The sequence below is a fragment of the Fusibacter sp. 3D3 genome, assembly GCF_001748365.1.
Classification (GTDB): Bacteria; Bacillota; Clostridia; order Peptostreptococcales; family Acidaminobacteraceae; genus Fusibacter_A.
In genome coordinates, this window is the sequence record NZ_BDHH01000006.1 from 115,343 (window position 1) to 173,013 (window position 57,671).

Annotated in this window: 45 protein-coding genes and 2 other annotated features (2 of these 47 running past the window's edge); of the genes, 5 read left to right on the forward strand and 40 right to left on the reverse strand. The window is 37.7% G+C overall.

Going from position 1 to position 57,671, the window contains the following annotated elements:
• The 8 genes from trpD to F3D3_RS08955 form a co-directional block, all read right to left on the reverse strand.
• Positions 1-2,181 carry the 5' portion of an anthranilate phosphoribosyltransferase gene (gene trpD / locus F3D3_RS08920; RefSeq protein WP_069873143.1) on the reverse strand. It extends 258 nt beyond the left edge of the window, so 2,181 of the gene's 2,439 nt are visible here — the first part of the coding sequence; its start codon is at positions 2,179-2,181; its stop codon lies off the left edge, out of view.
• An 87-nt stretch (positions 2,182-2,268) separates the two neighbouring features.
• Positions 2,269-2,592: a binding site (T-box leader), on the reverse strand.
• A gap of 62 nt (positions 2,593-2,654) precedes the next feature.
• A complete protein-coding gene (locus F3D3_RS08925) occupies positions 2,655-3,356 on the reverse strand; it encodes a Crp/Fnr family transcriptional regulator (protein ID WP_084388918.1) in 702 nt (233 codons plus the stop codon).
• Between the two features lie 134 nt (positions 3,357-3,490).
• Positions 3,491-4,891 (reverse strand): Na+/H+ antiporter NhaC, encoded by a 1,401-nt coding sequence (nhaC, locus tag F3D3_RS08930; protein WP_069873145.1) that lies wholly within the window; start codon positions 4,889-4,891, stop codon positions 3,491-3,493.
• A 126-nt stretch (positions 4,892-5,017) separates the two neighbouring features.
• On the reverse strand, positions 5,018-5,875 hold the full coding sequence (locus tag F3D3_RS08935; RefSeq protein WP_069873147.1) for a response regulator: 858 nt from the start codon (positions 5,873-5,875) through the stop codon (positions 5,018-5,020).
• 9 nt (positions 5,876-5,884) lie between these two features.
• On the reverse strand, positions 5,885-7,183 hold the full coding sequence (locus tag F3D3_RS08940) for a HAMP domain-containing sensor histidine kinase (protein WP_069873149.1): 1,299 nt from the start codon (positions 7,181-7,183) through the stop codon (positions 5,885-5,887).
• The gene (locus tag F3D3_RS08945; protein ID WP_069873151.1) at positions 7,180-7,908 is read right to left on the reverse strand and encodes a DUF2161 domain-containing phosphodiesterase; all 729 of its coding nucleotides are present in this window, start codon (positions 7,906-7,908) and stop codon (positions 7,180-7,182) included. The genes F3D3_RS08940 and F3D3_RS08945 overlap by 4 nt, the downstream gene beginning before the upstream one ends.
• Positions 7,909-8,260: 352 nt before the next feature.
• A complete protein-coding gene (locus F3D3_RS08950; RefSeq protein WP_069873153.1) occupies positions 8,261-8,752 on the reverse strand; it encodes a ferritin family protein in 492 nt (163 codons plus the stop codon).
• A gap of 14 nt (positions 8,753-8,766) precedes the next feature.
• A complete protein-coding gene (locus F3D3_RS08955; RefSeq protein ID WP_069873155.1) occupies positions 8,767-10,242 on the reverse strand; it encodes a leucyl aminopeptidase in 1,476 nt (491 codons plus the stop codon).
• A gap of 285 nt (positions 10,243-10,527) precedes the next feature.
• On the opposite strand from F3D3_RS08955, the gene hutG reads away from it, so the two are divergent.
• On the forward strand, positions 10,528-11,532 hold the full coding sequence (hutG, locus tag F3D3_RS08960; protein ID WP_069873157.1) for a formimidoylglutamase: 1,005 nt from the start codon (positions 10,528-10,530) through the stop codon (positions 11,530-11,532).
• A gap of 74 nt (positions 11,533-11,606) precedes the next feature.
• Here the strand turns inward: hutG and gatB are convergent, their stop codons facing one another.
• The 16 genes from gatB to abc-f form a co-directional block, all read right to left on the reverse strand.
• Positions 11,607-13,043, reverse strand: coding sequence for an Asp-tRNA(Asn)/Glu-tRNA(Gln) amidotransferase subunit GatB (gatB, locus tag F3D3_RS08965; protein ID WP_069873159.1), 1,437 nt, complete (start codon positions 13,041-13,043; stop codon positions 11,607-11,609).
• Positions 13,033-14,496, reverse strand: a complete 1,464-nt coding sequence (gene gatA / locus F3D3_RS08970) for an Asp-tRNA(Asn)/Glu-tRNA(Gln) amidotransferase subunit GatA (protein WP_069873161.1) — start codon at positions 14,494-14,496, stop codon at positions 13,033-13,035. Before gatA ends, gatB begins: the two co-directional genes overlap by 11 nt.
• A 10-nt stretch (positions 14,497-14,506) precedes the next feature.
• Positions 14,507-16,588 (reverse strand): aspartate--tRNA ligase, encoded by a 2,082-nt coding sequence (gene aspS, locus F3D3_RS08975; RefSeq protein ID WP_069873163.1) that lies wholly within the window; start codon positions 16,586-16,588, stop codon positions 14,507-14,509.
• Between the two features lie 134 nt (positions 16,589-16,722).
• Positions 16,723-16,962, reverse strand: a binding site (T-box leader).
• Between the two features lie 61 nt (positions 16,963-17,023).
• Entirely contained in the window at positions 17,024-18,133 is a 1,110-nt protein-coding gene (locus tag F3D3_RS08980; RefSeq protein ID WP_069873165.1) for an efflux RND transporter periplasmic adaptor subunit, read from the reverse strand.
• Positions 18,123-21,368 carry an efflux RND transporter permease subunit gene (locus F3D3_RS08985; protein ID WP_069873166.1) on the reverse strand — a complete coding sequence of 1,082 codons (3,246 nt, stop codon included), beginning with the start codon at positions 21,366-21,368 and terminating at the stop codon, positions 18,123-18,125. Before F3D3_RS08985 ends, F3D3_RS08980 begins: the two co-directional genes overlap by 11 nt.
• The gene (locus F3D3_RS08990; protein ID WP_069873168.1) at positions 21,365-22,216 is read right to left on the reverse strand and encodes a helix-turn-helix domain-containing protein; all 852 of its coding nucleotides are present in this window, start codon (positions 22,214-22,216) and stop codon (positions 21,365-21,367) included. The genes F3D3_RS08985 and F3D3_RS08990 overlap by 4 nt, the downstream gene beginning before the upstream one ends.
• A 221-nt stretch (positions 22,217-22,437) precedes the next feature.
• The gene (locus tag F3D3_RS08995; protein WP_069873170.1) at positions 22,438-22,821 is read right to left on the reverse strand and encodes a response regulator; all 384 of its coding nucleotides are present in this window, start codon (positions 22,819-22,821) and stop codon (positions 22,438-22,440) included.
• 132 nt (positions 22,822-22,953) lie between these two features.
• Positions 22,954-23,280 carry a phosphatidylglycerol lysyltransferase domain-containing protein gene (locus F3D3_RS09000; RefSeq protein WP_069873172.1) on the reverse strand — a complete coding sequence of 109 codons (327 nt, stop codon included), beginning with the start codon at positions 23,278-23,280 and terminating at the stop codon, positions 22,954-22,956.
• Positions 23,270-24,454 carry a cation:proton antiporter gene (locus tag F3D3_RS09005; protein ID WP_069873174.1) on the reverse strand — a complete coding sequence of 395 codons (1,185 nt, stop codon included), beginning with the start codon at positions 24,452-24,454 and terminating at the stop codon, positions 23,270-23,272. The genes F3D3_RS09000 and F3D3_RS09005 overlap by 11 nt, the downstream gene beginning before the upstream one ends.
• Before the next feature lie 38 nt (positions 24,455-24,492).
• The gene (locus F3D3_RS09010; protein ID WP_069873176.1) at positions 24,493-25,719 is read right to left on the reverse strand and encodes an aminopeptidase P N-terminal domain-containing protein; all 1,227 of its coding nucleotides are present in this window, start codon (positions 25,717-25,719) and stop codon (positions 24,493-24,495) included.
• 98 nt (positions 25,720-25,817) lie between these two features.
• Positions 25,818-26,510: a response regulator transcription factor gene (locus tag F3D3_RS09015; RefSeq protein ID WP_069873177.1), complete on the reverse strand. Its 693-nt coding sequence runs from the start codon at positions 26,508-26,510 to the stop codon at positions 25,818-25,820.
• Positions 26,488-28,032: a sensor histidine kinase KdpD gene (locus F3D3_RS09020; protein ID WP_069873179.1), complete on the reverse strand. Its 1,545-nt coding sequence runs from the start codon at positions 28,030-28,032 to the stop codon at positions 26,488-26,490. Before F3D3_RS09020 ends, F3D3_RS09015 begins: the two co-directional genes overlap by 23 nt.
• Before the next feature lie 50 nt (positions 28,033-28,082).
• Positions 28,083-29,210, reverse strand: a complete 1,128-nt coding sequence (locus tag F3D3_RS09025; protein WP_069873181.1) for an efflux RND transporter periplasmic adaptor subunit — start codon at positions 29,208-29,210, stop codon at positions 28,083-28,085.
• Entirely contained in the window at positions 29,191-32,475 is a 3,285-nt protein-coding gene (locus tag F3D3_RS09030; protein WP_069873183.1) for an efflux RND transporter permease subunit, read from the reverse strand. Before F3D3_RS09030 ends, F3D3_RS09025 begins: the two co-directional genes overlap by 20 nt.
• A 107-nt stretch (positions 32,476-32,582) precedes the next feature.
• Positions 32,583-33,023, reverse strand: a complete 441-nt coding sequence (locus F3D3_RS09035) for a DUF134 domain-containing protein (RefSeq protein WP_069873185.1) — start codon at positions 33,021-33,023, stop codon at positions 32,583-32,585.
• 65 nt (positions 33,024-33,088) lie between these two features.
• Positions 33,089-34,972, reverse strand: coding sequence for a ribosomal protection-like ABC-F family protein (abc-f, locus tag F3D3_RS09040; protein WP_069873186.1), 1,884 nt, complete (start codon positions 34,970-34,972; stop codon positions 33,089-33,091).
• 706 nt (positions 34,973-35,678) lie between these two features.
• On the opposite strand from abc-f, the gene pdxS reads away from it, so the two are divergent.
• Positions 35,679-36,560 (forward strand): pyridoxal 5'-phosphate synthase lyase subunit PdxS, encoded by an 882-nt coding sequence (pdxS, locus tag F3D3_RS09045; RefSeq protein WP_069873188.1) that lies wholly within the window; start codon positions 35,679-35,681, stop codon positions 36,558-36,560.
• Between the two features lies 1 nt (position 36,561).
• Positions 36,562-37,137 (forward strand): pyridoxal 5'-phosphate synthase glutaminase subunit PdxT, encoded by a 576-nt coding sequence (pdxT, locus tag F3D3_RS09050; protein ID WP_069873190.1) that lies wholly within the window; start codon positions 36,562-36,564, stop codon positions 37,135-37,137.
• A gap of 51 nt (positions 37,138-37,188) precedes the next feature.
• Here the strand turns inward: pdxT and F3D3_RS09055 are convergent, their stop codons facing one another.
• The 15 genes from F3D3_RS09055 to F3D3_RS09125 form a co-directional block, all read right to left on the reverse strand.
• Complete coding sequence (locus F3D3_RS09055; protein WP_069873191.1) at positions 37,189-38,358, reverse strand: YibE/F family protein; 1,170 nt, start codon at positions 38,356-38,358, stop codon at positions 37,189-37,191.
• A gap of 33 nt (positions 38,359-38,391) precedes the next feature.
• Complete coding sequence (locus F3D3_RS09060; RefSeq protein WP_069873193.1) at positions 38,392-39,318, reverse strand: DUF523 domain-containing protein; 927 nt, start codon at positions 39,316-39,318, stop codon at positions 38,392-38,394.
• A 23-nt stretch (positions 39,319-39,341) separates the two neighbouring features.
• On the reverse strand, positions 39,342-39,749 hold the full coding sequence (locus F3D3_RS09065) for a C-GCAxxG-C-C family (seleno)protein (RefSeq protein WP_069873195.1): 408 nt from the start codon (positions 39,747-39,749) through the stop codon (positions 39,342-39,344).
• Positions 39,750-39,759: 10 nt separating this feature from the next.
• Positions 39,760-40,647 carry an ABC transporter permease gene (locus tag F3D3_RS09070; protein ID WP_069873197.1) on the reverse strand — a complete coding sequence of 296 codons (888 nt, stop codon included), beginning with the start codon at positions 40,645-40,647 and terminating at the stop codon, positions 39,760-39,762.
• Complete coding sequence (locus F3D3_RS09075) at positions 40,640-41,317, reverse strand: cell division ATP-binding protein FtsE (RefSeq protein WP_069873198.1); 678 nt, start codon at positions 41,315-41,317, stop codon at positions 40,640-40,642. Before F3D3_RS09075 ends, F3D3_RS09070 begins: the two co-directional genes overlap by 8 nt.
• A gap of 9 nt (positions 41,318-41,326) precedes the next feature.
• Positions 41,327-42,382 (reverse strand): hypothetical protein, encoded by a 1,056-nt coding sequence (locus F3D3_RS09080; protein WP_207645361.1) that lies wholly within the window; start codon positions 42,380-42,382, stop codon positions 41,327-41,329.
• A 161-nt stretch (positions 42,383-42,543) separates the two neighbouring features.
• Positions 42,544-43,281: an SIMPL domain-containing protein gene (locus F3D3_RS09085; protein ID WP_069873202.1), complete on the reverse strand. Its 738-nt coding sequence runs from the start codon at positions 43,279-43,281 to the stop codon at positions 42,544-42,546.
• A 12-nt stretch (positions 43,282-43,293) separates the two neighbouring features.
• The gene (locus tag F3D3_RS09090) at positions 43,294-44,316 is read right to left on the reverse strand and encodes an alpha-hydroxy-acid oxidizing protein (protein ID WP_069873204.1); all 1,023 of its coding nucleotides are present in this window, start codon (positions 44,314-44,316) and stop codon (positions 43,294-43,296) included.
• Between the two features lie 39 nt (positions 44,317-44,355).
• Positions 44,356-45,048, reverse strand: a complete 693-nt coding sequence (locus F3D3_RS09095) for a helix-turn-helix transcriptional regulator (RefSeq protein WP_069873206.1) — start codon at positions 45,046-45,048, stop codon at positions 44,356-44,358.
• Between the two features lie 232 nt (positions 45,049-45,280).
• A complete protein-coding gene (gene lpdA, locus F3D3_RS09100; RefSeq protein ID WP_069873208.1) occupies positions 45,281-46,666 on the reverse strand; it encodes a dihydrolipoyl dehydrogenase in 1,386 nt (461 codons plus the stop codon).
• A 27-nt stretch (positions 46,667-46,693) separates the two neighbouring features.
• A complete protein-coding gene (locus F3D3_RS09105) occupies positions 46,694-48,085 on the reverse strand; it encodes a dihydrolipoamide acetyltransferase family protein (RefSeq protein ID WP_069873210.1) in 1,392 nt (463 codons plus the stop codon).
• A gap of 11 nt (positions 48,086-48,096) precedes the next feature.
• A complete protein-coding gene (locus F3D3_RS09110; RefSeq protein ID WP_069873211.1) occupies positions 48,097-49,074 on the reverse strand; it encodes an alpha-ketoacid dehydrogenase subunit beta in 978 nt (325 codons plus the stop codon).
• A 1-nt stretch (position 49,075) separates the two neighbouring features.
• On the reverse strand, positions 49,076-50,161 hold the full coding sequence (pdhA, locus tag F3D3_RS09115; protein ID WP_069873213.1) for a pyruvate dehydrogenase (acetyl-transferring) E1 component subunit alpha: 1,086 nt from the start codon (positions 50,159-50,161) through the stop codon (positions 49,076-49,078).
• Positions 50,162-50,178: 17 nt separating this feature from the next.
• Positions 50,179-51,078, reverse strand: coding sequence for a lipoate--protein ligase (locus F3D3_RS09120; RefSeq protein WP_069873215.1), 900 nt, complete (start codon positions 51,076-51,078; stop codon positions 50,179-50,181).
• A gap of 164 nt (positions 51,079-51,242) precedes the next feature.
• Positions 51,243-52,268, reverse strand: coding sequence for a LacI family DNA-binding transcriptional regulator (locus tag F3D3_RS09125; RefSeq protein ID WP_069873217.1), 1,026 nt, complete (start codon positions 52,266-52,268; stop codon positions 51,243-51,245).
• A 177-nt stretch (positions 52,269-52,445) separates the two neighbouring features.
• On the opposite strand from F3D3_RS09125, the gene F3D3_RS09130 reads away from it, so the two are divergent.
• Together F3D3_RS09130 and F3D3_RS09135 are read left to right on the forward strand one after the other, a co-directional pair.
• Positions 52,446-53,564 (forward strand): ABC transporter substrate-binding protein, encoded by a 1,119-nt coding sequence (locus F3D3_RS09130; RefSeq protein ID WP_069873219.1) that lies wholly within the window; start codon positions 52,446-52,448, stop codon positions 53,562-53,564.
• 150 nt (positions 53,565-53,714) lie between these two features.
• Positions 53,715-56,054: an EAL domain-containing protein gene (locus tag F3D3_RS09135; RefSeq protein ID WP_069873221.1), complete on the forward strand. Its 2,340-nt coding sequence runs from the start codon at positions 53,715-53,717 to the stop codon at positions 56,052-56,054.
• Here F3D3_RS09135 and F3D3_RS09140 read toward each other — a convergent pair.
• Positions 56,051-57,671 carry the 3' portion of a sensor histidine kinase gene (locus F3D3_RS09140; protein ID WP_069873223.1) on the reverse strand. Its footprint extends 77 nt past the window's final position, so only the last 1,621 of its 1,698 coding nucleotides appear in the window; its start codon lies beyond the right edge, outside the window — the gene reads right to left on this strand; it ends in the stop codon at positions 56,051-56,053. The genes F3D3_RS09135 and F3D3_RS09140 overlap by 4 nt on opposite strands.

The window sequence follows — 57,671 nt, forward strand, 5'->3', positions numbered from 1 at the left end:
TGCATCCATCAAATAGTAGTCTACTTTGGGATGGCTACTGAGCATATGATATGCTGTAATCGCCTCTAAAATTTCTTTATAACTGAATGCCTTGATAATTTGTACAGGCCTATTAAGTGCCTCATAATCATCAAAGGGACCATGAATCTGAATCATATCAAAGGGGATGGTCTCTATTACTTTGTTGATTTCTGCTACAGTTTGATCTTTAAACACGGCTACTGTTTTGATACCCGTCTCTTTTATTGCATTTACAATTTCATAAGCGCTCTGAATAGCCACTTGCCGCTTACTCTCTGCAAATACAAGGCCTATATAATGGGCGCCGCTCTGGGCAACAAAATGAGCTTCTTCAACGCTTTTGACACCGCAAATTTTAATACCCGTTTGAGTAACACTTCTAATTAAATGTTCCCCCATAAGGACACCATGAAATCCAATTTTAATTAAATAATCCATCTCATCAAGGCTTGTAATACCACTTTCGCTGACAATAGGTTTACTGTAAGATGCCAACCCAAGTGTGTTGTATAAATTCACAGACACATCAATATCGGTTTTAAACGTTTGCAAATCTCGATTATTGATGCCTAATATATCAAAATCAATACCACTCACTTTCTCGAATTCATCTGCTTGATGAATTTCCATAAGGACTTCAAGGTCGTGTTCATGTGCGTATTGAGTCAGGTATTCAAGTTGCTCAACAGGCAACATTCTTGCGATTAACAGAATGAGGGAGGCCCCCTTTTGCTTTGCCATTTGAATCTGTTTCTCTGAAACGATGAATTCTTTGTACAAAATCGGTTTATCCGTGAGTCTGCTCACGTTGTAGACGTCTTCTTCATTTGCATAGAAGTACTTCTGATCTGCTAAGACAGAAATGCCGATCACGTTTAGAGCTTCATAATGCTTTATCACGGATTCAATATCAAGCGCTTCAGTAAATTTCCCCTTTGAAGGCGATCCTCTTTTAATCTCTCCGATAATGGGGTAAAAAGATGGCTCTTGTGCCTTAAGATAGAGCGCTCTAGAAGATTTCAACAGGGGACTCAATTTCGCTCTTTTTTTTACCGATGCCTCCTGTTTGGGATTCATAGAAAGTGGCAGCAGATCTTGACGATCAGATGCATATATTTGATTTTTATATTCAAAGATCTCATCTAAAATCGTACTGGACTTTATCCATGCCTGTGTGTTCAATATTGCATTGACCTTTGCCTCTACTTGACCTTCATCTATAAGCATTCGCGCCATTTTCATACCTTCTTTTATGGATTCTACACGTTCGTTAAGATAGATGCAGAAGCCTGCATTAAAGATCACAGCTTCCTTATAAGGAGATTCATCACCTGCTAAAAGATGTTGCATTATTTCTAAGTTGACTGCCTTACTGCCTCCTTTCAATTGTTTATTTTCTATTTTTTCAAAGCCATAGTGTTTTGGATTTAGGATCAAATGTTGTTCTTTAACGCCATTAAAGCACAGAACTTCATTTTCGCCTTCTAAAGACAATTCATCCATACCGCCATAACCGTGAACTACTGCGCCTGATTTAAGCCCAAGCGTTTTCATAGCTTCATAGACAGGCCGTAGCAATTTGGAGGTGTAGACCCCTATCATTTGATGCGTGACGTTCGCCGGATTTGAAAGTGGTCCTATAATATTAAATATGCTCGGTTTGCCAATCTTTTTTCGGATAGGCATAATTGTTTTCATTTTGGTGTGATAAGCTTGAGCAAACAAAAAACAAAAACCCTCTTCACTAAATAACTGTTCATTTTCGCGTTCCGTTAATTGTAGGTCAAAGCCCATTGCTTCCAGAATATCAGCACTACCGCACTTAGAAGATACAGAACGATTTCCATGTTTCGCAACATTAATACCTGCCGCTGCTAGCACAAAAGCCACTGCTGTACTGATGTTAAATGTTTCCAGACCATCGCCACCTGTCCCACAGGTATCCATAATGTTGAGTTCAGTTGCCTTAAAAGATTTAGCATTGCGTTTCATTGCAGTGGCAAAACCAGCGATTTCATGATAGGTCTCCCCTTTGAGATTTAACTTAATTAAAGCAGCTTCAATCTTATCATCCGTGATGCGCTTGTTGAGCACATCATCTGCAAGTACAATGGATTCTTCATAGCTCAAAGACTCCTTACGCATTAATTTATCTAACATAATTGGCTCTCCTTTCCTTCATCAATCTTAAAACTGCGTCTCGTCGACACGTGCGACCCATCCATATAAAAAAACCTCGCCCTATAATAAAAGGACGAGGTTTCTCGCTATGCCACCTTTGAGTAAAAAAACGGACGATTCACTTCTAATAAGGCCCTAGCTGAGCTTAAAATTTGTGAATGACCTAAAAAAAATCTCACACCCATAAATAGGTGTGAGATATATGCCAATCTCATGATTCTTCGAAGTCCATCAACTTCTGCACTCTATAACGGGAGTTCCCGGCGTACCTACTAAAATTCAGATTGCACTCATAAGTCCATTCACTGCCATTTTCCTTATCAGTTTTCACCACCCACTGACTCTCTACGAAGTTCTATCACAGTTACTACTCTTAATCAACGTTTTCTATTATACTATTGAATATTATTTTAACTTAATAAAATGGAATGTCAATACCTTTTCAGAAAATTTTACTCCACATAGGCCTTTAACTTTTCAAGATTAAGAATTTTAAACGTCGCCTTATGGTAATCAATCAAACCATCCGCTTTCATTTTACTCAATTCTCGAGAAATCGAAGGTCTTGCGACATTAAAAAAATCTGCCAATTCATCCCTATTCATCGGGAGCTCAAAAAAAACATCTCGAGATCTATATTGATTTTCTAAAAGGTACGCACAGAGTTTCCCCCTGAGACTTTTTATGGTTAGATACTCCACTTTCCGATTTAATAATAGTGCTTTTTTAGCCATGATTGCAAGCATATTCTCGATTAATTTTCTGTGCCCAGAGCACATCTTTTCACACTGACTGATTACTTTTTCTGGAGAAATAAAAACAATTTTAGATTGTGTTTGGGCGGTCACCGACGCAATCCACTTAGTATGCATTGAGAAACTCATCATTTCACCAAACATATCGCCTTTCTTAAGCACAGTCATGATCATCCTATTGCCTGCAATATTCTCCTTAGCAACGATAACTTCTCCTTCTAGGACAATGCCCAGACCTAAAAAAGGATCGCCTATAGAAGCAACTGGCTGGTTTTTTTGATATGCATAAATTCTAGGATTCAAACACCCAATCATACCTACAATATCCTGACTTTGAATACCACTAAAAAGTGGAATACTCTCTATAACATTGATTATTTCTTGATCAATTGATTTCATCTACACCTCTTGTTGGATTACTTTATATCACTATGATACCCTATTTTGGTTTTAATATGTAGTGATTTTGCCCACTATTTTTTAAAGCCCTAAATCTTTAGATTTAGGGCTTTATTTCTAATGAATAAATCTATTTACGCAATTTCAGTTTTTGCAGACGCATCTACCTTTTCCATAGTGATACCCGTGAATCCGTAGAAAATAGAAACAAATGGATTTACAAGATTCAAAATACAATACGGAATGTACGTCCAAGGTGCAAGTCCCAGTGTAGCGATCATAAAGGCGCCACATGTATTCCATGGAATCAGTGGTGACGTTAAAGTCCCTGAATCTTCAAGTGCCCTGGATAAGTTCTTAGGTGCTAAACCTTTTTTATCAAAAGCATCTTTATACATTCTACCAGGAATAACGATTGCTAAATATTGATCTCCTGCAACTAAGTTCATAAAAATTGCAGATCCAATAACAGCAACAACAAGTTGTCCAGTACTTTTAGCAAAATGTAAAACAACATTTGCAAGTGATTCAAGCATGCCGGTTTTTTCCATAACACCGCCAAATGTCATCGCACAAAGTATTAATGCCACAGTACCCATCATACTATTGAGGCCACCACGCGTTAACAATTCGTCCACAGAAGCAACCCCAGTTGCAGACACGTAGCCTGATTGTAAGGCACTCACTACGTCTCCAACTGTAGACCCTTGGAAAATCATAGCTGCAATTCCACCAATAATTGCACCGCCAAAGAGGCCTGGAATCGCTGGCACTTTCATCACAACAATGCCAATTACAATTAGCGGAATCAATAACAGCAATGGATTAAGGTTAAAACCTTGACTAAGACCTTTATTCATCTCATCAATTATCGTCAAATCCATTTCATTTCCACCAAATTGGAATCCCATTATGAGAAATGCAATAGCGGCAATGATATAAGAGGGTCCCGTTGTAAAAATCATGTGTTTGATATGATCAAATAACTTAGCACCTGCCATTGCTGGCGCAAGGTTAGTTGTATCAGAAAGTGGAGACATTTTATCCCCAAAATAAGCCCCCGAAATAATCGCACCACCGATCATTGGTGACGGAATCCCAAGTCCCATACCAACACCCATTAGCGCAACCCCCACTGTTCCAGCAGTAGTCCAAGAAGAACCTGTTGATAATGAAACAATTGAACACATCAATAGCGTTGCCAATAAGAAAATTTTTGGCGATAAAATTTTAAGGCCAAAATAGATCATTGTTGGCACAACTCCCGATAAAATCCATGTACCGATAACCATACCAATGATCATCAATATAAGAATAGCCCCCATAGACATTTTAATCGTATCTACAATACCTTCTTCAATTTCACTCCATTTTGCATCGAGCATAAACATCGCTACTAACGAAGCAAATATTGCCGATGTCATTAAAGGAATGTGTGGTGATCCTTCAAGTACAAGAATTGTGTAAGACAACGTAACGAGTAAAAATAGTACTGGAATAATTGCTACTAACGGTGATACTTTTTTAGTTTGCATAAGCAAGCCCCCCTTTAAAAGATATGTTAATTATACGTAACCGGTTCAAAATAATTAAAAAAAATTCAAAAAGATTTTAAGTCTTTTTGAATTTTCTGAATAATGCAATGAAATTTGAGTCAATCCTCACATTTCATCTACTAATAAAATTAAATTGTCTATGAATTTTTTTATATTTATTTTGCCACCGTAAGCCTTTTTCCCCCGCAAATATTCCATTTCAAGTCTCACTTGTTCAAAATCAAACAATGTATTTGAATATTTCACAAAAACTTCATTCAAATAATCTTCAATACCAAGACTTGCAATGTTACTTAAGCCTCTATTTATTGCCCGCCGAATACGCTGTTCCATCGCTTTGGGATTATCCGATATTTCATTGCTGATATCCTTAAGTTTATTAGACGTTAAACTGATCTTACCTTCTTTGATGAATTTGCAAAGCTTGATCATCTCATCACATCCAGATTCCCCTAATATGCCAAGACGGCTAAAAATCACTTTAATCTTCTTTTCAAGATGATCTTGAGGACCACTCACATTGCTAATGGAAATGGAGGGATGATTATGCCCATCGATGTTCAAAACCTTTTTAATTTTGTCTAAGTTTTGTTCAATCATAATATTATCGGTTACATTTCTAATGACCGTTGCAACTTCCTTTTTATTGACAGGTTTGCTGATGTAAAACGTGATACCCCGCTCATATGCCTCTCCGATAATCTTCTTAGAGGAAACTTGAGAGATCATGATGAATTTCGACTGACATTCTTGCTCTTTTAAAGTTTCTACAAGTGTTGTACCATCCACTTCTGGCATCAACAAATCCAATAAAATAATGTCCGGTCTAAGAATGGGTATTTCCTCAAGCGCCTTTTTACTACTCAAACTTGAGCCTATTAATTCGCCAAGTACTTCATCCAAAATGATTTCTTCTAACATTTTAATGACACTGATATCATCATCCACAATATAGATTTTCATAATATCCCCCTACTCAATAGATTCTTTAGGAACTTTAACACAAAAACGTGTGCCAATACCCGCTTTTGATTCTACTTCAATGCTACCGTTAAAAACATTTTCAACGATGTCCTTAACCAGCGATAATCCAATGCCTCTATTGGAATTACCCGTTTCATCATCATATTTTGTCGAATAGCCAGGATTAAAAATATAGGCCTGCATTTCAAGGGACATCCCCTTGCCATCATCTACTACAACAAATTCATGTCTGATTTCATTTTCATTGTGAAAAACTTCAACTTTACCGCCATTTTCAATAGCTTCAACACTATTGTTTATTAAATTTCTCAAAACTGACATCAATAAGTTATGTTCTTTAATCAAAGCATCACTGTGAACATGAAAAGTCAAAACAATAGGCACGTGACTCATTTCAAGTTGTCTTGTCAACGATAAGTGCAAAATTTTTGACAAATCGTTCAAAGACAATTTATCATTTGGCTTTTCCTTTAAAATAATCTCATCAATACCCTCTATTACTCTAAAATAATTCTTTTTAATTTCATGGACATCTTTTGCAATATTTAACGCCTTATTTTTTCGATGCGCTTCGTCTAGTTTATCATACTCTCTGTATAAGCTAAAAGCTTCATCCATAACAGATTCTACATGTTCGGTGTTGCTGTGTAAAAAGTAAATTTCACCTTTTAAATCTGATATAATGTTGAGCAGCATCCTATACCGCTCATCATGTTCTTCCTTTCGCAAAAATGAATTGTAATAATTAATTGAGACACAAAGTGTAACAGCAATTACCCCTCTTATTGCTGCCACAAGAAAGAGAGTTGCCATAACATTATTGGATGTATACTCCATAATGCCATATCTCGAAATAAATTCAGATGCATTACCCAAAAAATCACTCGCCATTGAGGCTAAGTATAATGTAAAAAGTGTTTTTCGTAAATCTTTATAAAAAATCAAATAGAAAATAAGGCCATAGGTCAGGTCAAAAAAAAGAAAATTAAAATCTGCCCAAAATGCAGCTTCGAAACTACCATAATAATAATAACCTGTAAAGGTCCTAAAAAGCAACCCAATACTTGCAATAAACAATGAAGCTACAATCGGATTTAAGCGTCTGTCAAAATAATAATAGATCGGTAAAATCGCCACGCCTAAATTTATCGTATAATGAGATGGCAAAATATTCATGCTAAAGCCTGATACAATGGCATCCACCATGGCTATCACAATCATTTTTTGAATCTGAATCACATTAAATTCTTTCCACCAGTTATTAATTTTCTTCAGTGCAAAATTCATAAAGCCTCCGGTGAATCCATAATCTTAAGAATGATATCTTGATGTTCTTCAACAGCTTTTACACCTGACTCAGTCAATTGATAACAGCCAAGTGAGACGCGTTCAAACCAGTTGTAATGATTATTTCTCAAAATCACGCCCGTTTTTTCAGGAGCGCCTAACGCTTTTAAGGTTTTTAGGGTCATAGGTGCACCCTGAGTTATATAATGTGCTATTAGGAGTGACTGTTCTCTGTATGCAGTCATCAGCTTACGCCTAGTGACGCCGCCATCATTAGAATCCGTTATTCTGGAATGAAATTCTTTTAAGAGTGCTTGCTTTTTTTTGTCCGCAATCCTCCTGCTTTTTTCAAAATCATAAGGGTTTGCTGCTATGATCTCTGACACATAAGGTTCCATGGATCTAAAGTTGACGGTTAATAAGCCCACATTTAATCGTCTGAGCAACAATTCTATTTTTTTAAACCGCTTACTTTCTAAAACCTTATATGCGTGCGGAACCGCAATGTAGACATAATCCACAATTTTTTGTCTTTCAACAGCCTGTAAGATCAGCTCTAAATTTAATTTGAGCTTCAGTTCAATTGCAATGGATATCTGCTCCTGTTCACAGGTATATATCCCTAACAAATCAATACTTTTCACCTCTGCTGCTACGGCACATCCTTTAGATCTTAACCACGCCTTGCACGGGTCACTTAAGGAGGCTTCATAAATTTTATCCATTATACCTCCATGCGCTTCTTGCGCGCATTTTTTTCTTGATACATGAGCTCATCTGCTTTTTTTATGGCTTCTCTATACACTCACTTCTATTAGTCCTAACCACATAGCCAAAAGAGGCTTCTAACAATGCCGAATACGACGATGGCTTGAGGTAAGGCACCAGATTCAATTTCAGCTTCTATTACTATTTTAATGTATATTGAGTATTTCTACAAACGAATAATGATTAGAGTGTCAAAACCCAAAAGCTGAGCAACTCTCAACATAAAAAAACTGTCATAAAGAAAATAAATTTCTATGACAGTTTTATCTATTTTAAAGCGACAACATGAAACTCACCCTGTGCCATTTGCTAAAACGGCGCAAACCCTTGATCGCTCCACCAGTCTTGAATTAAATGATCATACTCTGCTGAAAACTGTTCCAAATGAACCTTCTCCCATTTGGCAAGGACTTCAAATAATTTTTTGGCAGTTTCAAATGAAGTGTTATTCATTGCATCCTCATAGAATTTAACCGAAGCTCTTTCCATCTCTATGCCTATTCCAAACACAGATACAGCCATACTTGCTTGCTTGATTCTCACATTATCCCATTTAAAAATATCTGGAGAAGGTGGATTTTCAAGCAATGCCAGTGTGGTTTGATCTTGAGGATCTGTACTCAATTTTTTAAGTGCATCTTTTAGCCAGTCGATATGTTTAAGTTCCTCATTTGCTAGATCGAGAAAGGTCTTCTTAGAAGTTTCATTTTCAGCACTATATGCGGCCATTTTATAAAATTCATAGCCTTCTACTTCGTTTATAATCGCCTGTTTAAAAATTTGAATATCTTTTTCAACCATGATTTTCTCCCTTCTTATTTTGCAGCAAATTTTTTTGCCACATAGTAAAGTGGTCTCACCGCAACACCAGTACCACCTTTTGTATAAATACCCACTTGTTTATCTGTAAAAGCCGTTCCCGCGATATCCAGATGCACCCAAGGCTTATCTTGAACGAACTCACCGATAAAAAGCCCTGCCGTTATAGTCCCAGGGGATCCTGCCGTATTGGTCAAATCCGCTTCGTGATGTTTTAAAAGTGCTTTATATTCATCAAATATAGGTAATCTCCAAACATGCTCATTGGCTTTAGCAAAACTTTTACTCACTACTTCATAATAATCATCATTGTTGGAAATCGCACAAGTCGCATCATGCCCTAAACAATGAATCGCTGCACCTGTGAGAGTTGCCACATCTATAACTGCTGAAACATCCTCTTTTTCAACAATATAATGCACTGCATCAACCAATGTCAACCTGCCCTCGGCATCTGTATTGCCTATAAAAATACTTTTTTTAGCCATTGATGAGATAATATCCCCAGGCTTGTAACTCGCTCCAGAGATCATGTTCTCACAGGCCGCTATAACTGCGGTGACATTGACTTTTAAATTCAATTTGGAGATGGCGATCATGGCGCCAATAACTGCCGCTGCTCCGCCCATATCGTCTTTCATTGTCACCATACCTGAAGTGGGTTTTATAGACAAGCCGCCTGAATCATAAGTCAATCCTTTACCAACATAGCCCAGTCTGTGATCTGATCCTGGATTTCCAGTATATTTCATAATAATGAGCACTGGAGGTTGCGATGAACCCTTTGCTACTTCTAAGAACGCATTCATTTCAAGTGCTTCAATCTCACTTTTGTTTTTTAAAATCACTTCAAACCCATTGATGTTTCCATATGATTTTACAAGTTCCGCCAAATGGAGTGGCGTGAGTTTGTTCGCTGGTAAATTGATCAAGTGACGCGCAATCTTGTTGGATTCGCCTAAGATAACCCCCTCTTCTAAAGCGCCCTTTTCAAAATCACCCAAAAGATAAATATGCTCAACTTGTTTTGCTTCAAAATCACTTTTATATTCTGAAAATTCATAATCTGCCATTATAAGTGATTCAGACATCAAGACGGTTCTTTTCCTTGAAGAATCCATGTATTGCGTGATCAACCTTGCCATGATTAGAATAGACTTCGAGCACTTTGTCTTTAAACTTCTAAAAATGTCCGCTAAGCCATTTTGTAATTTAATTGTAGAAAAAGTATCATTGTTACCAAGACCTAAAATAGCAATATTTAAATAATCATTTTTCACTTTGATTGTGCCATAATTGATTTCACCAATCTTGCCTTTATACGATGCTTTATCCTTTAATCCCTTCATATAGCTCATCAGCTCAGAACTCAAATCTGCGGGAAGCTCTGAGGGCAACTCTAACGACTCATCCACTAACAAGACCATTGCATCCTCAAGACTTGTTATATTATCAACAATTTCTAACTTCATTTCGCGCCTCCTATTTATTTTGTACACTACTTTATTTATTCCATCATATCATTTAATTTAAACAATTATTGCATTAATTATTTTTTAAACGATTCTTAATAACTCAAATTCATTTTCCTGCGTTTAAAAGTTCAATTCTTGGGTATAAAGTTTTCCGAAAAAAATAGACGCATAAAAGATGCAAGTCTGCTAGTATTTAGTTTGGTAAACGCATCATATGGTAAAGGGTTGCTCAACTTTTTATTTTTGACACTCTGATCTTATATCTTTAAATAAGGAGTTCTTATGCAAAATTACACAAAACCAGATATGTCCAAATGGACAGGTAGAATTGACCATACAGAAAACTATGACGCTTTTAGATGGCATCAATGGGTTAAACCACTTGACTTAAAAGACTGTTTAAAAACACATAGTGAATTTACTGTTGGAATTGCTTTTCTCGGCTTTTGCAGCGATGAAGGTGTTAGAAGAAACTTAGGAAGAACCGGTGCTGCAAAGGGCCCTAATACGATCCGTAAAGAACTTTGTAATATGCCCTGTAGTTTTTCACCTACACTAAAACTCTTTGATGCGGGCGATATCCATTGTATCGAGGGTGATCTTGAAACCGCTCAGCATGATTTGGCCTTGGCCGTTTCTCAAATAATAGAACTCGGTCTTTTTCCGATTGTCTTGGGAGGAGGGCATGAAGTTGCCCTTGGGACTTATAACGGTCTTATAAGCCAGAGCCATTTTGACGCACTAAACCCACTGGGGATTATTAACTTTGATGCTCATTTTGATATAAGACCTTATGAAACTCAAGGCTCATCTGGCACTATGTTTAGACAGATTTCAGATCAATGCATCCGAAATCAAACGCCTTTCAATTACTTTTGTATCGGCATTCAAAAAAGAGGCAATACCATTGATCTCTTTAAAACCGCTAGAAACCTTAATATTCAATATTTGATGGCCAAAGATATCGGTGAAGGTGATTTGATTAAAGCTTTTGAACAATTGGATCACTTTATAGAAGCGCAAAGTAATCTTTATGTCACCATTTGCACAGATGTTTTTTCTTCTGCATTTGCTCCAGGAGTAAGCGCCAGCCAACCTTTGGGATTACATCCCGAACGTCTGCTAAAATTTTTCAAACATATTTTTAGAAGCAACAAGGTCATCGCATTTGATATTGCAGAGGTCTCGCCACGTTTTGACCACGACAATATCACTGCAAACTTAGCGGCGACCTTTATTTTTTCAGCTGTTAATGCAATTGCACACAATCATAATATTGCGCTATAGAAAAAGCACGACTTTCTTTTGGAGATTTACTCCAATTCGAAAATCGTGCTTTTTTAACTCAAATAGCTTTCACTCTATTTAAACTTTTCGACGAGGACTTTAAAGACCTTTTCTGTCTGCTCTGGATCTGCTTTGCCTTCTGTCCTTTTCATCATTTGTCCCATAAAAGCACCCATTGCTTTTTCTTTTCCACCTAAGAAATCTTTAATAATCATCGGTTTTTCCTTTAATATAATTTCAGCCTCAGCCGTTAATCTTTCAACATCTTTTAGAACTTCTAAATCATACTTTTTAAGGATGTCTTTAACAGCGCCTTGTTCTTCAACTAAATAGCCCATGGCTCTCTTTGCAAGCGAGGGATTAAGCGTTCCCTTTTCAATGCACATCACAAGCTCTGACAATGCTTCAGGCTTAATTTTAAAGATTATTGCTTCATCATCACCATAACTGTTTTTGAAACTATCTGTCATCATCAGATTCGCAAGTGTAGAGGGTGTCTCCACATGATTGACGCCAATCTCAAAATAGTCAGACAGTTGTTTTTGAGCGGTTAACTGTTCAGCTGCATCAGCTGCGAGTTTATATTTTTCCATATAAGTTCTTTTGCGTTCATCTGGTAATATAGGAAGCTCTGATTGAATTTGATCCATTTTCGCATCGCTTATCACGATAGTTGCAAGATCTGGATCTGGAAAATATCTATAATCATGAGCGTCTTCTTTGGTTCTCATGGAATAGGACTCCCCTTTGATCGCATCCCATCTCCTGGTCTCTTGAATGATGACTTCACCCGACTCAACCGCTCTTATTTGTCTTTTCGTCTCATGTTCTATGGCATTTTTAATAAAGGCAAAAGAGTTGAGGTTCTTCATCTCTGTACGCGTTCCAAATTCAGGCTCTCCCTTTTTGCGTACAGACAAGTTCACATCGCATCTAAAAGAACCTTCATTGAGCTTGCAGTCTGAAATCTCAGTATAGAGTAAGATCGATCTCAACTTCTTAAGATAGGCGATGGCTTCATCTGCATTTCTCATATCGGGTTCAGATACAATTTCAACAAGTGGCACACCACATCTGTTATAGTCAATCAAAGTGCCCTCATTTAAATCATGCATGAGCTTACCCGCATCTTCTTCTATGTGAATTCTGGTGATCCCAATGCGCTTATCCTTACCCTGAACGCTGATGTCCACGAACCCTTCTTTACAAAGTGGCAAATCGTATTGAGAAATCTGATATGCCTTTGGTAAATCGGGATAGAAATAGTTTTTACGATCTTGTCTGCCGATTCTCGTGATATCACAATGTGTTGCAAGACCTGCTTTTACAGCATAATCTACCACGGTTTCATTGAGCACAGGAAGTGTTCCCGGAAAGCCCATACAAATCGGACAACACTGTGTGTTCGGTTTTGCACCAAAAACCGTAGAGCAACCACAAAAGATTTTACTCTTGGTTTTCAGCTCAACATGGACTTCAAGTCCTATGACGACTTCATATTTATTTAACATATAATTGCCCCCTTTCTTTAGCTTCTAATTCATAGGCATGTCCCACTCTTAAAAGCATGCCTTCATCAAAGTGTTTCCCTATAAGCTGCATACCGATTGGCATACCGTCTTTATCAAAACCACAATTGATGGAAATAGCCGGCAAACCTGCGATGTTAACAGGTACAGTGTAGATATCCCCAAGGTACATTTTAAGGGCGTCTTCTGAGCAATCATCAAATCCATATGCTGTAGTGGGTGCCACTGGGGCAAGCACCACATCGTAATGTTGAAAGAGCATCTCAAACTCATTCATGATCAAGGTCTTTACTTTTAAAGCTTTCTTATAATACGCATCATAATAACCAGAACTGAGTGCATAAGTGCCTAGGAGAATTCTACGCTTGACTTCATCGCCAAATCCATAACGTCTTGAACGCGAATACAAAGTATCAAGAGAGTCAAACTCGGGATGTCTATAACCATATTTAATCCCATCAAAACGTGCTAAGTTTGAAGACGCTTCGGCAGATGAAATGATGTAGTAAGCAGGAAGTGCATGCTTTAACGATTTTAAAGAAACCGTTTCCACAACTGCCCCCATAGCTTCTAGTGTCTTCGCTGATTTTAAAATCGCCGCTTTGACTTCTTCATCTATGCCTTCTTCCATGAAGTCAACTGGCAGTGCCACTCTGATGCCTTTGATATCGCGTTTGCGAATTTGATCTAATGAAAACTCAGGCGATGTTAATGAAGTAGAATCCATAGGATCTTTTTTCATCAGATGCGGTAAAACAAGTGCCATGTCCTCCACCGTTTTTGTAAAAGGGCCGATTTGATCAAGTGACGATGCGAATGCGATTAAACCATATCTGGAGATACTACCATAAGTAGGTTTCATACCCACTACGCCACAAAAACTCGCTGGCTGTCTGATGGAACCACCGGTGTCTGATCCAAGTGTGTACAGTGCTTCATCACTGGCAACTGCTGCTGCTGATCCACCACTACTGCCTCCAGGTACTCTATCTAAATTAACTGGATTTTTTGTCTTTTTAAAGTAAGAATGCTCTGTAGTAGAACCCATTGCAAATTCATCCATGTTGAGTTTGCCTAAAACAACTGCTCTTGACGATTTTAACTGTTTTACCACAGTGGCATCAAAAGGGGCGTGATAATTTTCAAGCATCTTACTGCCGCAAGTGGTGGGCATTTCAAGTGTGGACATATTGTCCTTAATCGCCATTGGAATTCCCGCTAGGGTCCCCAATTTTTCGCCACTTGCTCTGAGTTGATCCACAGTTCTTGCCGTTTCACCTGCAGTTTCAAATGCAAAATGCAGATAGGCATTGATTTCATTATCGCTCTCTTTAATTTTTGCTATATAAGCATTCGTGAGTTCTTCACTACTGATTTGTTTTTGATTGAGAAGCACATTCGCTTCAGCCAGTGTTAGTTTTGTTAAAGTGCTCATGTGTTTCCTCCTATTCTACTGTTTTAGGGACAAAAATACAGTTTTCTGTGACTTGAGCTGCGTTTTTGAGTAGCGCTTTGGAATCTTCAAAAGTAATCACTGAATCGACTCTAAATACATTTTCTGCATTTGAAAGGCTTTCTTTCATATGGACACTTGAAGTGTCCACATCGCTGAGTTGATCTGCAAAAGCGATGATTTTCATCAAGTCACTTGTAAGGGTCTCTTTCTCAGCTTCATCCAGCTCAATTCTAGATAACTTCGCCACATGTTCTATAACTTCATGTGTCATTTGTGGTGCTTCATGCTTTGGCGCATGTGTTCCTTCTAAATAGATTGAAAGCTCATCTAACTGTGTCCTGTTCACTTCTGATGGTGATTGTGTCATGGCACAAGAAGCATCTTTCATCTTAGGAAATGCGATGACATCTCTGATACTTTCGGCACCTACCATGAGCATGATCAAGCGGTCAAGTCCAAATGCAAAGCCACCATGTGGCGGTACGCCATATTCAAATGCGCTGAGTAAAAAGCCAAATCGCTCTTTGGCTTCCTCTTCGGAAAAACCAAGCAGTTTAAACATTCTCGACTGAATACCGCTATCATGAATCCGAATACTGCCACTGCCGAGTTCCACGCCGTTGAGCACAATATCATAAGCTTTTGCACGTACTTTTTCTGGTGCGGTTTCGAACAGCTCCAAATCTTCATCTTTAGGCATTGTAAAGGGATGATGCATAGCCACATATCTTTTTTCTTCCTCAGACCATTCTAGTAATGGAAAATCAGTCACCACGACGAAAGCATAATCCTTGTCGTTTCTAAGACCCATCATATCTCCAATCATTAGCCTTAAACTACCAAGGACACTCAGTGCCAACTCTTTTTTATCCGCTGAGAAGATGAGTAAATCCCCTGGTTTCGCTTCTGTTTTTTCCAAGATCGCCTCAATATCAGCTTCTTTGAAGAATTTGGTGATGACAGATTTCAAACTGCCATCTGCTTCAACCGCAATCCACGCCATCCCTTTGCCACCTAGAGACATCGCGTGATGTGTCAGCGCTTCTATTTGAGTTCTTGTAAAAGACGCACCACCCTTAATATTAAGCGCCTTAACGATTCCTCCACGATTTACCACCGATCTAAACACTTCGAACTCACACGCTCTACAGATTTCTGTTAAATCAATCATTGGAAAGCCAAATCTTAAATCGGGCTTATCAACACCATAGAGTGACATGGATTCCGCGTATGTGATGCGATTAAATGGCGTCTTAAGGGTAAGCCCTTTAACTTTTTGAAATAATTCTGCAAAGAGGCCTTCGAGAAGTTCAATAATATCTTCTTCATCCACAAAAGAAAGTTCCATGTCGATTTGAGTAAATTCGGGCTGTCTATCCGCTCTTAAATCCTCATCTCTAAAACATTTTGCCACTTGAAAATAACGATCAATTCCACCGACCATCAATAATTGCTTGTAAATTTGTGGTGACTGCGGCAGACCATAGAATGTCCCTTTTTTAAGGCGACTTGGCACTAAGAAATCGCGTGCGCCCTCAGGTGTACTCTTGCTTAAAATTGGGGTTTCAACTTCCATGAACTCTTTGTTTTCGAGAAAAGATCTCGCTGCATTGGTCACTTGTTGTCTCAATTTTAAGTTTCTGAGTATATCGGGTCTTCTCAGGTCTAAAAATCTATATTTTAATCTCAATTCTTCCCTTACATTTGAGTTTTCCTCGATCATAAAAGGCGGCGTATGTGCTTTTGAAAGAATCGTCAATTCATCTGCTCTAACATCTATTTTGCCTGTTGGAATCAATGGATTAATCGTATCTTCCGATCGCTTCTCAACCAAACCTTTCACTTGAATCACATATTCACTTCTAATGCCCTCAGCATGATTAAACATCTCCACTGGCAAATCTTTTTGATCTAATATGATCTGAGTAATCCCTGTTTTATCCCTTAAATCTAGAAATATCACACCACCTAGGTCTCTTCTTCTTTGAACCCATCCAGATAGTGCCACAGATTCATCAATATTAGATTCACTTAACCTACCGCAATAATGCGTTCTTTCAAATTTCTTCATAACTGCCTCCTTTGCTTATGCTGTATCGAAAATCAGCCTAGAATCGATATCATGTTTGACATTTACGTTGCTTAAAATCAAAATTTTAAACCTTATTTCTTGAAAAACAACGTAAAAAAAGCCTTCATCCCTATAAAAGGGACGAAAGCTACTTCCGCGGTACCACCCAGATTGATCTAAAAAGATCCTGCTCATCGATACGGACTTAAAGTCGATATCTACTGACGATAACGTGTCAGGAAACGTCTAATCCTACTGTTAGTTCGGTTAGAAACTCAGAGATGTTCTTCTTTCAAAAATCCGTACTGATCTTTCACCATCATCAGCTCGCTTCCACTACCATTTTGAAATACTCTTCTCGTCCTCGTTTTTAATTTGATTATTTTCTTGTGATTATAATATGTCTTAAGGCTCTTGTCAATATATTTCATTAAATTAATTTTTAAGTTCTACCACTTCACCATCTTTAATATAGCTTTGCCCCTTCACTATAATCTGTTTATCCAAAAGTTCCTTATCGCTTTTAATTTCAACGTATTCGCCTTTTGTAAGTCCCAGTTCAACGGGCACTTTAACTGCGCTATTTGCCTCTAATAAAAACACAAAAGTTTTTGACCCTTCATATATAATTGCTGTATTCGGCGCTAATGTCGCTTTATATTCATCTGTAATAAATTTAACCTCAACATAATCTCCAATAAAGACTGAATCCGTTTTATTTTTGAGCTCAACCTCTACTTTATAAAGTTTGTTAACAGGATCTGGAATAAGTTCCATGTTAGTCACTACCCCTTCAATCACATCCCTTTGATCATTCGAAAATGTAATGATCGCACGTGTGCCAATGCTAAGTTCCTGCAAGGTAGAACTGGTGACCATTGTTTTCACATAAAGTATATCGCGATTCACTATGCTAATGGCCTTCTGATTTGAAATCTTCTGTCCCTTTTTCACGTAGATGCCTGCAATTTCGCCCTCAATTGTACTGGTTAGCAATCGATCGTCCACTGCTTTTTTTAGATTTTGAACTTGATTATTGTAGTTGTTGCGCGCGTCATCATACTGCATTTCTAAGGTTTCCATTTGTGTTTTTAAGGTATCCACACTGGATTGCGTGGCGAAACCATTTTCTAGAAGCTCTGATTGCTTTAAAAAATTATCGCGCAAAGCATTCAGTTGTATTTTAAAATTATCTCTAATCGTTCTAAGTTGGCTTTCCTGTGCATTATAAGTGGTTTTAACTTGGTCTGTGCTCAATTTAATAAGCGGTGTATCCATCGAAACCACATCGCCTGCTTTTACTAAAATTGAATCGACCTCGCCTGTCCCGCTTAAGAACAAATCCACTTGATTTTGTGGGCTTATCTCTCCAAAACTAGAGTAAAAAGCCTGCACATCGTCATTGATAACAGACATGGTCTCCACCACTGTAAGTTGCGGTTTTAATGCTTGGGTAACCTCTTCTGCTTGACTTTGACATCCTGCCAATAATAATACTACTAAGAACATCATAGCCAGTATGCCTTTATTGTATTTACTTTTCATAGGGCTCAACCCCCTTTCTGTCTTTGAAGGACTCCATTAAATGATAAATTGTGGGTATAAAAATCAAAGTCATTAAAGTTGTCATCATGAGTCCAAAGATGAGCGCAAAGCTAAACTGAGCATAATAGGCTTCTTTAAATGCAAGCGGTAAAACACCACTGATCGTCGTCAGGGTTGTGGCAAGTACTGGATTAAATCGAGTTAGTCCTGCTTCTTTAATGGCCACTTTAAGTGGCGTGCCTTCTTGGCGCAAATAATTCATATAGTCTATAAGCACAATGGCATCGTTTACTGCAATGCCAACGAGTGCCACCAATCCCATGAAGGCATAAAATCCAAAATCGTTTCCTGTGATAACGAGCCCCCAAATGACGCCTATTATTGCCATTGGTATTGTGGATAAAATGACAAAGGGTTGTATGATGGACCGAAATTGTATTGTCAATATGATGAAGACTAAAAATACAGCTAATATCATACTTTGAAAAAGATATCCAAAATTTTCTTGAATGCCCTCAGAATCTCCAGAATATATAATGCGAATGCCTTTTGGCAACTTGTTTTCATCATAATCGGATTTGATTTTGCGCGTCATATCATTGCTGTTATAACCTGATTTTAAATCTGCACTCACTGAGATCACGCGTTCACCATCTTCTCTTGAAATATTAGAAATACCCTGTTCAATTTGAATATCACTTATGCTATGAAGCGGAATCATCATGCCATTTTGAGTGGCTATAAAGAGACTTTTAAGAGATCCTAAATCATCTATTTCTTCTGATTCCCTCTTTATAATCACATCCACTTCATCATTATTGACACGCATCGTCGTCGCTTCAACGCCACTAAGTTCACCTCTGAGCTGTAGCGCAACGGTACTTACATTTGTGCCAAGTTGTGTTGCTTTTAATTTATCAATACCAATTTTAATCTGAGGCACACCTACGGAAACAGAGGCCTCTATATTATAAACCCCCTCTGTATTTTTCAAGTAATTGCTTACTTCTTTTGAAAAACTATAAGTTTCTTCAAGATTTTCACCTTGTATCTTGAGTACGATCGGTTTACCTACAGGAGGCCCAGATGCAATCCCATTGATTGAAATCTTAGCACCACTTATTTTTGACGTCTGTTCCTGTAATGCCTCTAAAACTTCATACCCATTGCGAATGCTATTATCTATCGCCACACTAAATTTAATATAATCGATTTCAGTACCCCCAACGGTCACATTATAAGACTTTACAGCATCGTTGCTCACCAACATGGCCTCAATTTCTGAAGCAACTTTCTCATTTTGCACAAGTGTTGTACCACCGGGTGTATCCACCAAAATCTCCAGTGTATCAGGTTCATTCTTAGGGAAAAACGAGACTTTTAGAAGACCCGTTCCAAAAGCAGAAACGCTTATGACAAGAAGTAATAGCCCCACAAGGATCACCAGAAAACTTCTTCTTTTTTTAGAGACAATCCATGCCACAATACGGCCATATAACCTTGTTAAGCGCGTATCTTCAAACCCTTCATCTCCAATTGTTATTACTTTTAGTGCCATGAGCCCCGTGAAAATAAACATCATTACAAGTGCTAAAAGCCTATTGCCTGCAAAACTAAAAGCATAATAACTGAGTCCTGCGACCAAAAAAATAGCCGCACTATTTTTGAGCCATTTTATTTTGCCTGTACTGTGTTTTTTTTGATCTTTTAAAAGCCTTGAAGCAATACTCGGTGTAATCACTAGGGAAATAAATAAAGAAACCGTAAGTGTGATCATAATCGTAAGAGGAATTGTCGATACAAAAGCACCTAGTATGCCCGGCAGAATAACCAGTGGAAAAAAGGCTGCTAAAGTGGTCAGTGTAGCCGACACGATTGGAAAACCTACTTGATTTGTCCCTAAAAAAGCGGCCTCTTTTCGGTTAAATCCAAGTTTCTTAATCCGATCTATGTTTTCCATGACGATTATGGAGTTATCCACAAGTAGGCCAAGTGCAACGATCAAACCTAAAATCGCAAAAGTGTTAAATGTAATGCCAAACAGATTTAGAAGCCCTAAAGTACCCAGTAGACTCAAGGGAATGGTAATCGAAACAATTAAAGATTCTCTGATCCCAATAAATAAAAATAAGACTATGATAACAACGATTAAGCCCGATAAAGCACTCGATTGAATATTGGATAAATCTTCACCCACACGTTTTGCCATGTTATCGGAGATGTAAATCGTTGCATCCTCTGGGTAAGCACTGCCTTTTAAAGCTTGTATCTTAGACTCTACGGCTTCACTTGTGCCAATGACATCACTATTTACTTTGCGATTTACTTTCATAAAAATAGAATTCTGTGAAAGCGCCGTTTGACCCTTTATAAAAGTTTTGTTGATGACATCGACAGGTGCTACACCAAAAGTAACCTGACCTAAGTCCTTAATGAAAACCTGTTGGCCAGACCGACCGATCACAACGACGTTTTTGATTTCATCCAAGACCTTAAAGGATTCATCTATCCTTATTGTGTATCTGACGCCATTGAGTTCAGAATCTCCAATGGGCAAACTTACATTAGAAGCTTTAATCGCATTTTTAATATCGGATAGCGTTATATTATAAGTCAACATTTTACTTTCACTGGTAACGATGTGAATTTCCTTAACCGTTGTACCAAACAAATCTACACTGTCTACGCCTTTTATGCTTTCAAGTTCACCTTTAAGAGTCTCTGCAATTTGCGTGAGAGCTTCGGCATCATAGGCCCCGTTGACACTGATGTTCATAAGTGGTATCTCAGAAGTTTTAAAAATGACACTTTTGGGTACTTGAACACCTTCAGAGAATTCAATTTCTCTTAGCGCATTATCCACTTCTATTTTCTTGTTTTCAATATCAACACTTTCTTTAAAAGATACGCTAATCACCGAAAAGCCAAAAGTTGAATCTGACTGAATTGTATCTATATCTTCGAAGTCTTTCACCTTATTCTCAATCTTTTCTGTCACGAGCAGTTCAACATCTTCAGGACTTGCACCTGGATAAACCGTCTGTATTGTGATCGCTGGAAATACAATCTCTGGCAATGACTCCTTGGGTAAGGCGATAAGGCCCACCACCCCAATACTGATGATCATAACCATTAACAGAATTGACAATTGAAATTGGTTTATAAAAACATTTGATAATTTTCCGATGATATTGATCTTCATTTTGCTTTCTCTCAAATCTTTATTTGAACTCATTTAATCACCTCCAAAAGTTCCTCATATTCTGAAACAACTGTAAGATCAATGCTTTTATTTGAAATTTTAATTTTTAAAGCTGCTTTTCCCCCGACTACAAATCGTTTTTGAGCTAAAATAATATCATTTTGAACCCTGTCCATATATGCATTTAAGTCGACCTCAAATTCTTGCATCGTTATTGATAAGATAACCATGTCAATTTCATTTTTACGAACAAATTCGGATAAAGCTTCCACTGGCACTGATGTCCCAATAAAAAAGGTCTCCACGCCCGCAAAACTCAATAAATGCATAATCATCTTTATGGGCATCGTATGCGCTTCTTGAGGCACGGCCATTCCAACTACTCTGATAGCTTTAACGCTTTTAGCTTTAACGCCCTCATACTCGACCTTATGATAAACTTCATCCATAATGATGTCGATTTTTCGGGTTATAAAGTGCTCATCTGCCGAAGTAATCATCCCCGTTTCCCAAAGCCAACCAATCTTTGCCAGTGCATATCTAAACACTTTTAGATAGATTTCATTAGGTGAGATGCCATTATCAAGCATATGCGCAAGAATTACATAGGCTGCTTTATACTCTTCTTTCATGACACTTTTGAGAAAAATATCCGAAATCTCAATCCAATCCGTTTTTTCATGAACTCTACACAGGAGTTCATCTAGCGTTACATCAAAATGATCTGCAAGCTTGATCAAAATTTCACGATTAGGTACGCGATAACCACTTTCGTAATTGGCAACTGCTGACTGTGCAATCCCTATATTTTCGGCAAGTGTCTTTTGACTCAGTTTAGATGTCTTTCTCAATTTTTTTAATTGTTCTCCCAAAGATGCCATAGCGACTAATCTCCTTTTTAGCTTAATACCCACAGCCGTGATATTGAAACATAAATATCACACCGCGAGATTATTGTTTTTTTTCGTGATTTTTCACCTGCCATCTCCATAAAAAAAAGCGTTCAAACAATAATTGATCTACAAAATTATTGTTTAATCGCTCTTTGAAGTTGCATATGAAATTTGAACACCTGTAAGTAATAGTCTACTCTTTATAAGGCTTACAAAGTATTGTCTAACATCCTATTGATGATTTGATGAACATCTTTTCGAAACCACGGTTTAGAAATGAAATAGTCAATATTCTGCTGATTGAAATTATGCACGAGCAAATCCGTATCATCATGAGCGGACATAAGCACTCTAATAATATAGGGTTTTCTTTTTTTACAAAAGCGAATAATCTCTACGCCAGAAATCGAGGGCATCCGTTGATCACAAATCACCATTGAAAAATCATTTTGCTCTATAAGGTCCATAGCATACATGGGATTGATAGTCGTTGTCACTTCAATTGGTAACTTCAGCCAATCTATCTCTCTTTTTAGTGCACCTACTATCTGAGATTCATCATCCACTATTAAAATTTTCTTATTTATACACATATTCTTCACCACTCTCTTTCATCAATAAAAAATCTGACATTATAATATTTTTACCCTATATAAAAATGTAAAAACACCAAACGTCATAATTTTCACAAATACTTGAGTCGTTTTACTTCAGGCCCTGTGTTTTTAAAACCAAAGTTCAAATTTTTGAATAAATTTTATCGGATGATATGAAAGTTTTGATTTGCGCAGACCTTCAATACCGAGATCCTGCTCACGATTGATAAAGATCAACGCATCGAGTTCATTATACAAAGTGTAGCCCACCATAGAAAAGATCCCCTCATAAGAAATATCAGCTTTCTCGATATGAATGAGTACGGTCGTATGGTTGATAATTTCACCTATGATAAATCCTGCGATGTTTTGATTTACATAGACCAGTCCGATTTTAAGGTCAAAAAAGCCTTTATGTTCAAGAATATCTATAATGCCTCTGTATTCAAACTTCAACAGTGAGCCATTTTTTTGCCCCCCAATTGATCAACATGGCCCCTAGAGGTGCTGTAACAACGATGGCTAAAACCGCAATCGCAAGCATGACATCTCCAGATTCGACGCCTAACATTAAAGGCACACCACCTATTGCCGCCTGTACCGTTGCTTTTGGAATATAGGCGAGCACACAAAATAGCTGCTCTTTAAAAGTAAGCCCTGTTTTAAATGTCGAAATCATTACACCAATACTTCTCCCAATGAGTCCAATTGCGATAATAATAAGGCCTTTTAAACCTGCATGGAATGCCACCGCAACATCAACCTGAGCCCCTACAAGGACAAACAATAATATTTCTGCGAAAATCCATATTTTCCCGAATTTAACGGCTAATCTCTTGGCAACAACTTGTCTTTTTTCAAGTAAGATAAACCCAATCGTCATGACTCCTAATAATCCGGCAATTTCAATCTTACTTTTGAGTGCCGTTTCAAGTGCTGTTAGCAATATGGCTACACCCAAAATCATCAATACCTTCTTGGTGTCTCTAATGTGATATTTCTCAAACACTTTTACTAAGACAAGTCCCAATAGAACGCCTGACAATATCCCTAAAATGATGGAAAGTGGAATTGAAAACAATTCAATCCCAACATTGACATGTTGTCCGCTGTATAGTCCTAAAAACGCTGAGAAAAATGTAATCGCAACCACATCATCAATGGATGCACTTGCCAGTATCAACGTGGGAATCGCTTTTTGTGTGCCCACTCTTTTCTCTTGAAAAATGATCATTTGAGGGACGACCACCGCTGGTGAAACCGCAGCAATTATAAACCCTAATATCCCGCCTTGAATCCACGAAAACCCTAAAACGAAATGCGCTGCGGTCATTATGGTTAGACCTTCTATAATGCCTGGGATAAAACTCATCTTAAGTGCCGTTTTCCCCACTTGATTGAGTTCTTCTTTACTGATTCCCAACCCTGCTCTTAAAAGAATAACGATCAAAGCCATTTTTCTAAAATCAGCAGAGACCAAAAGCAAATTATCATCTAACACATCCAAGCAATAGGGGCCAAGTAAAACACCTAATAAAAGCATGCCCAATAATCCTGGCAACTTCATTTTCATAAATAGCACATTAAATAACAAACCAAATAATATGACAATACCCAAACTTGTAATCATAAAAACTCCTTTAAAATCTGGGAACATCTCCCCAAGGGTTATCGCATTAAAGCTTCAATTTCATCTATTGATTTAGGAATCATGGCTGATAGATTCTCATTGCCTGATTCTGTAATCAAAATATCATCTTCAATTCGAATCCCAATATTTTCTTCAGCAATATAGAGCCCAGGTTCCACCGTCAACACCATACCTGGCTGCAAGACCACATCACGACTGCCCAAATCATGAACATCAAGCCCTAGGTAGTGGCTAACGCCATGATAGAAATATTTAGAAAGCTCTTCGTCCTTTTGAATTAAGCCTATAGCTTTGAGCTCTGCAATTAGTGTTGTCTTACAGACCTCATTTAACGTTTCAAATTTAACCCCTAGTTTCATCGCTTCAATCGTCGCAGTTTGGGCCTTAAGGACGATATTGTAAATCGTGCTCTGTCTTTCGCTAAATTTTCCAGAAACAGGGTATGTCCTCGTAATATCCGCGGCGTATTGCTTATACTGAGCACCTAGATCTAGCAATATCAAATCATCCGCTTTAACCACTTTGTTATTTTCTACATAATGTAGAATCACAGCGTCTGTGCCCGATGCCGCAATTGTTGGAAAAGAGTTGCCATCAGCACCAATCATTCGAATTGAATGCGCAAAAGTTGCCTCTACTTGATACTCCATTACATCAGGCTTAAGCATTTTAAGAATACTTCTAAGCCCCTGGTCTGTCATCTCAATGGCAGTTTTAATGCGCTCGATTTCTTCAGTTGATTTAAACATTCGCATTTCACTCACAATCGGATGTAATGTTTTCAGCTCAATAAAGGGATATCTTGCTTTAAATTCTCTCGAAAATTTTAAAGAAGTCCCCGCCTCTTCATCCCACGATCGCTTCTCTAAATCTAGGTAAACATTTTGGATCAGATTATTGTCTATAAGGCGATTTAGAGTTTCTCTAAATTCATCTAAATATTTAACCGACTGAATCCCTGAAACAGACGTTGCGACTTCTTTAGTCATCTTTCTTCCGATCCATTTTTCGATGTCATAATCGGGTTTTTCAATGAATAAAGACACTTCAAATGCACTTTTTGTCTTATGCATCAGCACGATGAAGTTTTCATTTGTAAGTCCAGTCAAATAATAAAAATTCTTGTTTGGTAAAAAGGCATAGTGAGCATCGGCTGTACTCTTTGGCGCCTTTCCTGAGAAGAGCATCACCGCATCTCCTGTGCTTAATGTTTGACCTAATTTCTCTCTGAATGTTTTATGCATCTTAAGCCTCCTAAAATTGTCTAAAAAAAATAACCCTTCTATACTTTTCATTATAGAAGAGTTATTTTTAGAATACAAATATTATTTCGTATGCCTATTTATTTTTTTAGTTTATACCCCACTCCCCAAACCGTTTGTATATATTCAGGATTGCTGGGATCAAATTCAATCTTCTCTCTTAATTTTCTCACATGTACTGTCAGGGTTGAAGTATCTATTTCCACCTCATAGCCCCACACTTTTGCAAAAATTTCATCTTTTGAAAAAACCTTATTGGGTGCTGAAGATAGCAACGCCAAAAGATCGTATTCTTTTACGGTGAGTTCCACAATTTCTCCATTTACAAATACTTCACGCGTTTCAAAATCGATGAGTATACCACGGAGCTCAAAACTTTTATGTTGAGCACCCGTAGTGCCACTCTTTAGCATTTCATATCTTTTCAAATGCGCTTTAACTCTTGCAACCAATTCATGTGGACTAAAGGGCTTCGTCAAATAATCATCAATACCAAGGCTTAGCCCTTTTAATTTATCAACTTCCGTATTTTTAGCAGAAACAATCATAATGGGAATATCTTTATAGTGCCTAATGGCTTCAGCAATTTTAAAGCCATCCAGCCCAGGTAACATAATATCCAGAACAACCATGTCAAAAGGTTCTTTTAATGCGATTTCTTTACCTTTCATGCCATTTTTTTCTACAGTAACTTGAAAACCCGAAATTTCAAGATAGGCTTTTTCTACTTCACCTATTTCGATATCATCTTCAATCAATAAAATTCTTTTCATCAAACGCTCCTAACTGAGGTAAGGTAATTCGAATACCGAACCCACTTTGTGTATCCGTAAAAGCAGTGATCTTACCACTATGTCTACTCACTATGGATCGGCATATCGCTAAACCGAGCCCTGACCCAGCAACTTGTTGATTTCTAGCTGGATCAATCCGATAATATTGCGTAAAAATATTTTCAAGCTCATCCACTGGTACACCAACACCGTTGTCAATCATTTCAATCTCTATCAAATCATCAACTGCCTTTAGTGTAATTTTAAAGATCAAGTGTGCCTGTTTTGAATACTTCATTGAGTTCATTAAGACATTGGTTATAACCCGCTTAAGTTTTGAAGGGTCAATCCATGCAAAAAGAGGTTCTTTCTCATCTACCTTATAATCAAAGTGAACCCCTTTATAAGAAGGGTCAAATTGTAATTCATCGACAACATCTTTAAAGAAAAATTTTAAATCTACCGTTTCAAGTTCAAAGGTCATTGATTCTGTTTCAAGTTCATTATAAAGCTGTAGTTCATTCATCATTTTATCAATCTCAGATAATTTCTTTCGAATGTTGTTATAATAATTTGATATTTGATGAGGTTCCTTTACAACCCCATCATTTAATGCTTCTATTTGAACTCTTATAGATGTCAAAGGTGTCTTGATGTCATGCGTCATGTTGGAAATAAAATCATTCCGATTATTTTCTATCGAAGCTCTGTATTCTTTGGATTCGGCCAATTTTTCAATCATTGCATTTAAAGGATGAGTGATATAAACAAGGGGTTCATCCGTTATATCCAATCGATTAGTAAAATTTTCTTTACTGACTTCATCAATAATCGTGACCACTTTATTGAAATTCTTAGTTAATTTTTCTGCACTATACAAGAAAAACACAATCATAAATATAATCAAAATAATAAAGAGCGCAATAAAATAATTGACGACAAATTTCCCAATTTGACTGGGTATATTGATTACTTTTGTGAGAAAGAATACACTCCCTTTTCCCCCATCTTTAAAATAAAAGTCAAGTTGTCTTGCGACTATGTAGCCTGTCTTATTAAAGAGTTCTTCGTTTTTAGTTGTATAATAGCCTCCAAATTCAGGCAGAATTGGCCCTGTCACTTTATTAAACCCACTCACAATTTTCCGACCTTCATCCGTCTCAAAATTATTAATGGCCTTGACATCCTCATCTTTCCTAATTAGGATAATGGCATCCTCAGGTTTAATTGAATGATTTCGAATAATGGGCTTATATGTGGACTCAATCAACAATCGTTCAGGATCTTCTAGTATAACACTGTTGATGTATCTAAAAGAAGTCTCATCTGGATTCCACTTTTGAAGCTGCCATATGCGTTCGTTTACAGATTGAGGATCCGTTAAAAAATTCAGGAACTCAGAACCCGTAATAATCGCAACATAGATTACCAGCACTACAATCGGCAATAAAGTCATCACAAACCAGACAAGAACAGCTCTATTTTTGAATCTGTACGCATATTTTTTTTTAGAAAAAAACATAATGCCTCCATATGAGAGTAAGGGATGGTTTACACCATCCCTATTGATCTCTATTTTATCACGACTTTGCTATTTTCTGAAAGATATTCTTTACCAAGTACAACAACTTGATCTCCTAAATATAAATTTTGAAGGATTTCAACTTTGTCATCACTTTCGCCTCCAGTAATTACCGAAACTTGCTCCACTGTATTATCTGCTTTGATTCGGTAAACATAATGAGATTCTCCCTCTAGAAGCAACGCACTTTTGGAAACAACTAGAACTTGCTCTAATCGATGCGTGGTTATTTTTATTTCACTATATAGCCCCGACATCAAATCTTCATCGCCTTGAATACTGATTTCAATTGGATAGGACCCTTGTTGCCCTACCTCTGAAACTGAAATGACTTCACCTGCGTAAGTTTTATCCAGCGTATTGACATAAATAGAAACAGATTGACCCTTTTTAACACTTTTCACATACTTTGAAGTAACCGATGTATTTACTATAAATTGACTTTCTGGTATGATTGTATACCCATTCTGAGCCGTTGCATAAATATCTTTTGAAATATTCTTATTCACAACAATACCGTCTACTGGACTTCTTTGAACATAATTATCAAGCTGTTCATTAATCGTTGATAACGTGCTATTATAACTTGCCGTCGCATTTTCATAAGCTCTTTGCTCATTTTCAAGCGCTGTTTTTGCATTATCTAAAGTCGACTGAGATGTCGCGCCAGATTCAAACAATTGTTTTTGATCATTATAATCATCTTCAGCTTTTTTTAAACTATCTTTAGACTGATCCAGCGCATTTTTTTGCTGTGTTAATGTTTGATTTTTAGAAACGTCAAACGTATCTCGATTTATTTCAAACAACACATCATTTTTACTTACGCGATCTCCCACTTCAAAATAGATTGCTTTAACATCTCCAGCCATTTTAGCGGTGACATTAAACGTTTCAACGGGATCAATTGATCCTATTGTGAACACAGTTTCATCTATATCCCCTTTAGCAACTATTTCAGAACTTACAGTGGTCGCAACTTCTGATTCTAATCCCACTTGTAGTGCTGAACGATCATTGCTTATTGCCTTTTTAGGTTTGGGGATAAATATAACGACCAAGATTGCAATGATTGCTACGCCAACTATAATCCATTTTTTATTCATTTTCATTTTCATTTTCTTCACCCTTCCACCATTTCATCGTTCTTTTTTCTATACTATAGTAAATCATCGGAATTATAAGCAAGGTTAAAACAGTTGACACAATAAGTCCGAAGATAAGCGCAAATCCCAACTGACTAAAAGTTGAATTATAAAGCGCTAACGGCAAAACACCGCCTATTGTTGTTAATGAAGTTGCAAGTACAGGCTGAACTCTTGTTTTTACAGCTTCTGCTACAGCATCTCTAAGTGCTACACCAGTATTTCTGAGATAATTGATATAATCAATCAAGACGATCGCATCATTAACTGCAATTCCAACCAGAGCCACGATTCCAAACATTGCGTAAAATCCAAGGCTATTTTGTGTAATAATAAGACCTAATATGACACCTATCAACGCAAATGGAATGGATAGCAATATAATCATCGGTTGAACAAAGGAATTGAACTGAAGCACTAAAATAATATAGACCACAAGAAGTGCAATGCCAAAATTTCTGCCCATATTGCCGATTTGTTCATTTAAGTCATTCATACCACCACTTACTGCTGTCGTTATATTTTGAGGTAATTCTATATGCTTTACTGCCTCAGAATAAGCCGTACTGACTTCACGAACATTGTAACCCTCCTTTAAATCCCCTTCAATGGAGACAATGACTTCGCCATCCTCTTTATTAATGCTGCCTATCCCTGTCTGTATTTTAAGCGTTGCCACATCGTCGAAATAGATTTTATTGCCCGCATTGTTCATAAAGAAAATGCGATCAAAATCCTTAACGCTATTGATTTGATCCTCAGAATAATAAACTGAGATATCGTATTCCTCCGAACTTTCTACATAAGTGCCCACTGTTGAGCCTGAAATATATTTTCTAAGCTCTGAAGAAATTTGTGCAACAGTCAACCCATAATAAGTGGCTCTGTTGCCATCGATATTAATGATCATTTCTTTTTTGCCACCATCTGTTGAGATTCTAGGTTCAACAATCCCTTCAATCTTAGACAATTCCGCTAAATACTGCTCAGCCACTGGACGGATTTCGTCCAAATTATCGCCTTTTAAGCTCAAACTTACATCTGCCCCGCTTGACATGGGCGACATAGTACTTTGTTGATCTAGTTGGAACTCTGCACCCGGAATAATATTAATCCGACTCCTGATCTGATTTTCAATTTCTGAGCCGCTTAGAATTCGATCGTCTTTATCGATTAACTCGACTACGATCTCTGCTTTATTGAAACCATCTGAACCCACTTTAGAAGTAAAAGATTCCAGATCCACAATATCATATAGATTCGACTCAACTTGTTTTACGATACGATCTGTATCATCAAGTGGTGTTCCCACGGGCGCTTCAATATTGATTTTAAGCGCTGTGGGTTCTTCATAAGGGAATAATTCGACCTTTAGAATCCCCAGTGGTATCGTCATAACTGAACCGATAAACATGACCACTGCAAGTAGAATAATGATGAATTTTTTGCCTCTTGAAATCAGCACCGTAAAGATAAATTGCTTGTATTTTTCCATCATCCCCGGTGCGTTACTTTTTTCAGCCCTTTTAGAAGCAAAGGTTTTTATCGCATAAACAGCTGTAAAAACAAACGCCAAAAGGATACTTGCATTCGTTATTTTCCATTGATCGGAAAACGCCACGAGCGACAATAAAAATATAACAATCCCTGCTGTTACATTTCTAATTTTATCTGAAAAAAGATGATGGCTGTTTTTCTTTTTATAAGGCGTTAGAAATTTGGCAGAAAGTGTTGGCGTAATCACAATGGAAACAAAGAAAGAGGCTGCAATAATATATATGATCGTCTTAGGAATATTTGAGATAAATTGTCCCATTACCCCCGGTGTCATGGCAACAGGCACAAAAGCACCTAATGTTGTCAAAGTTGCTGCTAAAACTGCTGGTGCAACTTGATTCGTCCCAAATTTAGAAGCCGTTATGCGATCTACACCTTCATCCCTAAGCCGATCTATATTTTCCATGACCACGATAGCATTATCGACTAAGAGCCCTAAGGCGATGATAAACCCTGCCAGTGATAATGTATTAAAGGTAACACCTGTGAATGTCATGACGATAAAACTTATAAATAACGATATGGGTATTACCGTGGCAACAATGAGTGCTTCATTGAGACCAATAAAGATATAGAGCACAATGACAACACATATCAATCCCCCAAGAGCATTATTGATAACCGTACTTAAATCTTTAACCACATCCACACTCATGTCGCTGGTTACAATAAAATCGACATCTTCTGGAATGGCGTGTTCAGGTTTATTTTCTATAATCGCTCTAATCTCACTGGCTGGTCCAACGATATCATTACCATCTTCTCTATAAACCGTTAAATATATCGCTGGGGTCGATACTTTTTCAGCATCATCATTATTTACAAATACCCTAGAGTAGTTGTCTGGATCTTTATGTGCATCCTCAACAGTTGCCACATCCTTTAAAAAGATCGTCCTAGAGGCAGACGTTTCAATCGCTAAATTACGAATATCCTCTACATTTGTAAAACGCTCATCCACGCGAATATTAACGGTTGTATTATCAATATTTTTTTCACCAGCAGGCATATTCATATTCGAACTTTGAAGTGCAGATGTAATGTTCTGATAAGACAATCCATATTCAAGGAGTCTTACTTGATCCACAACGACTTTTATTTCTCGATCATACCCCCCCGAAAGGTCCACTTGTTTGATACCAGGAATGTTCTCAATTTCATCCTGAATTCTCTCGCCATATTTTTTGAGCTCTGCTAAGTTATAATTCCCTGTCATCGTAATCGAAAATATAGGGATATCTCCCGTTTTAAATACGCCAACTGTAGCATCATCAGAAGCCCCCTCTGGAAAACTGATTTTAGCGAGTTCATTTCGAACCGTTTGCTCTGCATCATCCATATCGGTGTCATCACTATACTCCAATATGATTCTTACAAAGCCACTTTGAACAGTGGCATTAACTTTGTCGACACCCTCCAAACTCTTTACTTTTTTTTCAATTGGATCTGAAACCAACGTGTTCACATCATCTGCTGATGCCCCAGGATATGTTTTAAAAATATAAAGCATATTGGTAGAGACATCTGGTACAGTCTCTTTTGGCAAACTGTTATATGCATTATAGCCAAGTATAAGGACCGCAAAAATGATTAAAAAAACAATTTTGTAGCGATCTATAAACCCTGATGCTATCTTTCCAAGTATATTCTTGGGCATTTTGAGTTCTGGTAAATCTTTCATAGAAAAAGCCTCCTGTTGTATTCTTAATACTAGAATACAGGAGACTCTCTAAAATAGACCTTATAAACTATTAATTTTTTCCTAATTAAACGCTAATCTGCACTTAACTATAGATCCATATGACACCATTTCTTGCAAAATTGAGCCTTTTTCTGACAATTGACTTGTAAAGAACCACATTTAGGACAAACTTGATGATCCTGTTTAAAATCAATTGCATAACGATGGTCACAACTTTCACATACGAATTGACATTGTTCAGTGGTATAATGGCCACCCTTAATGGAGATCGCTTTGCCTTCCAATAAGGCACTGGTTAATTTAGTACGTCCAGATTCAATGATCAATTGAAAGGTTTGTCTTGATATGCCCATTTGCGCCGCACAGTCTTCTTGAGATAAGGCTTCAACATCTTTTAATCGCATTGCTTCAAGTTCTTCAACCGTAAGATTGATCTCATCCAGTTTGCACTTTGGAATACCATAGGGTACAAAATAGCTTTCTTTTGGAAATTGTGAGACGCGTCTAAATCGCTTTGGTCTTGCCATAGTGCCTCCTCATTAATATTCATCTGTAAATTGTATCATAAAATGAACTCACTTTTATAGTAATTTTATAAATTTAACTTATAGTAAACTTGATATAGCGCTTCTAAATCCACTACCAGATTACCATACATCTGGTAGAAATCAAGATCTGTACTGTTGTTTTCAGAGCTGTTCAACTTTGAGATTTTATCCTCTAGAGCCAAGATTTCATTTTCAACTCTATCTTTTTTCTGTTGGTCTAGTACTTTTTGAATCTGAGCCTCGTTTAATTGATTTTCTTTAGATATCTCATTTTTTACCAACGACTTTGACGACACTGAATTTGGCTGCACGATATGAGCCCTGCAATATTGATCATAATTGCCATTAAAGCTCATCATTTCCCCGTTTTTAAGTTCAAGAATACGGGTGACACATTGGTTGAGATAAAACCGATCATGAGAAACGGCTATAACCGTCCCTTTAAAACTTAAAATCGCATTTTCAATGGCCTCTCTGGATTCAAGATCTAAATGATTTGTTGGCTCATCCAAGATTAAGCAATGTGGCTGGTAGAGCATAATTTTTGCAAGCTCTACCCTTGCTTTTTCGCCACCACTGAGCACTTCTATCGCTTTGTATACTTCATCACCATAGAAATTAAAAAGTGCCAAATGTTTTTTTATATCTTTTTCTTCTAATTTTGTAAAACAAGTTTCAAATTCTTCAAATACACTTCTGGACTCATCTTCAAAGTTAATCTCTTGTCCTAAATAAGCGTAGTTTACCCACTTTCCAAAGTTAACATGTCCCTTGAAGTGAGCGTCGTTTCCTAAAATGATATTGAGCAGTGTCGTTTTCCCACATCCATTTGGACCAATAAGGCCTATGCGCTCGCCCCCATGTATCTTAAACGAAATATTTTTAAAAATACAGTAATCTTCAAATTGCTTTGTAAGATGCTCCACCAACACGATATCTTTACTCATATGTCCCGCGGGTTTGAAGCTTAACTTTGGTTTTGACTTTTGCGCTAAATTCTCATTCTTTCTCATTTCCACAAGCAACTTTTGTGATCTCGTTTTAAGTTTTTCGACTTCCTTTTCTGAACTTTTAGATTGCTTAATTTTTTTATATTTTCTAAGCTTTTGAACTTTTTCTTCTCCATCTCTAATCTGCTTTTTCAAATTAGAATGTTCTTTTAAATAAAAACTCGTGATTCTTGTTTTTTGATCTATATAGCTTGTATAATTACACTTCTTAACAGTCAGATGGCCATGATTCAGCTCTGCTATTCTCGTCGTTACTCGATCTAAAAAATAGCGATCATGTGATACGATTAAAACGCCTCCCGAAAACTTTTTAATAAATTCTTCGAGCCATTCTATAGCCTTAATATCAAGGTGATTCGTCGGCTCATCCAAGATAAGCAAATCTGGCTCATCTAATAAAATTCGAGCAAGTGCAACCCGCATCTTCTCGCCGCCACTAAGTCTCTCGATTGGGAGTTCAAGCGCACCTGCTCTCAAACCCAAACCCATTAATATTTTTTTAATTTTACTTTGTAAATTATAGCCATCTATTGCCTCAAATTTCTCGTAAAGCTTTTCATATCGCCGCATGCATTCCGCATACGCTTTTGGATCAAGGTCGCTTTCAAGCTTCTTAAACACTTCACTCATTTGAGTTTCAATCTGAAAAAGTGCTTCATGATGCAAAGCATTTTTCCCATTTTCCTGCTCATCACTATTTTGCGACAAATAACCCACTTTAATACCACTTGAAAAATAATGTTGCCCAAAGTCTGGCGTCTCAATCCCCATGGCAATTTTCAACAAAGTTGACTTACCAGAACCATTGGCGCCCACAAGTGAAACACATTCGCCGCTCTCAACCATGAGTGAAACCTCATCTAATACAATCTTGTTTTGATACGCTTTACCTATGCTTTGTAACGTTAATAAACCCATCTTATCCTCCTATTAAATCAAAAATTTCATTTTGGGAGGTTAATATTCAGTCGCATTGGGACACATCGCATTTAGGCGTTTTGGGTCCAAATGGCATCAGTTAATAGCCTTTATTTTTTACAAAAAAAGCTCTATTCTGAACGAATAGAGCTCTTGCGTTTACAAATATTATAACAGCATTATAAACAGGCTTGTGACACCCCTCCATAACACCTTCAAATTTGCACTAAAATACAACCATCGAACAGGGATCATGGTCTAAACATTATTGACACAACAAAAACCATCTGTAAAAAAAGCATTTCTCACAGAAACTTGCTGTATAATATAATATTTTTCTTGATCCCGGCTACTGAGATGTTAGCTCCGCATAAAGCTCACCGAATATTAACCTTATTGTCTCTATTCGAAGCAAACTCCACTACCAGCAGCCGGTACGTTATGTGCAAATCTTTTCATGATAAACACTCCTGTACCTTCGTATTTTATGCAACTCAATTATAACACCTCATTTTTAAGATTACCATTACAAATACTTTACAAAAGAAAGTCAATCTCTTGACATAATAAGCAATATTTTATCGCAACCAATCTGTCCCTATCGAATACACGATATCTGTTCGTTTACTTAGTGCAGATAAAATGACTATAATCTAATGAGCTCACAAATCGAATCCCTAAAATAAAATCACAAATTAGGAGGTCAATCATGAATGAAAGATATCAACTCAATAAAAATCTAGCACAAATGTTAAAGGGCGGCGTCATTATGGATGTCACCTCAGCGGCTGAAGCCAAAATCGCAGAAGAAGCTGGTGCTTGTGCAGTCATGGCACTGGAAAGAGTGCCCGCAGACATCCGAAAAGATGGCGGCGTTGCACGTGCCTCTGATCCTAAGATGATCAAAGAAATCCAAGCCGCTGTGTCTATTCCCGTCATGGCAAAAGTCCGTATCGGTCACTTCGTAGAAGCTCAAATTCTCGAAGCTCTTGAAGTCGATTATATCGATGAAAGTGAAGTTTTGACGCCTGCTGATCCCACTCTACACATCAATAAAAAGAACTTTAAAACCCCTTTTGTCTGTGGCGCTAAAAATTTAGGCGAGGCCCTCAGAAGAATCTCAGAAGGCGCTTCTATGATTCGCACTAAAGGTGAACCTGGCACAGGCGATGTCATCGAAGCTGTAAGACATATGCGTTTAATGACTTCTGAAATAAACCGCATTAAAAGCCTTGATAAAAATGCACTCTACCATGCTGCTAAAGAACTCATGGTTCCTATAGAACTTTTAACCTATGTCCATGAAAACGGTTCACTTCCTGTGGTTAATTTTGCAGCAGGCGGTGTTGCTACGCCTGCTGATGCCGCTATGATGATGCAACTCGGATGTGATGGTGTCTTTGTGGGGTCTGGCATTTTTAAGTCCGGTGATCCTCGAAAGAGAGCCGCAGCAATTGTCAAAGCAGTGACACACTATCAGGACGCCGTCATACTTGCCGAAATATCTGAAGACCTTGGCGAACCCATGGTAGGCATCAATGTTTATGAAATCTCGGCCAAAGATCGAATGTCTGAAAGAGGCTACTAAGATGCTTACTATTGGCATTCTGGCACTTCAAGGTGCTTTTATAGAGCATTCAATGCCTATTGAACGGCTTGGACATCTCTCAAAAGAAATAAAACAGCCCAAGGACCTAGAAGGTATCGATGGCATTATACTCCCAGGTGGTGAAAGCACTACAATCTCTAGGCTCCTTGATTCAACTGGTTTAAGAGTCCCGATTCAGAATCTATTAACCGCTGGGCTCCCTTGCATGGGCACCTGTGCGGGCATGATTTTGCTTGCTAAATCTATTGAAGCAGATTCTGTGCCTACACTTGGCATGATGAATATTGAGGTAAAGCGCAACGCATACGGGAGACAGCTTGGCAGTTTCACAAGAATGGAAGTCGTCGAAAAAATCTCTGATGCACCAATTCCACTGGTATTTATTAGAGCACCTTATGTCATAAAAGTTGCTGAAACTGTAGAAGTCCTACATCGAGTAGATCAGCATATTGTTGCTGTCAAAGAACAAAATTTATTAGCCCTTGCTTTTCATCCTGAACTCACTGATGATCTCACTTTTCACAAGTATTTTATAGAGATGATCCAACAAAATTAAAAAAAGAAATCACGAACAATAAAATGGACATTGTTCGTGATTTTTGACACTCTAGCTCTTGTGTTTAAATAAAAAAGCTGATGCAATCGCCGTAAGTGGAATTGTAAACAAAATACCAAAACTCCCCACCAATGCTTGTAAAATTTCCACCACCACAAGTTCTCTGTTGAGCACATCAAGCAGGGAGGTGTTATATGAAATAAGCAAGAGTACAACACCAAGGGAACCTCCAATATAGGCTAAAACTAATGTATTGGCCATGGTGCCCATGATATCTCTCCCAATGTTAATGCCTGATGATAAAATCATTTTAAAAGTCATTTTATCCGACTGTGATTTGACCTCATATAAAGAGGAAGCAATAGACATTGCAACATCCATAATGGCGCCAAGGGCACCAATGATAATTGCTGCAAATACAATCGCCTTTAAATCAATCGGCTGGTCTTTATTGAGCAAGAGTAAAAATGCAGAATCTTCATCTACCATCCCTGTAAGTTTTAAAACATGATCCATGATCATCGTTAGGCCACCTGCAACGAGTATACCTCCAAAACAGCCAATTCCAGCAACTAAGCTCTTCTTATTCAATCCACTAACCACTAAAAACGTCATCAAAATAATGAATACACAGGTGAGAATCGACCAGTAGTATATATTTTTACCCGACAAAATTGCGGGAATAAACACAATAAAGATTGCAAGTCCAGTATAGATCAAAGAGATAATCGTTTGAAAGCCCTGCTGTCTACCAAATACGATGAGTAGCACCATAAAAGCCACTCCTAATAGCAAAAGCGCATCTGTTCTTACATATTCACCCAGTGTCCATTCTGTGCCATAATCTTCATTTGGAATATTATAAAGTAAAACCGTATCGCCAACCTTAACGGGTTTTAATTGAACCACAGCATATGTGTTCAAATTTTGCTCGCCCTTTAATATCGACCCTTTGCGTTCGCCAGTCATCGCCTCAGCATTAAAAATAATTTCCTCAATGACTAAAGTTTCTGTTTCGCTCAGTGGATGCTCTTCCTTAAGACGATCCACAATTTCAGTAATTTTTGCCTTTTGTACCTCCGTATAATTTCTACCATCAAAGAGCGTCATCCCTTGAACTGCTATCTTATGACCTACAAAAATATAGAGAGTCGATAATATAATTGTAATTGCGATGACCCATCTTCTCTTTGCACTATCTGTTTTCATTTTATCTTTCATCCTTTTCTCCTAAGGTCATTATAAAACAGACCTTTATGTCTTAGACTTTTGCTTTCTATTAATTATTGGAGATGCTCCAAATAAATAATCCGCTGACATCGCCCCAAGTTCCATTTTCAAGAGTTCTTCGGCAAGGTCCGTCATATTCCTAAGTTCTGTTGGTCTTTTAATACCTTCTATAGATTTGCCTGTATATTTTCTATAATGCGAGTAGTGTTTCCATAGTCTATTTTTAATTTTTTGTGGACTTGAAGGAAGGCGAAGTACATCCAGTATAGACTTTCTAATGGCTTCAAGACCACCCATTTCAGCAACCGTAGAATCTGCTAGTGTTTTTCCAAGTGCTCTCGCCCATTTTTCATCTATCTCTTGGCATAAAAATTTGAGAACATGCCAAATATTATAAAGATCTGCTTTTGTCTCTAACGGTTGCTTTTTTAGCCATAAGAAGGCAAGCATTCTTCTTCGCCAATCCCACCATTTAACCGGACTGGTTAATTCATCTGCCGGAATTAAGAAAAAGCCATTTTCAAGCAGTAAATGACCAAATACGCCAGGCGGTTTTCCAAGGCGTTTATTCTTAAGCGTTGTCCTATAAACCCCACAGGAAGGACTACCTTCCATATAGATATACACAGAAACACCTGCACTAAGAAGTTGGTTTAAGCATGCTTCTGAGCTATTCATCAAAGCTTTGCTCAAATTTTTCCCCGATCCAGACATTACCTTTCCAGCGTTTTCCCAAACAGCACTTCCACTTTCACCTGTTATTTTAATGGCTTCTCTGGGCACCCCAAAACCTGCATTTACTTCTGGACACACTGGGAACCAGACAAAACTAGAAGCATCTCTTCCAATCGCTTCGAGTTGATTCCATCCTTTTGCATTGTACCTGAACTTACATCCATACATACAAGCACTAATGCCTACTTTAATGCGTTCTTCAAGATATACATCCATAAGTTACACTCCTTTCTTAGAAATTAGAGCCGTTTATTTTCTTGCATAACTTTATCTAAAACTTCTGCGGCTTTAACGATGACATGCACACACCCTTCTGCTTCAGTTCTATAAGCCAGTTTAAGCGGTGCACACATAATGCTCTGCATTTTCTTTTCATATTCAGAAATGAACGATTGGACAATCGGTTTCAGATCATCTGACTGGTGAGCTACTGTTTCCGTAACTTTAAGCCCTAACACCATAATAGAGGCCGTGACTGCACCGCATGCATTTTCTGTCATCATACCACCACCAAATCCAGATGCTATTTTTAATACTTCATTTGGAAGGCCTAAAGAATAAACCTTATTCGCACCGTATAAAATTTTTTCAGCACAATTGTAATCTTCTGCCTCGCCAAATCCTTGTTCTATCAAATTTTTAAGCATATGCACTCTCCTATTTTTCTTTTACTGAATACCAGCCAAACAGACTACCGACAATACCAAGTCCTAAAGCCACAAGGATTAATAGTCCACTGGAAATACTGATCAACTTACTCATTTCAGGCATGGGCACAAACGGTAACGGTGAATCCATCTTCGAATACAGAATTTTAATACATTGTATATTGACAACCATTGCAATTAGACCACTTGAAAGTGTGATCCAGAGTCCCTCTATCAAATAGGGAATCATCATAAACGCAGTAGGCGCTCCCAATAAAGTCATCGTTGTAATCTGCTCTCTGTTATTATAAATCCCTTGACGAATGATATGGCCTGTGAGTACCACTGTGGAAATGCCCATCGCGATACTCACAAAGGCAAAAGCAAAAGTAACCACATGAATAAAGCGTCTTACACCAGTGAGGATATCTATATTATCTCTTACGGTGTCCACATTTTCAAGAGTCCTTATATGCGCTGTGATGCTCTCAACTCGGTTTAAATCTATCTCTATTTCTAAAAACGCTAAAAAGGGATTCGTTTCTAAGTAATTCAATACGGTTGCATCATCTCCAAGCACAGATTTCATGCGCTCATATGCTTCAGTGACAGAAATTTCTTGAACTGATTTTACGCCTTCTATCACTTTTATAGCATCAATCAATTGCAAGCGCGCATCACTTGATAGATTTTCGTCATAATAAACACTGATCTCCGCTTGCTCAGAGAGGGCACTTGCAAAGGTATTGCCCACTTCACGACTGGATGCCAACACTGAAAAAATAAAAAAAATCAGTGTAAGACTTAAAATAGAAAGTAAGTTGGATACTTTGTTGGTTTTAAAAATGGTGATTGCTTCTTTAATAAAATAATGTAATCGCTCAATCTGCCTACTCATAGCACTTTTTCTCCCACAATAACTGACCTTGATTCATGGTGATAAGATGATGCCGTTCCCTAGTCTCAATAAGATGTGTCGCATGTGTGGTAATCAACACCGTCGTTTCTTCATCTTTAAAGGACGTTAAAAGCTCCAAAATATTGATTGCATTTGCATGGTCTAAATTTCCTGTAGGTTCATCGGCAATAATAAGTTTTGGATTTCTAGCCACTGCCCGAGCAATAGCGACCCTCTGAGATTCACCCCAAGACAAATGGTCTACATCTGAATGAATTTTATGTTCTAAGCCTACTCTAACCAGTGCCTTTTCTGATTGGTCACGCATTTCCTTTAAATTATAATTAAGAAATCGCATACCCATCATCACATTTTCCAGTGTCGTTCGGCCCTCTAATAATCTAAATTCTTGAAAAACTGGACCAATAGATTGCCTAATCTTTTGAATGTTGGAGGCGTGTACTTTCTCTCCCAAGATAGACAACTCCCCCTGAGAAGGTTGTTCAATTCCCATAAAGAGCTTTAATAAACTTGTTTTCCCAGATCCACTTGGGCCCACTATAAAAACAATCTCTCCTTTATCACACTCGAAGCCAATATCTTTGAGCGCAATATTGCCATTGGGATATTTTAATGTAATATTTTTTGCTTGAATAACTGACTGATTCATATGCCTCCCTTAAAACAATCCTGATTTTACATAGAGTTCTAAAATATTTTCTTTTAAAGTTACAGTATCGATCTTATAACCTTCAAGTAAATAGGTTAAATCTATCGACATGTAACCTTCGCTAAAGAGTTCATCCATTGAATCTTGTTCAAGTGGCAAACCATAAAAAGTGCCCTCAGTAACTATAAACTTCAAAATGTGACCTTCCACAATTTCAAAATGTCCTAAAAGGTTTATTTTTTTTTCTGGAATACTGAGGCTCATGAGGTCTGTGTGAAACTCAAATACTAATTTTGGCAACTCCGTTTGATGTGCCAATATCCCGTTAAAAACAGATTCTTCTAGTCTGCCCTTAACCCCTTTTAAAGAAAATTCTAAGTCAATTGCATCATAAGGCAAACCATCGGATACCACTAGCCTAGAAAACGCATCAACAGTTTCTCGAAATAAAGGTTTTAAGGTATTCCAAGTCTCCTGTACCTCTGTGAGATACGCCTCATATTGAACGCGTTCTGTTTTTAAATTTTCAAGAGAAGCCTCAAGAGTAGCTTTTGTCTCCATTTTATTCTGAATCGTCATTTTTAGATCAAACTCACTCTGTTCGAGTGCCTGTAAGTCTTTTGCCTTATTCTGTTTTGCTGTATCCAGACTTTTTTTACGCGCTTCTATTTCATCCATAAGCTTCTTATTGCTATTTGTATAATCTCTCAATATATTTAATTTTTGAACAAAGGTCTTTACGCTATCTGAGCTAAAAACAAGCTCAAAATAACTATTTGCGCCTCTCTTTTGATAATCTTTAAGCGTTTCACCGAGTTTTATGAGCATCTCTTGATAGGCTTTGTTATGAGTTTCTATGGTCACCTCCATTGCTTTTATTTCTATCTTTATATGCTCTATGTCTTGATTTAACTGATCTTCTTTGAGCGTTAAATTATCAATTTCTTGTGACAACAAGAAAAGTTGTTCTAAAACATTTTTTTCGTCACTTGAAATGCCATTGAGTTTACTTTCAGCCTCTTCTACTATAACTTCTGGCTCTGAATAACCCATAAACATTTGCATCCATAGAATCAATACTATTATAAGACAAATTGTACTTTTGCGCATCCTACCACACTCTCAAAATATTATTTGCTGATGACTTTTGATGGAGAAAAAGATACAGCTCAACTCATATGAGTTGAATTGTATCTTCTAGTATTCATCATTGGTTATTGTGTTTGCTATTTCACTTCAAATTCACACGTTACAACAGATGTTATTTCCTTCTCGTATGATCCCGTATCATTTATACCGTAATCATCCACTTCGTTGGAATAAAGTGGTGTAATTTGAAAAACACCTACTCTAGCAGATTGAAGCATCCCAATTTTATTTCCAGTGACAGTCACCATCGCTTCAGCTCTTGCCTTAGAATCTTCTGTTGCAAGCCCAATCATCTCAATTTTCAAATCTGCCAATTTAGAATAAAAATACTGCGGATTATTTGAGGTGAAATTGACGCCATCCTCAATCAATTCAGTCGAATTTCTACCAATCTCAGCAACTTCAAGCACACGTGTTGAATTGATATTAACGGTTTGAGATAGATTATAACTGTCTACAATGTTGGTATAGACACCATTATCCAAAATTCGGTTACGCGTAAATGTATTCACTGAAGAAAAAGTAATTTCCTCTGGCTTAATACCTTTTGCTTCAAAATATTTTTTGACAGTTTCAGCATTTTCTTTTAAAATTGCATATCCAGATGTCATATCGGCAGCATCCACACTGAAGGAGCCTTCCCAAACGATTACATCTGATTGTATTACTTTTTTCGCCGAACCTGTTACTGATAAAGCATTGGACTCACTTTTTATACTTTTGACACCTTCAACTGCCATATAAGCTGATAATACTAATCCTAAACTTAAGATAATGGATATGACAATTAACGTTATTCCATTGATTTTTTGCATAATGCCCTCCTCTTATAAAGTACATTTAATCTTCGATTTTGTAATGTCCTTTAAGGATTCACACCCAGTCATAATCATTGCATTTTCTAGTTCTTCCCTGATTTTGTTAACATAAAGTGACACACCGGATTCACCACCACCAAAGACTGCAGTGACAAAAGGTCTGGCTATAATCACCGCGTCTGCACCAATCGCCAGAGCTTTAAATACATCAATTCCAGATCTAAAACCACCGTCTATGATAATTTTAATTTGACCTTTAACCGCCTCCACAATATCGTCGAGAACAGATATCGTAGAAGGTGTCTCATCAAGAACTCTTCCGCCATGATTGGATACAACGATCGCATATGCGCCCGCATCTACTGCTTTTCTCGCACCTTCAACAGTCATAATACCCTTAATCACAAAAGGCAATTTTGTGCTCGAAATAATAGACTTGAGCATCTCCACCGTCATGGGTGAAACCGGTTTTCCCTGCGCCGCTAAAATTGACAAACCCGCAGCATCAATATCCATTGCCACTGCAATTGCATTTGCCCGTTCAGCCAATCTAATTTTCTCTATAACCTCCTCTTTTCTCCAAGGTTTAATTGTTGGTATACCGTGACCGCCTAATGCCTTCGTGGCATCTACCGTCCCGATATAAACCTCATCTTTTACGCCATCACCTGTGAACGCAATACTTCCAGCTGCTTTACACCCTTTGAGTAAGGCTTCTGAGAAGGTCATGTCATCATATAAATCACTATAATGCATTTGTACAGCACCTATTGGCCCTGCAAAAACAGGCAAATCAAATTCAAAATCAAATAATGTCTTCTTAGTACAAATCTCCATTTTATCGTGAATTGTATCCATATGAAGCCATATTTTTTTCAGATCACTGTAATTGCGGATAAAACCAAGTCCAGTGCTTTTACCTCCTGGTCCGGGAATTCTGCCTTTACAAGCAATACCGTTGCATTCAGGACACACTTTGCAATGTGGCCCAATAACCTCTTTTGCATTTTTTATGAGTTCTTGATAATTCATCACACACTCCTATTATACACCTTAATTATTAAAATCTGCTTAAAGTTCAAAAGAAACACTCAAACATTTTCCAATCACACTAAATGCTCTCTGATCCACGATTTCAGCTTCTGTAGCACCACCTTGAATCAGAGAAAATTCACGATTATTGATTTTCATCACTTGTCTGATGATGCGTTTATTTTGATATTCTAATAAATAGATCCCATTTTTATTCACTTCATGCGCTTCCAACACAAAAACGAGATCATTCATTTTGATTCTCAACCCACTTACTTGATTATTGGTCACTTTGACATATAGCAATTTTTCACCATTATAGCCCTCAACCTTATTGTCTATAACGGGATGTTCCTTATAACCAATAGTTTCCCATCTTACGAGATCATAAATCGGTACTCTTTTCACAATTCCAGATAGGGCATCTTGCCATTGACCTGTGGGCGTGATATGAATCTTCCCTTTGCTCTGTTCCTGTGTATTTACTATTTTTTTGGTTTCCAAAGGACTTTTTACAGGCTCTGATTTCACCTCTAAATCAGGATCAATAAATTCAATTTTCTCTCCTAAAGAAGACAGAATTTGATCTGCAATTTTTTCGTTGATTACTTTTTTTCCAGATTCAACTTGCAATAAATAGCTCAGCGCAACGCCACTTTTTTGTGCCAATTCCTTTTCAGTTAACTTTGCAGCGATTCTCGCATTTTTTATTTTTTCTGCTAATCGATTCATGTGCTCACCTCATTAATGCTGTCATTATTTAGTTCTAAGCCTATTATATCAAATGTTTATAATAAGCAAACGATTTATACACAAATGTATCCATTATAAATTCAAAAAATGCTGGCAAACGCTAAAAATGACTAGATCAGACCCTCTTTAGGCTAATCTAGTCATTTTTTAAAAGTGCGCTTCAAACATTGTGTTCCAATTCTAACGTTGAAACCATCGGTTACCTTTTGGCTCACTTCTTGATGATATGAATAGGTTTATCCACTGCACCGTGTGCCGCTTCCATGACGATTTCCGATAAAGTCGGATGCGGATGCACCGTTTTAGCCAAATCATAAATGGTGCCTTCAAGCTCTAAAGAGACAGCAGCTTCAGCGATCATATCAGTGGCATGTGAGGCCACAATGTGAACGCCTAGAACCTCTCCATACTTCTTGTCATGTACTATTTTAACAAATCCTGTGGTTTCCCCTTCAGCCATGGCTTTTCCATTAGCACTGAGTGGAAATAAACTCGTGCCTACATCAAAACCTGCTTTTTTAGCCTCTTCTTCGGAATAGCCAATCACGCCAACCTCTGGGAAACTGTAGATACAAGCAGGGACTTTATTATAATCAATTTCTGTTTTAGTCCCCATAATGGCTTCAGCCGCCACAATGCCCTCAGCCGATGCCACATGTGCCAACATCATCTTCCCCACCATGTCGCCAATCGCATAGATGCCTTTTACATTGGTTTCCATATGTCGATCCACTTCAACACCTTTACGCCCTACTTTTAGTTTCAAGTTTTCAATGCCTTTAAGATTAGGGGCTCGACCAAGACTCGCTAAAATAAAATCACTCGTCACTGTCTTAACTTCACCTTCCAGTTCGTAATAGGTCGTTTGTCCTGAAATCGATTTAAGCGTGGTATTGGTTAAAATTTCAACACCTTCAGTGATTAGATGCCTTTGTATCGTATTTCTTACATCCTCATCTAAATTCTTTAAAATCACATCTGAACGTTGTAGCATGGTGACTTTTGTACCTAAACTATTAAATAGCGTTGCAAATTCCACCGCAATGACGCCCCCACCTAATATGGTAATGCTTTTAGGATGTTTTTTAAGGGCTATAGCGCCAGTGCTATCAATAACAACACCATTTTTGTACCCCTCTTCTATACCTTCAATCTCTGGGAGTTTAACCGACGAACCCGTGGCTAAAATTAAATTTTTTGCAGATATCTTTTCTCCATTTACTTCGATGGTATGTGCATCGATTGCAGTTCCAAATCCATTCATAACTTCTATGCCATTATATTTCATAAGTTGCTGAACGCCACTTACCATCTTTTTAACGACTGAATCCTTACGATTCATGAGATTTTCCCAGTTGATCGTAACGTCTGCTATATCTGGAATATCAATTCCAAATGATGCCGAAGCTAATAAATCTTGATAGAGTTTTGCACTCCTCAGCAGTGTTTTTGTGGGGATACACCCCACGTTTAAACAAACACCCCCTAATTTATCCACTTCAATCAGCGCCACTTTTGCGCCAAGTTGGGACGCTTTTATAGCCGCTACATATCCTCCAGGTCCACCACCGAGTATGGCTATATCAAATTGTTTCATACATTTACCTCCAAGTGGTATCTCACTTTATAACATAACGAGTAATTTGGGATTAGCGAGTAGCATTTTTACGTAGCCCACAAACCGGCCTGCATTTGCGCCATCGATGATGCGATGATCAAACGACAACGAAAGTGGCAATATCGAGCGTATGACGATTTCATCATCTACCACTACAGGTTTTTTGACAATAGCACCTACGCCTAGTATGCCCGCTTCAGGAAACTTGATAATCGGAGCACCAAAACTCGCCCCAACAGCACCATAATTCGTAATCGTAAACGTGCCACCTGATAGATCGCCAAATCCAATAGTCTTATTTCTCGCCTTTTCAGTGAGTTCCTCTATTTTTTTAGCGATTTCGAAAAGGCTCATATGGTCCGCGCTCTTGATGACAGGCACCATGAGTCCATCTGGCGTATCTACTGCAATGCCTATATTGAAATCCTTTTTCAAAATGATTTCATCTTTTTCAGAATCCAGTGATGCATTGAGATAATCATACTGCTTAAGACCTAAAACCACAGCTTTTATAAAAAAAGCCAAATACGTCAATTTGATCTCTTGAGCCTCGGCCATTGCTTTTGTTTCAGCTTTAAAAGTCACAAGATCTGAAACGTCTGCTTCATCCATCACCAAGGTATGTGGAATCGTATATTTTGAAAGTGTCATATTTTGTGCAATGGTCTTTCTGAGCATGGTCATTGGTATGCGCTGAACGCGATCTTCCTCTACCTTCACCTGCGGGTGAGAGGCACGAACTGGTTCAGGGGATTGAACTTCAAAATGAGGTGCACTTGGTTTTGGCTCTAAACCACTGGAAGCTGTTTGAATATCTGCTTTCATAACACGACCCTGTGGCCCTGTTCCAACGACTTTCTGTATATCTACCCCTAAATCTTTTGCCATCTTCCGAGCAACTGGCGTCGCCAGTATTCTGCTTGTCATGTGTTTTTGAACCGTTTCTGATCCGCGGCCTTCACCACTGGAAGCGATTAGATCCGACGAAACTTCAATCTGCCCTACGACGCTGGCACCATTTGCTTCTTTAACAGCCACTTTCACGGGTTGATTTGACTGTTCTTGCGGTTCAGATTGCACTTCGGATTTTGACTCAGATTGTACTTCGGATTTTGATTCCGGAATAGTCTCTCCACCTTCCATGTTACTGCGAACGCCCTCTTTACCATCATCCAATATAATGATGACATCCCCGACATTGACTTTATCGCCTACCTTAAAACGTATTGTTTTCACCACGCCATCCGTTGGAGAGGGTATTTCAGCATTGACCTTATCCGTCTCTATCGTAAATAGATCTTCCCCCTCTTTTATGGCTTGATCTTCTTGTACTAATATTTTTAGCAATACACCTTCATGTATGCCTTCACCTATATCTGCAAATTTCACATGGAACATTTTATCATCTCCTAGTATTCAATAACTTGTCTAAGTTCACTTGTGATCAATTCCACATTTGGACTGTAATGATGTTCCCCTTTGGGAAGCGGAATGATCGTATCCACACTGGTGATTCTCATCGGAGGCGCCTCTAGATATAAAAATGCACCTTCATTTATAATCGTAATGAGTTCAGCACCAGGACCATAAGATTTGGCAGCTTCATGAACCACCGCAAAACGCCCTGTCTTTTGAACCGACTGAATCAAAGTTGCTTTGTCTATTGGTGAAATCGTTCTCAAATCAATCAACTCAATGCTGTGTCCTTCTTTTTCAAGCACTTCAATTGCTTTTTGGGTTTCCTTGACCATTGCCCCCCACGCAACCACCGTTAAGTCCATGCCCTCTTTCACCACTTTTGCTTTTCCAATGGGAATTGTATAGATTTCTTCAGGCACTTCTTGTTTAAACGCTCTGTAAATGCGCTTAGGTTCCAAAAAAATCACAGGATCTGGGTCCATAATAGCCGAGAGTAACAATCCTTTTGCATCATACGGCGTCGATGGAATGACTACTTTTAACCCTGGTGTATGCGCAAATAAAACCTCTAAGGATTCAGAGTGATGTTCAAGGGCTCTAACCCCACCACCATACGGCATTCTAATGACCATGGGCACTGTGTATAATCCTCTTGATCGGTTTCTCATCCGTGCAGCATGTGTCACGATTTGATTGAATCCTGGAAACATAAAACCTGAAAACTGCATTTCAACCACTGGTTTTAAGCCATTGATTGCCATCCCAATACCTGATCCTATAATAGAAGATTCAGCGAGAATACTATCAAAACATCTGTCCTCACCATATTTCGCTTGAAGTCCTTTTGTCGCTCTAAAAACACCACCTTCAAAGCCAACATCTTCACCAAAAACAACGACACTTTTATCGAAATCCATTGCAACATCAAGTGCGTTGGTAATCGCTTCAATTAAATTAAGTACTAACATATTATTTACCCTCCTTTGCATAAAACGCTTTACGTTCTTGATATTGGGCTTCTAAAATAGGCGTCTTCTCTGCATAGACGTAGTCAAAGACATCTTCTAAAGGCGTCATTCCAGACTGTTCAACAGATTCAAAAGTCTCTTTCACAAATTCGGATTGTGCTTTGACATACGCTTCTTCTTCTGCCTCGCTCCAAAAACCTTGGCTGTATAAATAAATTCTAAAACGATCTAATGGATCTTTTTTGCGCCACTCTTCAACTTCTGATTCTTCTCTATAAACGGTTGGATCATCGGAAGTAGTATGCGCACCCAATCGATAAGTGTACGCTTCAATAAGAGTTGGTCCCTCTCCACGTCTTGCGCGATCCACTGCTTCTTTTGTCACAGCATACATGGCGAAAACATCGTTGCCATCCACTTGAATCCCTGGCATGCTGTAACCCAAAGCTTTTTGTGCCATTGTACGCGTTTTGGATTGAATTGCACGCCTTGTGGAAATGGCGAACTGATTATTTTGTATAATAAAGACATTTGCAGTATTCTTCACCGATGCAAAGTTAAGGGCTTCATGAAAATCGCCTTGAGAAGTGCCACCATCACCCACATATGCAACCGCCACATCATCCTCACCTTTTAAGCGTGACGCATAAGCAAGTCCAGTCGCATGTTGCATCTGGGACGCAATAGGGACAGAAATGGGGAGTATTCTAACATCTTCAGACATCTTCATGCCCATTTCATTGCCGAACCAATATAAAAAAATATTATAAAGGGGTGCCCCTTTATAGAGCCAAACGCCTAATTCTCTAAAAGAAGGTGCTACCCAATCCGTTTGACGAATAGCCGCAGCCGATCCCACTTGTGTTGCCTCTTGACCTAAATTTGGTGCATAGGTCAGCATTCGACCTTGACGTTGATACTGAAGTGTTTTTTCATCAATAATACGGCTTAACCTCATTGTCTTATACATCTTTAAAAGCACTTCTTTGGATAACTCTGGCATCCACTCTGGTTTGACGACCTCACCCTTTGGATTTAAAATTTGAATCATTTCATCCACTAATGGATTTGCATTTTCTAAAAACATACTTAAACCTCCTTAAATTAATCGTTAAATTGATCCCTAAATTGATCCCTAAATTGATTCTTAAATTTTGAACTTGCCTCTAAATTGACTAACCGCTCTAATTTCAAACCCACCACTTCTTCTATAAGTCCATTTCTTACTTTAAGATGATTTGCCTCATCCAAATGATATATAAACGGTGGGGTTTCACCAAATGTCCACTGCCACGATTTCAATCGGTTCATAATAACATCATACTGAGTTTGAAACCCGCTCTGAATTTCATCCACCGTTAAGGTTTCCACTCTATATTGATGTGCTTTATAAAAAGTATTCACAATAGCATTTTGGACACGATCCATTTTAATACTAGGACTTGCAGATTCTAAAGTGGTCACTTTACTGGTCACTGAACTTATGCCCTTGGATTCGATATTTTCATCTTTCTGTTTCAATACCTTCCATATGGCGGTTTCATCTGTATTCACTAGTAAGGTCCCATGATGAAGCCGTCTGTTTCCCTTTAAGTAAAAGGCATTCCCAGATACTTTTCGTCCGTCTAAAAGCAGGTCTTTGCGTTCGTTTTTAGCCAAGGTCACGCCCAGATCTAGGACGGATTTGCAGATAATCTCATAATGTAACGCTTCATCATAATGACTTTGAGCTTCTAAAAAGCTATAGTTTAGATTGCCAAGGTCATGGAAGACAGTGCCACCCCCAGAAAGACGCCGGATAAGTGCAATTTCTTCTCCTTGAGCTCTTTGAACATTAATTTCTTTCCATGGATTTTGATTTCTGCCAAAGACTACAGAAGCTGAATTAACCCATAAAAAGAGTATCCGAGTATAGGCACTATACGCCGTCAATAAAATTTCCTCTATGGCATGATTGGCATAGGGGTTGTGCGCTTTCGATATGACAACAAGTGTTTTTTCCATATAAGTCAAACCTCTCTATATTAATCTCTACTGACTATATACCCGAGTATTTTCAGTTTATGCGCTATTGATAACTATTATCAATTAAGTTTTTGTAAATAAAAAACACCTCTTTTAGATACAAGGTGTTTTTTCTATTTGCTTTAATGTTGATACGCTTAATTTTATGATTTAATTCTCTTTGTACTCTGTCTTATAACCAACTGATGTTCAAGCACTTCATCCCCAAACAGGTCATTGGAATTAACACCGTTTTCCTCATCTTCAATCATACGAATAAGTTTTACGATTGCGCGTTCTCCCTTCGCTTCAAAAGGTTGATGTACACTACTTAGAGAGGGATTATACATCTTGGCAATCGCAACATCATCAAATCCCATTATGGACAGTTCTTCTGGGACACTGATTTCATTATCGAGTGCACATTTCAGCGCCCCCACTGCCATGACATCATTTGCACAGAATACTGCCGTTGGCATTTTAGACCCCGCAAGTAAATGGGTCATCATTTGGTAGCCATGCTCAAATGAATATTTGCCTTCTTTTACTAGGATTTCATCATAGAGATTATTTTCAATCAAAGCTTTTTTGTAGCCCTCAAATCTCAAATTACCTGAAAATCGGTCTGTTAAAGGCCCTCTAATCATGGCAATTCTTTTATGATTCAAATTAATCAAATACTGTGTTGCCTCATAAGCCGCTTTGATATTGTCGATTTTGATAATCGGTATTTTCTCCAGATCACAATCTGAACCAATCATGATAATGGGCTTGTCAAAGTTTTCAAGTGTTTCATATAAGGCCTTATTAACATGATCTGTCAACAAAATTAACCCCTCAACCCCTTTATCACGAAATATTTTAATGTGATTAATTTCTACATCTATATCAAAGTCCGTCGCTGTGATCATCAATGAATAATCATGTGCTCTTGTATAAGATTCAATGCCTGCAATAATGCGAGAAAACACGGGATTTGAAAGATCCGGAATAATAACGCCAATCACACTTGTCTTTTTAAGGGATAAACCTCGCGCAAGCGCGTTGGGTCGAAAATTAGTCTCCTCAATTACCTTTAGCACCCTTTTCCTTAGAATATCCTTAACAGGCTTAGAATCATTGAGCACTCTAGAAACCGTCGCTTTCGAAACACCCGCTTGTTTTGCAATTTCGTTTATAGTTACTTTCACTTAACTACTCCTTTCCTTGCGCTCTTCTTTATTATAGGAAACCGTTTTCCCTAAATCAAGTATTTTTTTCTTTTCTCATCTTGATTTAATTTTAGCTTTATTCATTATTTAAAGGGGTATCAATAAAAAAAAGCACGATTAATCCTTTACACACTCTATTGTACACGGAGGATGGATATGAAAACTAAAAAGATGTCTTTTATAATCATTGCCATATTGCTCATAATTGCTATTGGATATCCATACAATAAACGCCAAAACAATCCCATACAAATTGGCTTTGTGTCCGCACTTTCAGGACCCTCAGCAGATCTTGGTTTTGCTTGCCGAAATGCCTTAGAAATGTATATTGATGAAGTGAATTCAAATGGAGGCATTCACGGTCGCCCTATTGAAATCCTTATTTTAGATGACCAAGGCAATCCCGAAATTGCATTGACTCATTTTGAAAAGCTTATAGCGGATGGTGTCCAACTGATTGTAGGACAAGTTACATCTGCATCTGCAACATTGACGGTTCCTTATGTCAATGAACACCATGCCCTTTTTATATCGCCTCTAGTCAGTTCAAATGCTTACAGAGGTCAGGATGATCATTTTATTGCACTTGCTCCCTCCGCATCCGACCAAGGCAACACAATATCAAATTATATTATTTCTCAAAAAAAATCTAGCCGGGTGGCTATTCTTTATGATCAATCCAATTTTGTCTATTCAAATGCTGTTATCGAAGGTGCCATTGAACCTTTTACTCAAACAGAGCATTTTGAATTTCAACTTTATGCACTCAATGAAAGTTCTGAAATTCCAGCAGTCATCAACGCTGCATCAGAATTTGTTCCAGATGATTTTATCGTCATCACAAACGTATCCGATTTGCTCTTAATTTCAAATCAAGTCAAAAAAACATTGGGGAATATTGATATTTACTCATCGATGTGGGGGATGGCACCTGAGGTTATTTCAGGTTATGGTGAAAGTATGGCAAATGTTTACGGCGTTTATGCCATAAATCCAAATTCTGATTCTCCCCAATATTTAGACTTTAAAACAAGGTATTTAGAAAAATACCAAGTTGAAGCTAATTTTGGTGCAATCTACACCTATAATGCCGCATATTTATTGACTACCGCAATTAAAAATGTTAACTCAACTGATCCCGATATCATAAACACGTATATCAAGGACACCCAATTTTTTGATGGTATCAATACGCCTTATGAAATAACAAGCACTGGTGATGCCGTGCGAAAATTATTCATCATACACGCAGAAGATGGTAAAACAATAAACTAAAGTTAGAGTATTAAAATTCAGCCTCGCACGAACGTTCTGCCATAGATGCATCACGGGCTTTCCGTAAACACATCATATGGTAAAGCATTGATCATTTTTTAAATTTTAACACTCTAACCAACTAAGCAATTTTTACGATCAGGGGGTCACATGCGCATTAGATATTCACTTAAGCAGTCTTTAATTGCATATTTTCTTTTAATCGCCATCCTGCCTATTATGGTTGTCAGCATTTTTTTAAACAGCATCATCGTGAATTATATGGTGAAAGATATACAAGAAAGCAATAGAACCCTTTCTAATTTTGTCATCAGTCAAACCCACACTTATTTCACTAAAGCTTCTGATTTTTTAAATCTTGTTGGTTTTATGCTCAGTGATGATGAAATTATACATGATCATGATACCAATCAGCTTTTAGGCGAACTGCTGGTAAAGCAAAATTATTTTGAAGCAATCGAACTGCTCGATAAAAATTTTACCGTAAAATCTATAGCACCCTTCAATGAGGCTTACATTGGTATTAATCTAAAGAACGAATTTTTTCTCAATCCCGACGAAATGGATACCATGGGGATTTGGTCATCTACATTTAATTCTGTGTACACTCACAATTCAACGCTTTCTCATATTATCAAACTTGATGATGGCCGTTATATTATAGGCTATTTAAATCTTTCCAGCATCCGAGAGATCAATAGTATTATCAACGATCCAACTATTAATATTACCATCTTAGATGACAAGGGCATCTACATCACGGACAATGATAAAGCATTAGTATCACAACGTGCTTATAATCCCGATTTTGATAAATTCAAACAAAGCCTAAAAACACACAAAACTTTTTTGGATATGCCCCATCTGGACAAACATGTCTACATTACAATTGACCAAATTAAAGATACCAACTGGATTGTACTTGCAATTCAATCAGATGATGCCACAAGATCTGTCACTCGAGATATCGGTCTACTCTTTATATTGATCTTTCTAGGCATATTTGTTTTAGTAATTTTTCTTGCAATTCTCAGCTCAAGACAAATTATGATGCCAGTCATACAGCTCAATGACAAATTTTCAGAAATAATTGAAGGCGATTTTACCTCGCCTATCCTTTATAATGGTTATATAGAACTTCAAAATCTCATAATCGGCTTTAATCAAATGATTGATATTATTAAAAAACGGGATTACAATATCAGTCGGCTCGCTTACTTTGATTCATTAACCCATTTACCAAACCGCGTGCAAATTAATGAATTTATCGATAAAACCATTGAAAAAAAACAGGTTCCATTCTTTGGAATCCTCTATATTGATATCGATAATTTTAAAAACATAAACGATACACTTGGACACGCCTTTGGTGATGCACTCATCAAGCAATTGTCTATTGAACTTCAAAGCCATCTACAAACTAACGACTTGATTTCGCGATATGGTGGTGATGAATTCGTCATCTATCTCAGACGAAACACCAGAGATCAGCTTTGGAAAGATACCAAATTATTTTTAGACGAAATCAAGGGTGCTCTACAAATTGATGATCTAAAAATTGAATTTACTTTAAGCGCTGGATTCGCTATCTATCCAGATCATGCCGATTCAAGAGACGAACTGATTAAAGCTGTGGATATGGCTACTAACTATGCCAAGGATCATGGTAAAAATCAGCTCACACTCTTTAGTTTTAAGATACTGGATGAATTTATGAATCGCATCAATTTAGAAAATGACTTAAAAAAAGCAGTTCAAAACAAAGAATTGCGACTTTATTATCAACCACAGGTATTCTCTTCAGATGGTACAATAAGAGGTGCAGAAGCATTGGTCAGGTGGCAACATCCCAACGGGACACTCATCTCACCCGCTGTCTTTATTCCACTGGCAGAAGATTTAGGGATTATCCGCGAAATTGGCGATTGGGTTATCTCTGAAGCTTGTTCCCAAATGCATCTTTGGCATACACAGTACAGCACACCCCTTGTGATTTCTATTAACATATCACCGGTTCAACTTTTATCTGAAGATTTTATCGATCGTGTGTTCACTTTAATCGCCGATACTCGGATATTGATCTCGAAAGTTGAATTTGAAATCACAGAAAATGTCTTGATCCATTCTTTAGACCGTACGATCAAGAGCTTAAAAAAACTTTCCGAGCACGGACTCCAAATCAGCTTAGATGATTTTGGCATGGAATACTCTTCACTAAATTACCTTGGTGCCCTTGATATCAATGTTCTCAAAATTGATAAGGCTTTTGTGTCCACGATCATGAACGATCCTCGGCGCACTAAAATACTAGATGCCATCATTAAACTTTCACATCAATTGGGTTTAGAGATAATCGCCGAGGGGGTTGAGACGCAACAACAACTTAACTATCTCAAAGCTAAGAAATGTGATATTTTACAAGGCTATTATTATGATAAGCCCTTACCCCCAAATGAATTTGAAACACGCTACTTGAAAAACAGAGGTTAAATTGGAATCACCAATTTAACCTCTGTCCCTTTGCCTTTTACAGATTCAATTTTAAGACCTGAGTTTTCTCCATAATACAGTTTCAATCTCTGATTGACATTTTGAAGACCTATGCCCCCAAGTTTTATATCTCCTCTTTGAATACGCTCAGCATCAAATCCAACACCGTTGTCTGTGATGAGAATAACCAAGTTCTGAATTTCTTGATACGTTTTAATTTGAATAAGACCTTCATTTTCCAAGTTGCGTATACCATGATAGATGGCATTCTCTACGATGGGCTGTATGATAATCTTAGGTACTTTTACATGGGATAAGGCTTCCGATTCAACAATTTCATATTGAAGCTGCTCTCCATAACGTTGTTTTTGGATAAACAAGTATTGTGCCACATGTGCTACTTCATCTTTTAAAGTGATGAGTTCTTCACCTTTACTGAGTGATAATCTAAAAAATTGTGCCAAAGCCTTCGTTATTGCGATTACTTTTGCACTATCATTGAATTCAGCCATCCAGACAATCGAATCCAAAGTATTATACAGAAAATGAGGATTGATTTGACTATGAAGTGCATTCAATTCATAAGTTCTCAAATATTTTTCATTATTTTTAATATCCCTTAAAAGTTGTTCAATACGATCGGCCATTTGATTAAAGTGTCTGGTTAGATTCTCAACTTCATAACAGCCATTCTCGTCTAAGGGGACCTTTAAAAGACCTTTCTCCAGATCACTCATAGCATTTTCAAGGGCCTTAAACGGTCGTGTAATTTTAACCGCTATGAGCAAACCACTTCCAAGCGCTATTAAGATTAAAATCAGTCCAATCAGCACCACTGTCTCAAATATCTGTCGCCTAACACGGCTTAAGCCCTCTAGCATAGAAGTACCCACCAGCATCCAATTCGTGCCTTTAATAGGATAATGTTTGGTTAATAAATTTCGTTTGGAATCATAACCATCCTTCATATTTTTGAGTTCAATGAATGCATTCAATTTGTCTTGATCTGTGAACACCGTTACATCGGGATAATACACCATTTTATTATCCGTATTTATGATGAACGCCCCCCCTTCCATCAAGTCTTGAAGATACCCTCCAATCACATCATATTTAACATCGATGAGCATTACACCTATATTATCCCCTCTATCGTTTGTGATTTCTTGCCCCACTGAGATTACCCAAGTCTTTTGATCCATGGAAAACGCCTGTTGTCTTGCTGAGGTCAAGACGGGCATGCCTTCACTGTTAATTGCCGCCACATACCATGACTCTGACATCATATCATCTGAAGTGGTCATATCCAGTGCCTTCTCATTTGAAAGGATCTCACCTGTCTTACTGACTAAAATCACCGATGAAAAGTAATCATCCGTCTTAAGGATTGTATCGATCATTGAAACGACACTTTCTCTTGCCTTTTTATCTCCTGTTTCTAAGTAGTGCTTCGTTTCAGCTGCATTTGAAAGTACATCTGTTAAAGCCTTTAGCTTCTCAATGTATATTTCAATATATCGGCCACTCTGAACCACTGAATTGGCTGTTGTCTCCAATGTATCTGCTAGGATTATATTTGAAATACTGTAATAGAGCACGAGTGCAAAAATAAAAATC

Coding starts and splice junctions, on each gene's coding strand:
- F3D3_RS09025 (WP_069873181.1), bottom strand. CDS start 29,210: ATGAAAATGAAAATGAATAAAAAATGGATTATAGTTGGCGTAGCAATC.
- F3D3_RS08950 (WP_069873153.1), bottom strand. CDS start 8,752: ATGGTTGAAAAAGATATTCAAATTTTTAAACAGGCGATTATAAACGAA.
- F3D3_RS08955 (WP_069873155.1), bottom strand. CDS start 10,242: ATGAAGTTAGAAATTGTTGATAATATAACAAGTCTTGAGGATGCAATG.
- F3D3_RS09095 (WP_069873206.1), bottom strand. CDS start 45,048: ATGAATCGATTAGCAGAAAAAATAAAAAATGCGAGAATCGCTGCAAAG.
- F3D3_RS08940 (WP_069873149.1), bottom strand. CDS start 7,183: ATGAATTTTGCACTGAAGAAAATTAATAACTGGTGGAAAGAATTTAAT.
- F3D3_RS09015 (WP_069873177.1), bottom strand. CDS start 26,510: ATGAAAAGAATTTTATTGATTGAAGATGATATCGAAATAGGTGAAGTA.
- hutG (WP_069873157.1), top strand. CDS start 10,528: ATGCAAAATTACACAAAACCAGATATGTCCAAATGGACAGGTAGAATT.
- F3D3_RS09060 (WP_069873193.1), bottom strand. CDS start 39,318: ATGGATGTATATCTTGAAGAACGCATTAAAGTAGGCATTAGTGCTTGT.
- F3D3_RS08985 (WP_069873166.1), bottom strand. CDS start 21,368: ATGAGTTCAAATAAAGATTTGAGAGAAAGCAAAATGAAGATCAATATC.
- aspS (WP_069873163.1), bottom strand. CDS start 16,588: ATGAAGAAATTTGAAAGAACGCATTATTGCGGTAGGTTAAGTGAATCT.
- F3D3_RS09080 (WP_207645361.1), bottom strand. CDS start 42,382: ATGCAAATGTTTATGGGTTATTCAGAGCCAGAAGTTATAGTAGAAGAG.
- gatB (WP_069873159.1), bottom strand. CDS start 13,043: ATGTTAAATAAATATGAAGTCGTCATAGGACTTGAAGTCCATGTTGAG.
- F3D3_RS08995 (WP_069873170.1), bottom strand. CDS start 22,821: ATGTGTATAAATAAGAAAATTTTAATAGTGGATGATGAATCTCAGATA.
- F3D3_RS08935 (WP_069873147.1), bottom strand. CDS start 5,875: ATGAAAATCTATATTGTGGATGATGATATCAGTGTCATTAAAATGTTA.
- F3D3_RS08990 (WP_069873168.1), bottom strand. CDS start 22,216: ATGGCATCTTTGGGAGAACAATTAAAAAAATTGAGAAAGACATCTAAA.
- F3D3_RS09135 (WP_069873221.1), top strand. CDS start 53,715: ATGCGCATTAGATATTCACTTAAGCAGTCTTTAATTGCATATTTTCTT.
- F3D3_RS08945 (WP_069873151.1), bottom strand. CDS start 7,908: ATGGATAAAATTTATGAAGCCTCCTTAAGTGACCCGTGCAAGGCGTGG.
- F3D3_RS09010 (WP_069873176.1), bottom strand. CDS start 25,719: ATGCATAAAACATTCAGAGAGAAATTAGGTCAAACATTAAGCACAGGA.
- F3D3_RS09070 (WP_069873197.1), bottom strand. CDS start 40,647: ATGAGTAGGCAGATTGAGCGATTACATTATTTTATTAAAGAAGCAATC.
- F3D3_RS09130 (WP_069873219.1), top strand. CDS start 52,446: ATGAAAACTAAAAAGATGTCTTTTATAATCATTGCCATATTGCTCATA.
- pdxT (WP_069873190.1), top strand. CDS start 36,562: ATGCTTACTATTGGCATTCTGGCACTTCAAGGTGCTTTTATAGAGCAT.
- gatA (WP_069873161.1), bottom strand. CDS start 14,496: ATGAGCACTTTAACAAAACTAACACTGGCTGAAGCGAATGTGCTTCTC.
- F3D3_RS09085 (WP_069873202.1), bottom strand. CDS start 43,281: ATGCAAAAAATCAATGGAATAACGTTAATTGTCATATCCATTATCTTA.
- F3D3_RS09075 (WP_069873198.1), bottom strand. CDS start 41,317: ATGAATCAGTCAGTTATTCAAGCAAAAAATATTACATTAAAATATCCC.
- F3D3_RS09090 (WP_069873204.1), bottom strand. CDS start 44,316: ATGAATTATCAAGAACTCATAAAAAATGCAAAAGAGGTTATTGGGCCA.
- F3D3_RS09110 (WP_069873211.1), bottom strand. CDS start 49,074: ATGTTAGTACTTAATTTAATTGAAGCGATTACCAACGCACTTGATGTT.
- F3D3_RS09020 (WP_069873179.1), bottom strand. CDS start 28,032: ATGTTTTTTTCTAAAAAAAAATATGCGTACAGATTCAAAAATAGAGCT.
- lpdA (WP_069873208.1), bottom strand. CDS start 46,666: ATGAAACAATTTGATATAGCCATACTCGGTGGTGGACCTGGAGGATAT.
- nhaC (WP_069873145.1), bottom strand. CDS start 4,891: ATGCAAACTAAAAAAGTATCACCGTTAGTAGCAATTATTCCAGTACTA.
- F3D3_RS08980 (WP_069873165.1), bottom strand. CDS start 18,133: ATGAAAAGTAAATACAATAAAGGCATACTGGCTATGATGTTCTTAGTA.
- F3D3_RS09120 (WP_069873215.1), bottom strand. CDS start 51,078: ATGGAAAAAACACTTGTTGTCATATCGAAAGCGCACAACCCCTATGCC.
- F3D3_RS08925 (WP_084388918.1), bottom strand. CDS start 3,356: ATGAAATCAATTGATCAAGAAATAATCAATGTTATAGAGAGTATTCCA.
- F3D3_RS09030 (WP_069873183.1), bottom strand. CDS start 32,475: ATGAAAGATTTACCAGAACTCAAAATGCCCAAGAATATACTTGGAAAG.
- F3D3_RS09055 (WP_069873191.1), bottom strand. CDS start 38,358: ATGAAAGATAAAATGAAAACAGATAGTGCAAAGAGAAGATGGGTCATC.
- F3D3_RS09035 (WP_069873185.1), bottom strand. CDS start 33,023: ATGGCAAGACCAAAGCGATTTAGACGCGTCTCACAATTTCCAAAAGAA.
- F3D3_RS09065 (WP_069873195.1), bottom strand. CDS start 39,749: ATGCTTAAAAATTTGATAGAACAAGGATTTGGCGAGGCAGAAGATTAC.
- pdhA (WP_069873213.1), bottom strand. CDS start 50,161: ATGTTTTTAGAAAATGCAAATCCATTAGTGGATGAAATGATTCAAATT.
- abc-f (WP_069873186.1), bottom strand. CDS start 34,972: ATGGGTTTATTAACGTTACAAAGCATAGGTAAAGCGTATCAAAACAAG.
- F3D3_RS09105 (WP_069873210.1), bottom strand. CDS start 48,085: ATGTTCCATGTGAAATTTGCAGATATAGGTGAAGGCATACATGAAGGT.
- F3D3_RS09005 (WP_069873174.1), bottom strand. CDS start 24,454: ATGATTACAAGTTTGGGTATTGTCATATTATTTGGTTTGTTATTTAAT.